38 protein-coding genes and 1 pseudogene are annotated in these 50823 nt (G+C 40.9%); 35 read left to right on the top strand and 4 right to left on the bottom strand.

From position 1 onward, the window contains the following. The first annotated feature begins 585 nt into the window (after window positions 1-585). The 29 genes and pseudogenes from G5B12_RS18530 (at window position 586) to G5B12_RS13170 (ending at window position 44205) form a co-directional block, all read left to right on the top strand. On the top strand, window positions 586-930 hold the full coding sequence (locus G5B12_RS18530) for a TnpV protein (RefSeq protein WP_070102393.1): 345 nt from the start codon (window positions 586-588) through the stop codon (window positions 928-930). Next, window positions 858-1598, top strand: a complete 741-nt coding sequence (locus G5B12_RS18535) for a hypothetical protein (protein WP_420370581.1) — start codon at window positions 858-860, stop codon at window positions 1596-1598. The genes G5B12_RS18530 and G5B12_RS18535 overlap by 73 nt, the downstream gene beginning before the upstream one ends. Before the next feature lie 945 nt (window positions 1599-2543). After that, window positions 2544-7391 (top strand): annotated as a pseudogene (locus G5B12_RS13045) (DEAD/DEAH box helicase family protein); the annotation flags it as partial. 80 nt (window positions 7392-7471) lie between these two features. Continuing rightward, window positions 7472-10231 (top strand): YodL domain-containing protein, encoded by a 2760-nt coding sequence (locus G5B12_RS13050; protein ID WP_119233051.1) that lies wholly within the window; start codon window positions 7472-7474, stop codon window positions 10229-10231. Between the two features lie 27 nt (window positions 10232-10258). Continuing rightward, window positions 10259-10465: a PIN domain-containing protein gene (locus G5B12_RS18540; protein WP_024728263.1), complete on the top strand. Its 207-nt coding sequence runs from the start codon at window positions 10259-10261 to the stop codon at window positions 10463-10465. 284 nt (window positions 10466-10749) lie between these two features. Further along, a complete protein-coding gene (locus tag G5B12_RS13055; protein ID WP_008688092.1) occupies window positions 10750-10989 on the top strand; it encodes a helix-turn-helix domain-containing protein in 240 nt (79 codons plus the stop codon). 88 nt (window positions 10990-11077) lie between these two features. After that, window positions 11078-11815 carry a LytR/AlgR family response regulator transcription factor gene (locus G5B12_RS13060; RefSeq protein WP_008688094.1) on the top strand — a complete coding sequence of 246 codons (738 nt, stop codon included), beginning with the start codon at window positions 11078-11080 and terminating at the stop codon, window positions 11813-11815. A gap of 50 nt (window positions 11816-11865) precedes the next feature. Next, the gene (locus tag G5B12_RS13065; protein WP_243873952.1) at window positions 11866-13107 is read left to right on the top strand and encodes a sensor histidine kinase; all 1242 of its coding nucleotides are present in this window, start codon (window positions 11866-11868) and stop codon (window positions 13105-13107) included. A gap of 101 nt (window positions 13108-13208) precedes the next feature. Continuing rightward, complete coding sequence (locus tag G5B12_RS13070) at window positions 13209-13367, top strand: cyclic lactone autoinducer peptide (protein WP_005344225.1); 159 nt, start codon at window positions 13209-13211, stop codon at window positions 13365-13367. Beyond that, a complete protein-coding gene (locus tag G5B12_RS13075; protein ID WP_138344128.1) occupies window positions 13367-13966 on the top strand; it encodes an accessory gene regulator ArgB-like protein in 600 nt (199 codons plus the stop codon). Before G5B12_RS13070 ends, G5B12_RS13075 begins: the two co-directional genes overlap by 1 nt. An 89-nt stretch (window positions 13967-14055) precedes the next feature. Next, a complete protein-coding gene (locus G5B12_RS13080) occupies window positions 14056-14775 on the top strand; it encodes a thioesterase II family protein (RefSeq protein WP_179961961.1) in 720 nt (239 codons plus the stop codon). 10 nt (window positions 14776-14785) lie between these two features. Further along, complete coding sequence (locus tag G5B12_RS13085) at window positions 14786-15472, top strand: 4'-phosphopantetheinyl transferase family protein (RefSeq protein ID WP_117457266.1); 687 nt, start codon at window positions 14786-14788, stop codon at window positions 15470-15472. A 1-nt stretch (window position 15473) separates the two neighbouring features. After that, complete coding sequence (locus tag G5B12_RS13090; RefSeq protein ID WP_117576640.1) at window positions 15474-17063, top strand: (2,3-dihydroxybenzoyl)adenylate synthase; 1590 nt, start codon at window positions 15474-15476, stop codon at window positions 17061-17063. 14 nt (window positions 17064-17077) lie between these two features. Beyond that, a complete protein-coding gene (locus tag G5B12_RS13095; protein ID WP_138344129.1) occupies window positions 17078-24751 on the top strand; it encodes a non-ribosomal peptide synthetase in 7674 nt (2557 codons plus the stop codon). After that, a complete protein-coding gene (locus G5B12_RS13100) occupies window positions 24751-26184 on the top strand; it encodes a condensation domain-containing protein (protein WP_015528437.1) in 1434 nt (477 codons plus the stop codon). Before G5B12_RS13095 ends, G5B12_RS13100 begins: the two co-directional genes overlap by 1 nt. A gap of 13 nt (window positions 26185-26197) precedes the next feature. Further along, entirely contained in the window at window positions 26198-27190 is a 993-nt protein-coding gene (locus G5B12_RS13105; RefSeq protein WP_138344130.1) for an alpha/beta hydrolase family protein, read from the top strand. 19 nt (window positions 27191-27209) lie between these two features. Next, window positions 27210-28949, top strand: coding sequence for a non-ribosomal peptide synthetase (locus tag G5B12_RS13110; RefSeq protein WP_171030276.1), 1740 nt, complete (start codon window positions 27210-27212; stop codon window positions 28947-28949). A 3-nt stretch (window positions 28950-28952) separates the two neighbouring features. Beyond that, complete coding sequence (locus G5B12_RS13115) at window positions 28953-32759, top strand: amino acid adenylation domain-containing protein (protein ID WP_138344131.1); 3807 nt, start codon at window positions 28953-28955, stop codon at window positions 32757-32759. Further along, window positions 32749-33774, top strand: a complete 1026-nt coding sequence (locus tag G5B12_RS13120; RefSeq protein ID WP_118721479.1) for an NmrA family NAD(P)-binding protein — start codon at window positions 32749-32751, stop codon at window positions 33772-33774. The genes G5B12_RS13115 and G5B12_RS13120 overlap by 11 nt, the downstream gene beginning before the upstream one ends. After that, window positions 33771-34871: a Gfo/Idh/MocA family oxidoreductase gene (locus G5B12_RS13125; protein ID WP_055222066.1), complete on the top strand. Its 1101-nt coding sequence runs from the start codon at window positions 33771-33773 to the stop codon at window positions 34869-34871. The genes G5B12_RS13120 and G5B12_RS13125 overlap by 4 nt, the downstream gene beginning before the upstream one ends. After that, window positions 34864-35598, top strand: coding sequence for a class I SAM-dependent methyltransferase (locus G5B12_RS13130; protein WP_055222064.1), 735 nt, complete (start codon window positions 34864-34866; stop codon window positions 35596-35598). Before G5B12_RS13125 ends, G5B12_RS13130 begins: the two co-directional genes overlap by 8 nt. A 299-nt stretch (window positions 35599-35897) precedes the next feature. After that, window positions 35898-36863, top strand: coding sequence for a helix-turn-helix domain-containing protein (locus G5B12_RS13135; protein WP_015528443.1), 966 nt, complete (start codon window positions 35898-35900; stop codon window positions 36861-36863). A 130-nt stretch (window positions 36864-36993) separates the two neighbouring features. Next, a complete protein-coding gene (locus G5B12_RS13140; protein ID WP_015535748.1) occupies window positions 36994-37590 on the top strand; it encodes an MptD family putative ECF transporter S component in 597 nt (198 codons plus the stop codon). Next, on the top strand, window positions 37590-38342 hold the full coding sequence (locus G5B12_RS13145) for an energy-coupling factor transporter transmembrane component T (RefSeq protein ID WP_055222061.1): 753 nt from the start codon (window positions 37590-37592) through the stop codon (window positions 38340-38342). The genes G5B12_RS13140 and G5B12_RS13145 overlap by 1 nt, the downstream gene beginning before the upstream one ends. Further along, window positions 38339-39805 (top strand): ABC transporter ATP-binding protein, encoded by a 1467-nt coding sequence (locus tag G5B12_RS13150; RefSeq protein ID WP_054335617.1) that lies wholly within the window; start codon window positions 38339-38341, stop codon window positions 39803-39805. The genes G5B12_RS13145 and G5B12_RS13150 overlap by 4 nt, the downstream gene beginning before the upstream one ends. A 126-nt stretch (window positions 39806-39931) precedes the next feature. Next, the gene (locus G5B12_RS13155) at window positions 39932-41716 is read left to right on the top strand and encodes an ABC transporter ATP-binding protein (protein WP_138344132.1); all 1785 of its coding nucleotides are present in this window, start codon (window positions 39932-39934) and stop codon (window positions 41714-41716) included. Next, window positions 41717-43465, top strand: a complete 1749-nt coding sequence (locus tag G5B12_RS13160; protein ID WP_015528447.1) for an ABC transporter ATP-binding protein — start codon at window positions 41717-41719, stop codon at window positions 43463-43465. It abuts the gene before it with no gap. Window positions 43466-43476: 11 nt separating this feature from the next. After that, on the top strand, window positions 43477-43845 hold the full coding sequence (locus tag G5B12_RS13165; RefSeq protein WP_015528448.1) for a metal-dependent transcriptional regulator: 369 nt from the start codon (window positions 43477-43479) through the stop codon (window positions 43843-43845). 123 nt (window positions 43846-43968) lie between these two features. Further along, window positions 43969-44205, top strand: coding sequence for a hypothetical protein (locus G5B12_RS13170; protein ID WP_015528449.1), 237 nt, complete (start codon window positions 43969-43971; stop codon window positions 44203-44205). A gap of 15 nt (window positions 44206-44220) precedes the next feature. Here the strand turns inward: G5B12_RS13170 and G5B12_RS13175 are convergent, their stop codons facing one another. Both G5B12_RS13175 and G5B12_RS13180 read right to left on the bottom strand, forming a co-directional pair. Continuing rightward, window positions 44221-45600: a relaxase/mobilization nuclease domain-containing protein gene (locus G5B12_RS13175; protein WP_138344133.1), complete on the bottom strand. Its 1380-nt coding sequence runs from the start codon at window positions 45598-45600 to the stop codon at window positions 44221-44223. Next, window positions 45567-45890 (bottom strand): MobC family plasmid mobilization relaxosome protein, encoded by a 324-nt coding sequence (locus G5B12_RS13180; RefSeq protein WP_015528451.1) that lies wholly within the window; start codon window positions 45888-45890, stop codon window positions 45567-45569. The genes G5B12_RS13175 and G5B12_RS13180 overlap by 34 nt, the downstream gene beginning before the upstream one ends. Before the next feature lie 249 nt (window positions 45891-46139). Between G5B12_RS13180 and G5B12_RS13185 the strand changes: the two genes are divergently transcribed. Together G5B12_RS13185 and G5B12_RS13190 are read left to right on the top strand one after the other, a co-directional pair. After that, a complete protein-coding gene (locus G5B12_RS13185) occupies window positions 46140-46511 on the top strand; it encodes an MmcQ/YjbR family DNA-binding protein (protein ID WP_054335618.1) in 372 nt (123 codons plus the stop codon). Further along, window positions 46511-46942, top strand: a complete 432-nt coding sequence (locus G5B12_RS13190; RefSeq protein ID WP_054335660.1) for a flavodoxin family protein — start codon at window positions 46511-46513, stop codon at window positions 46940-46942. Before G5B12_RS13185 ends, G5B12_RS13190 begins: the two co-directional genes overlap by 1 nt. A 58-nt stretch (window positions 46943-47000) precedes the next feature. On the opposite strand, the gene G5B12_RS13195 is transcribed toward G5B12_RS13190, so the two are convergent. Both G5B12_RS13195 and G5B12_RS13200 read right to left on the bottom strand, forming a co-directional pair. Then, complete coding sequence (locus G5B12_RS13195) at window positions 47001-47201, bottom strand: helix-turn-helix transcriptional regulator (protein ID WP_054335619.1); 201 nt, start codon at window positions 47199-47201, stop codon at window positions 47001-47003. A 57-nt stretch (window positions 47202-47258) separates the two neighbouring features. Then, a complete protein-coding gene (locus G5B12_RS13200) occupies window positions 47259-47993 on the bottom strand; it encodes an XRE family transcriptional regulator (protein WP_117457278.1) in 735 nt (244 codons plus the stop codon). A 192-nt stretch (window positions 47994-48185) separates the two neighbouring features. Here G5B12_RS13200 and dinB point away from each other — a divergent pair, with 192 nt between their 5' ends. The 4 genes from dinB to G5B12_RS13220 all read left to right on the top strand — a co-directional run bounded on the left by dinB (window position 48186) and on the right by G5B12_RS13220 (window position 50735). Next, entirely contained in the window at window positions 48186-49433 is a 1248-nt protein-coding gene (dinB, locus tag G5B12_RS13205; protein WP_138344134.1) for a DNA polymerase IV, read from the top strand. Between the two features lie 14 nt (window positions 49434-49447). Continuing rightward, a complete protein-coding gene (locus tag G5B12_RS13210; RefSeq protein WP_117457280.1) occupies window positions 49448-49660 on the top strand; it encodes a DNA-binding protein in 213 nt (70 codons plus the stop codon). Window positions 49661-49672: 12 nt separating this feature from the next. Beyond that, a complete protein-coding gene (locus tag G5B12_RS13215; RefSeq protein WP_138344135.1) occupies window positions 49673-49912 on the top strand; it encodes a hypothetical protein in 240 nt (79 codons plus the stop codon). A 250-nt stretch (window positions 49913-50162) separates the two neighbouring features. Further along, entirely contained in the window at window positions 50163-50735 is a 573-nt protein-coding gene (locus G5B12_RS13220; protein WP_054335622.1) for a hypothetical protein, read from the top strand. Window positions 50736-50823 lie beyond the last annotated feature (88 nt).

Consider the following 50823-nt stretch of genomic DNA (forward strand, 5'->3'; position numbering starts at 1 on the left):
AGGACACTTATAAAGTGCGGAATCTTGGAAAGGATCCTCAGTTATGGAATCTTCCAGTAGAAGGAGAACATCTGGTGGCAGATTATCTGCAGGAGCAGTTATCACTGGAAGATACAGAAGGAGGACTTGCTGAAAGTCTGCATCAGGCAGCGAAGGAGAGTATGCAGGAATGGCTTCCAGATGCATTGGAAGAACTGAGACTGGATGTGACAGGGACATTTTTGGAAGAACTGGACGAACAGAATCAGGAAGTAGAATTCCGGGAACTGATGACCAATAGTGTCTGGTATGTATTACTAAACAGGTGTGGACTGGATGTACAGGAATATCTGGATGCAGAGGATTTTCGGCATATTACGGACTTCAATCAGCTGAAAGTATTAGGACATCTGGGAAGTGCAGTCAACGAGATCAGCAGACCAGTTCTGATGCAGATTGGACGATATGTTCTGAATGATCTGGAAAATGACCTGAAAACGGTTGCAAAAGAAAAAGAAGTAGCTTATAATGAATTTAACACGTTAATTCGCGAAAGCAATACAGATAACACAGAAGATAGAGAAGAAAAAAAGGAGGAAACAGACTATGAGAGAGATCAGTTACAGCCAGAACGGAGAGTATCAGATTCCAGATATCAGCCTGGAAGAGACGAGAGGAACCATCGGCAAGTACGGAATGATGCGGAAAGAGTATCTGAGAAATCACAAGGTAGCCAGGTTCAACATTCTGACACTGCAGAACCGTCTGGACAGTCATCTGATGGAGATCGACAGCCAGGCAAGACAGAGAGTAGACGACCTGATGAACGAACTTCTGGAGAAAGATCCGGCACCGGACAAAATGGCAGACGGGATGGCATGGACCAGACACATGAACCAGATCAAGGCACAGGCAGAGGAGCTGGTGATTCAGGAGATTATTTACAGTTAAGTCTGTTCCCAACAGAAGAGGAACAGTTAGGAGAAATAAGGAAAGCGGCAGCTGCATTGGAACAGCCAGCCGCTTTTCTTATTTCCGATGAAGTGGTAAATGATATTCTCCGCACGGGAAGCGGACAGAAAAATACACTGTTTCATATTACAGCAAGACTGATTGAAGGTCTGGATAATGAAGAAATGCGGAGTTTTCTGAAAGATGAATATGGAACTGGTGGCAAAGGATTTACCATAGATGGTCAGAAAATCAGTATCTGGTATGACAATGATGGTATCCGTATCCGGCGAGGGGACTCTGCCAGAAGAAACTTTGACCGCATGGTTACGTGGGAAGAAGCAGCGAACAGAATTCGGGATATGTATGAGGATGGAAATTACGTGGATAATTTGATTTCCAATAATGCCATTGAACAGGAGCAGGAAGAAATGACCAATCTTCTTGCACTTCATTTTCGGGATACTTGCAGAAACTGGGAAAAGAAACAATCATATTCAGACTGGCAGGATGTAGTGAGTGGAGCATGGACAGATCAAGAGGAAGCAGATGCGATTGTCTATCGTTTTGAATGGCTGCAGAAATATATGGATGAGAATCCGGGAGATTATTACCGCTGGGAGATTCAGCATAATCCGGAATATTTCCAACGCTTTCAGGATCTTTAGAGGGAGCGTTCCTGGGTAGACCAGAAATTTACGGTCGAACGTCCGGCACTATCCTTTATCACACAGGATGAAATTGATGCAGTGTTAAGAAGAGGCGGTATTACTGCCGGAGGACGTAACCGAATCTATGAGTATTTCATGGAGCACCATGATATGAAAGATGCAGCTGAGTTCCTGAAAAATGAATATGGAACAGGTGGTTCTTCACCCGGAATACCAGGAGCAGATGCTTCCGACGCATCCCATGATGCAAAAGGATTAAAACTTGCAAAAGGGAAAATTGGCAGTCCAGAGGTAGAAGTTTTATTAAAGTGGAACAAGGTTGCAGAACGTGTTCGCCAGTTAATCCGCACAGATGATTATTTGTCACCGGAAGAAATGGAAAAGTACGAAGAACGACAGGAAGCACAAAGACTGGCAGATTTGGAAGAAGCACAGCAGATGTTAGGAGAACAGCTGGAGCAGGATACTTTGACAGCGGAAGATATAACTGATTTGCGATTAGTTGATTCAGAATATATGTCTGGTACCAGAACAAAAATCCACGATTTTGATTGCAAAGTTAAGGGAGAAGCGAATCGACTTCAATACACATTAGAATATCATGATGATGGAGAAGGTTTCACGATTCATACGGAAAAAGATGATATTTGGAATCGAATGTCAACACAAGAATTGGAACGTCTGGATGTAAAACTCGGACAAGAAGTACTTTATTATCATTATCACAACAAAACTGTAAATGCGGATACTTTAGATGAATTACGGGAAATCAGGGAAGAAATTATGGAGGAAGAGTCCTTGTATTTTACTGCTATTTCTCAACGTGTGTGGACAGATTATGATAAAAAAGAAAAAGAATTATCTGGAGAAGTTGAGGTATCGGAAGAAAAAGAATCTTTGGAAGAGATTAACGGAATATCAGAAACGATTCCAGCAACGAACTTCCGCATCACAGATGATGAGCTTGGACAGGGTACAGCAAAAGAAAAGTTCCGTGCCAATATCATGGCTATCCAGTTGTTAAAGAAATGTGAGGATGAGAATCGCAATGCAACACCGGAAGAACAGGAAATCTTATCCAGGTACGTTGGCTGGGGAGGTCTTGCAGATGCATTTGATGAGACAAAATCTGCATGGGAGACAGAATATCTGGAATTAAAGACCGTCCTTACACCGGAAGAATATGCTGCAGCCAGAGCTTCCACATTAAATGCTCATTATACACAGCCGATTGTGATTGAAAGTATGTATCAGGTGTTGGAGAATCTGGGATTTACAAAGGGAAATATCCTGGAGCCATCTATGGGAGTCGGGAACTTCTTTGGAAAGCTTCCAGAGAATCTAAACCAGTCCAAACTCTATGGAGTGGAACTGGACAGCATCAGTGGCAGAATTGCTAAACTTCTCTATCCAGATGCCAATATCCAGATCAAAGGCTTTGAGAAGACGGATTATCCCAATGATTTCTTTGACGTGGCAATCGGAAATGTGCCATTCGGTGCATATAAGGTCAATGACCGTCAGTATGACCGCTACAATTTTATGATTCATGATTACTTTCTTGCCAAGACTATAGATCAGTTACGTCCAGGTGGTGTAGCTGCGTTGATCACAACAAAGGGAACTATGGACAAGGCATCACCGGAAGTCCGGAAATATTTGGCAGAGCGTGCAGACTTGCTGGGGGCAATCCGACTGCCGAACACAGCTTTTAAGGCAAATGCAGGAACAGAAGTCAGTGCTGATATTTTGTTTTTCCAGAAGCGTGAGAGTTTCACAAAAGAGATGCCAGACTGGGTGAATTTGGAGAGTGATGCAAATGGGATTACCATTAACAAGTATTTTGTTCAGCATCCGGGATTGATTCTTGGTGAGATGAAAGAAGTGTCCGGTCCGTATGGTATGGAAACAACCTGTGCTCCAATGGAAGGAGCTGATCTGGAATTACAGTTACAAGAAGCTGTAAAACACATCAAGGGAAGCATGGTAGCGGCAGTAGATATAGAGGCAGAACTGGATGAGATGCCAGAGAGTATTCCGGCAGATCCGAATGTTCGAAATTACAGCTATACGGTGGTAGATGATCAGGTATATTACCGTGTCAATTCTTTGATGAATCAGGTGAAAATGCCTGCAGCCACTGCAGAACGTGTAAAAGGCATGGTTGCAATCCGTGATACCGTTCGTGAACTGATCGCCATGCAGATGGAAGAATTTGTCACAGACGAAGAAATCCAGAAACAGCAGAAAAAACTGAATCAGGTGTATGATACCTACACAGCAAAGTATGGAGTTATTGGAAGTAATGCTAACAAACGTGCATTTTCTGATGACTCTTCTTATTGTCTGCTGTGTTCCCTGGAAGACTTGAATGAAGATGGAACATTGAAGCGGAAAGCGGACATGTTTACCAAACGAACCATTAAAAAGGCGGTCGCTGTGACAAGTGTGGAGACAGCCACAGAAGCACTTGCTTTGTCCCTAAATGAAAAGGCTAAAGTAGATCTCCCATATATGGCACAGTTGACCGGAAAGACCGAAGAGAAAATCACAGAAGAGCTGGTTGGAGTTATCTTCAAAAATCCACTGACAGACCAGTGGGAAAGTGGAGATGAATATCTGTCCGGAAATGTTAGGGATAAATTAAATACAGCGAGAACTTTTGCAGAGAATCATCCAGAATTCACACCGAATGTCCGTGCATTGGAGGCAGTTCAGCCGAGAGATCTGGAAGCATCGGAGATTGAAGTGCGTATTGGAGCCACCTGGATTGAACCTTCGGATTATCAGGAGTTTATGGTGGAACTGCTTCATACGCCGAGGTATCTTGCGCAGAAGGAAATACAGGTAAAATTCTCTGAGATAAATGGTGAGTGGAGGATTACAGGAAAGAACGCCGACAGTCCAAGAAATGCGTTTGCCTATGCAACGTATGGAACGGAGAGAGCAAATGCCTACCGGATTCTGGAAGATACCTTGAATCTAAAAGATGTTAGAATCTATGATAAAGTCGTAAATGACAATGGGGATGAAGTGCGAGTTTTGAATAAAAAAGAAACTATGTTGGCATCACAAAAGCAGGATGCTTTGAAGGCTGCATTCCAAGATTGGATTTTTAAGGATCAGCAGAGGAGAGAAAGACTGGTAAGCGTGTACAATGAACGTTTTAATAGTATCCGTCCCCGTGAATACGATGGAAGTCATCTGACTTTCCCAGGAATGAATCCGGAAATAGAACTTCGACCGCATCAGAAAAATGCAGTCGCACATCAGCTATACGGTGATAATGTGCTTCTGGCACATGTAGTAGGAGCTGGGAAGACTTACGAAATGGTAGCGGCGGCAATGGAGAGCAAACGTCTGGGATTATCTCAGAAAAACCTCTTTGTAGTTCCAAACCATTTGACGGAGCAGTGGGGAGCAGAATTCCTGCAGTTATATCCAGGGGCGAACATTCTGGTAGCAACGAAAAAGGATTTTGAACCGGCAAATCGAAAGAAGTTCTGTGCCAGAATCGCTATGGGAAATTACGATGCTGTTATTATTGGTCATTCCCAGTTTGAGCGTATTCCAATCTCTGATGAGAAACAGGAAGCCATGCTTCAGAGGCAGATTGATGATCTGGAAATGGCAATCCAGAGTGCAAGGTATGAACAGGATGGTGGACGTTATACCGTCAAACAGATTGAAAAGACAAGAAAAACATTGCAGACAAGGCTGGAGAAACTGAATCAGAAAGAGAAAAAAGATCAGGTAGTTACGTTTGAAGAACTGGGAGTGGATCATTTATATGTAGATGAAGCACACAGTTATAAAAACGCATTTCTTTATACAAAAATGAGAAATGTAGCCGGGATTGCACAGAATGAAGCACAGAAGTCGGCGGATATGTTTAATAAATGTCAGTATCTGGATGAGATTACCGGAGGAAAAGGCATTACCTTTGCTACGGGCACACCGATTAGCAACAGCATGACGGAATTGTATGTTATGCAGAGGTATCTGCAGAACAGCAAATTACAAAATATGGGACTTGGACTGTTTGATTCCTGGGCCTCCACCTTTGGCGAGGTAGTCACGAGCATTGAGCTTGCACCAGAAGGAACAGGCTACCGTGCAAAGTCAAGATTTGCAAGATTTTATAATATTCCGGAACTGATGAATATGTTTAAGGAGATTGCAGATATCAAGACTTCCGATCAGTTAAAGCTTCCTGTGCCAGAGGCGGAATATGAAACAGTGGTGCTGAAACCAACGGAACAGCAGAAAGAAATCGTAGAAAGTCTGGGGGAACGTGCAGAAGTTGTCAGAAACGGAGGGGTAGATGCTTCGGTTGATAATATGCTGAAAATTACCAATGATGGAAGAAAATTGGCATTGGATCAGCGTTTGGTGAACGAATTATTGCCAGATAATCCAGAAAGCAAAATATCAGTCTGTGCAGAGAAAAGTTATGAGATCTGGAAAGACACGGCAGCACAGAAATCTGCACAATTGATTTTCTGTGACTTGAGCACACCGAAAGGTGATGGCAGTTTCAATGTTTATGATGACTTGAAGCAGAAACTGATAGCGAAAGGTGTACCGGAAAAAGAGATTGCTTTTATTCATGATGCAAATACAGAAGCAAAGAAGACGGAGCTGTTTGGAAAAGTGAAATCCGGGCAGGTTCGTTTTTTGATTGGCTCAACAGCAAAGATGGGTGCCGGGACCAACGTGCAGGACCGTCTGATTGCGTTGCACCATCTGGATATTGGCTGGAAACCATCTGATTTGGAACAGAGGGAAGGGCGTATTATCCGTCAGGGAAATCATAATAAAAAGGTTCATATCTTCCGGTATGTAACTGAATCCACATTTGACAGCTACATGTGGCAGTTGATTGAGAACAAGCAGAAATTCATTTCTCAGATTATGACCAGCAAAGCACCTGTGCGAAGCTGTGAGGATGTGGACGAAGCGGCACTTTCCTATGCAGAGGTCAAAGCTCTTGCAACCGGAAATCCAGCAGTAAAAGAGAAGATGGCATTGGATGTTGATGTGGCAAAATTAAAACTTTTAAAAGCCAACCACATGAATAACCAGTACCGCCTGGAAGATGATATTGCAAGGAATTTTCCACAACAGATTGCAAAACTGACAGAAATCATTGACAGCTACAAGGCAGACATCGCTCATTACTCAGAGCATAAAATCACAGATCCAGAGCAGTTTACTATGGAGATTGGCGGCAAAGAGTTCACAGAAAAGAAAGAGGCAGGAGCAGCACTTCTGGCGGTATGTAAAGATATTAAAGCTGTAGATGCTGCGATGGATATCGGAAACTATCAGGGATTCAATATGAGGATTCAGTTTGATGGATGGAGTAAAGAATTTATTCTATCTGTCAAACATGAGGCTGTCTCGAAAGTTCATCTTGGAGCAGATGCACTTGGAAATATTACTCGTATCAACAATCTGTTGGACAGTTATCCAGAGAAGCTTTCAGAAGCACAACAAAGACTGGAAACAGTATATGAACAGCTTGCAAATGCAAAAGAAGAGGTTGGAAAGCCATTTCCAAAAGAAGAGGAGTTGAACCAGAAACTGGAGCGACTGTCAGAATTAAATGCATTGCTCAATATGGATGAACGGGAAGATGCAGAAACAGAGGTGTCTGAATCAGATGAGAAAGAAGAAAGACCGACACGTGGTTCTATCCATGAAAAACTGCAGATTTATAAAGAAAAGAGTCAGCGGGAAAGTGAAACTGGCAAGGAAAACAGAAAACGGGACTTCGGTCTGGAATAAATAAACAGGAAAGATGGCATAATTTGGTAGAAGAAGGTTCTGCCTGTTATGCCATTTTTTAGAACACAGGAGGAATTTGAATGGCGAGAAATATGATAACAGGAAAAGAAACGCAGAAAATGCAGGAATATACGCAGGAACGGATTGCTCAGGCAGAGCGTAGAGATATAGAATTTTCAACAGATGTAAAAGAACAGATTTTTGAATATGCGAATCTGATCGGCGAGGAAGAGAAAGTTAGGAATTTGGTAAGAAATCTGGCAGATGCAGTGAGTCAGGCAGATCAAGAAGGTGTAGAGGATTTGCTGGATGACGCAAGAATGGATATTCAAGAACTGCTGGATCCAACCATAGGTAAGCTGGAATTACGTGACTATGGATATACAGCAGAAGATATGGTGCCACTTAGAAAAGAAGCAGCCTTGGATTATCACAGAATGGGTTCTAAGATTTATTGCCTTGGAAGTGATGGCAGTAAAGGTGAATATGCGAGTAAAGAAATGATACAGGCACACGACGGTTTGTTTGGAATGGAATTGCAGATGTGGGAACGGATAAAGGATAACAACCTAGATTATGCAGAAGAAAATTTAGGAGCATTTCAGGAGCCTATGAGTGTCATTGAGCAGGAAGAAGCACTGAAATTATACGATGCAGGAGCAGATATCTATCTGATCACTAATTTTTCATCACCGATGTATGTCACAGAACGTATGGAAATTGAACGAGGACCAGAGCATTATCAGATGTCTATGACAGAACTGGAGCGTTTCCGTAACCTGGAATGGGAAATGCAGAAATATCCACAGATTCAGTCATTGAAAGAAGCAAACCTGTTGTTAGGAACAAGAAGGGTATTTGGTATTTATCAGATCCGGGATGATTCACCGGGCGAAAACTATGCTTTTATGAATATGAGTTTTATTGAAAGTCATGGTATGAAGATAAAAAAAGAAGATTACAAGCTGGTCTATGTTGGTGAATTATCAGGAAATATGTCACTGGATGATATTTTTGAAAGGTTCAACATTGATAGACCGGAAGATTTCCGTGGGCATTCCCTGTCTGTCAGTGATATCGTAGTTCTGAATGACGGGGAAAAAGTAACTGCTCATTTTGTAGACAGTATCAGTTTTGAACAGCTAGATTCTTTCCTGAATCTGGAAGAACAGGTCCTTAGTGAACTGGCATATGAGGTAGGAGAACGTTACTTTGCTATTCAGAGAACAGAAGAAGGATATGATTATTCCTTTTACGATGAAGATTTCCGCTTGATGGATGGTGGCGTTTATGAGAATGATGAAATTTCTATTGAAGAAGCGGCGGAGGAACTTTTGGAAGACGAAGGCTGGACTGGAGAACGCATCCGTGGAGATTATGATCGGTTGATGGAGAAAGTAGAAGAAATGGATGAAGTTGTAATGGCAGAGATTCAGAAAAGCCAGGGCGAATATAAGCCATTGGCAAAGGTGGAGGAACTGGAAGAGGCCAATTATAACATGATTGATAATGTACTCAATAATATGCCGCCTAAGAAAGAAGCTTATCTGGAATATTATGCTGCAGAATGTGATGAAATTCATGATATGGGAGCTTATGAGAAAAGCACAGATGTGAAAGAAATCGCAGCAATCTATGAGAAGTACAGAGAAGATCCGGAAAACGCTTATAAAGGCAGTGGAATGGGGATTATTTATCGTGATCCGGAGGATAGCTTGTTTGATGAAACAGAACTGTTAATTGTAATGGGAACAACGATACACGGCGACTTCTTGGATAATGTGCGGTTTTTAAAAGATCAGCCGGTGGTGCGTGAAGGTTTGGAGAAGATTCATAAAGCATTGCCTGATTATAAATATATCCCGATTCAGGATGTGCGTGAGGCAATGTATCCGAAAAAAATGACAACAGAAGAACTGGCAGCAGCATTGGATGAGATTGCGGAAGACTTCGATCCGTATGACTATCGGGACCATGTAGAGCCAGGGCAGGATACCATACAGGAAGTCATGCTGGATCTGCAAAGTGGAAATGTTGGTTCTTATATTTCCTTTCTGAAGGATGTGATTGAAGAAGACTGTGAGCAGTCCGTGTGGGCAGGTGTTTTGCTGGAACGGCTGAAATCCTACGAACCAGATATATCCAAAGAAACAGAGCCGATGGTGTATGTGAATTACTGTGAAAAGCGAGAGCTGATGGAACCACGCTGTCAGAAGCTCTCAGATCTGGATTCCCGTACTGCACAGAAGGATAAGGAATGGTACGCAGACCGTAATCCGAGGACGGATGAGCCGATGGTAACAGCCCAGATGTTTTTTACTATATATTATGCGGAAAAAGGCGATAAAATGATGCAACATTTCAAAGGGAAAATAGATATTGGAACAGGAAATGGCGGTATTTTAAGTCAGCTGAAACTCCAAAATGAACTGAAACTTACGGATGAAAGCTGGATTGGTTATCTGAAAAACAAGGGAAATGAAGAGTTTCAGAAGTGTATGGAAGATCTGACCGATATGCAGAACCATGTGCTGCCATATTTGCAGAGCTTTTGCAGTCTGGAAGAAAAAAGTGTGCAGGAAAAGCAGGAACGGCAGGTTGCAGAAAAGCAGGACAGCAGAGTAGAAGCGTCAAGAGCAGCGAATGTGACAAAAGGGGATAATGACAAAGCTGTGAAAAAGGTAGTTTCGAGTATGCAAACAGAAAAGAATAAAGCAACTACGAAGGCAAAGAAGCCATCTATTCATGAACGACTGGAAATCAATAAGAGAAAAATCCAAGAAAAGCAGGGAAAAGATGAGCTGGAGAGAGGAGCTGATCGGGATGTAAGAACGGTATAAATTTATAGAAAGGCACTTGGCTCCGTTTTGGACATAGCAAAAGTGCTGACAGTGACGAACGAAGATGTGCTGCCTGCTTATTTGCAGAGAGTATCTGATTTTGAAGACTGCCTACTTGCAACTTGTACGAAGGAGAATCAGTGTGATGCGATTGTGACAAGGAATAAAAAGGATTTTCTTTCCTTTTGGATTACACTGCTTTCTCCGGAAGAACTGCTGAATATTTATTCGTAAAAATATGTTTTTACAATCGGCAGCAGAAGGAAAGTTGAATGATAACTCCGATCCAGCATACTGCAAAATATAAAAATTTTATAACAAAGTGGAAAACCCTGCGTAGGATCAGAAATGTTCTCACAGGGTTTCATGTATCTAATAAAATATAGAAATTTAGCGGATTTCTGCTAGAATAAGAAAAACTGTTAAAAAAATATCGTGCATAGATCAAAAAGACTATATATGGGCGACCTTTTAAAGCCGATTTATATAAAATAGAAGAAAAAAAGGTGGTCGATACCGTGGATATAAAAACAGCGGTCATATATCGGTTAAACGATCTGATTAAGCAGAAAGATATCACAGTGAATGAAGCGGCGGTGCGCTCAGGCGTCCCGCCTTCAACACTGAAAAATATTTTGTATGGACAAAGCAGGAATGCTGGCGTAGTTACAATTAAAAAGATATGCGATGGATTGGATATTACAATACAGGAATTTTTTGAAGATCCCATCTTTGCAGATTTGGAACCGGAGTTATAGGAACAGGCAAATAATCTTAGGATTCAGATTCTGCAAGATGGTTTTTTTATGGGAAAGGGTTAGAAGAAACTAACACTGGAGGATGAATATGTGTAAAATAGCAATTTGCGACGATGATAAAGAATACAGGGAGAAAATAAAGACGGTCATAGAAACGGAAGGGATTCTGTCTTCGAATGAGATACGGTTTTATGAATATGAATCAGGAAAAGAATTATTGGAAGATGCGGATATTTTGCATGATCTGATTTTTATGGATATGCGTATGCCTGGATTGGATGGAAATAAAACAGTACTGAAGCTGAGGGAATATAATGAAGCAGCGATATTGGTGTTCTGCTCCGGCTGTTTTGAACCGACTCCTGACAGCATTAATGTTGGACAACCGTTCCGGTACATCATGAAGGATCTGCATGACAGAAGTCTGAAAAAGGAAATACCTATGATTTTATTAAAAGTGAAATTGTGCTGTGGAGATTCTTCCGTGACAGTTACATCGGCGGGAAGGATAATGCGCATCCATACGGAAGACATTTTATATATCTGTCTGGCGAAAAGGGGCTGTACGATATACATTGCCAGACAGGGAAAGATAGAAGAGATGCATTGCAAGGAATCTTTAAGTGATCTGTATGAGTGTCTGGCCGGAAGGGGATTTGAGTATGCACACAACAGCTATATTGTGAATTTGGCAAAAGTGGAAGGATTGGAAAAGAACGTTGCGTTGCTGCCGTTTGGAATCCAGTTGAATGTTTCGAGGTCGAGAAAAGGACAGTTTGCCGACGCACTGATAACATTTCTTGGGGAAAGGAACGGCATGGTATGATAATAAGAGATTATTTGATTTGTCTTCTTCAGATGTATCTGTTGGAGGACTTGGAAAAGAACATACTCCCATACAGAAGAGAAAGATTCTGGGAAAAATTTCTCGTATATTGTATCGCAGCACTGGCAATGTTCGGAACCAACCGCCTGGAATCCTCAATACTTAATATGGTAATGATTCCGGTAATCTATATGATTGCGTCTATGGTTGTGTTCCGGGGAAATATATGGAAGAAGCTGGTTACGGTATGCTGCTATTATGTGCTGGCAATTATTCCCGAATTTCTCTTTGCGGCACTTACGAATGCATATGGCGTGACTGGTGCGTCCGAGGGCTTCAGGACTGAAACAGAAAAGACATTAGCACTCCTGCTGATGAGTACCATGACATTTCTGTTTATTAAATGCATTGATCAGGTAACAAGGAAAAGGGATTATCTGACGATTGAAAATAAAACATTTACAGTGCTGCTCATGCTGCCAACCGCAACGATCGTTATGTTAGGATGTATGTTTTATTCGCACACTTCTTTTGAAGGAATGAACAGGGTCATGGTTCCGGTAGGAGCTTCGCTTCTGTTAATGACGAATATCTTCATTTTCACAGTATTTGACAGGTTTGTAGAAAAATCAGAAGAAGTGAAGAAGATGGACCGGCTATACCAGAAAAGCAGGGCGGAGATTGCCAATCTGCAGTATATGAATAAGGTTAATGAGGATAACAGAGCATTCTTACACGATATAAATAAATTTATCTGTACAGTAGCCGGCTTGATAGAAGAAGGAGAGAATCAAGAGGTTAAGGACATCATGGAACATTTAGGCGTCCGGATTCAGAATCTTCAAAAAAGTGTATATTGTGAGCATCCGATCTTGAACAGCATCCTATGTGAAAGAAAATTTCTTGCAGAATCTAAGGATATATCCTATAGGATTACCCTGGGTAATGATCTCAGACTGGATTTTCTGGAAGAGTTGGATTTGATCTCGATCGTAGGGAATCTTTTGGATAACGCACTGGAAGCGGCAGAAAAGACAGAAGATGGCAGATATGTGGAATGCAGGATGTATATGGGAAATGCGGGGCATTTCCTTGTCATGGAATTTTGCAATGGGTATGTCGTCCCTCTGTTAAAGGACAAGGACAGGTACATAAGCACCAAAAGAGACGCGGACAGTCACGGGATCGGACTGCACACGGTTGGAAAACTGGTTAAAAAGTATGCGGGAATTATGCGAGTGGAGGCAGGAGAACGGGAGTTCTCTGTTAAGCTGATCTTTACAATCAAATAAGGACGTGCAAAAATCGCCCAAAAAGTTACCGTTTTTGCCACGGTAATTGAAAAGAGGGCGATTTTTGTGTAAACTTTCGGAAAAAAGGAGGCTTTGTAACTATGAAAAAAATAATCAGAAAAAACCTGGGAATCAAACTGCTTGGAGCTGTAAACTGTCTTGCACTCTGCTTGACGGCGTATACGGCAAATCTGGCGTGCAACTGGCTGTACTATCAGGAAGATGAGCCGGAAGAAGTTAAGAAAATGAGGAAATTCTAGTGTGGAAAAAAATGGCTGGCCGGCTTTTTGAACTACAAAGCAGGAATGGGATTCTTGAAGAGAAAGACCGCAGGCTGTATGAATATGCTTACGGCGTACTGCTGGGCAGGGTGGTAATATACCTTATCATCGTCATACTTGGCATCATAACGGGGAATTGGATGGAGATGATAGTCTTTTTATTGCCCTTTACTGTTTTAAGGCAGTATGCCGGAGGGATTCATTTGGAAAAGGCAGGGGGCTGCATGGCTGTTTCCGGTATCCTTGTCCTTCTATGCAGTCTGTATCTGGCGTCTGCTCCGGCTGTAATATGGCAAATGCGGATCATATGGTTTGTCGCAGTTGGCGTTATATTTATCATGGCGCCGGTAGATGCCAGCAGCAAGAAGTTGGATGCGAAAGAGAAAAAAGTTTATGGGATGCGCGCGAGGGTAATTTTAGTTATTGAATGCGCGATAGCAGGTGTTTTTTCTGTGATTGGATATTCCCTGATCGTAAACGGGATTATGGTAGCGCATATTGTTTTGGCGTCCGGTTTGATATTGGGATGGATCAAAAATTTTTTTGACAAAGAGTTAGATATAACTAATTACAGGTAGAAATAAGAAGTGATTGAGAAAAACATATTACAAAATGATGGTAAACAGAGAGAAAAAGAACATTATGCCAGAGGAATATAAAAGTGAATATGAAATTGATAAAAAATACGGAAAATATTAGTAAAGAGAAAATAACCTTGTTTTGTCTGCCATTTGCGGGAGGCGGTGCTTCTGCTTATAACCAGTGGGCGAAAAAGATGCAGGGGAAAGTAACGGTATGTCCAGTTCAGCTTCCGGGAAGGGAAGAACAGATCATGGAGAAACCGTATATAGATATGTCGGTTATGTTAGATGACCTGGAAGAGGCTGTAAGAAAGGTTGTGTACGGACCGTATGCCTTATGGGGACACAGTATGGGTGGGAAGATCTCTTATGAGCTGGAAAAACGGTTGGAGGCAGCGGGATATACTGCAAAATGTCTGTTTATTTCCGGCAGCCGGGTTCCTAGTATTCCGGAGCCAAATCCAATCTATCATCTTCCGGATGAAGCGTTTAAGAGGGAACTGGGAAGATTTGAAGGGACGCCAAAAGAGATACTAGAGAATCAGGAATTGTTGGATTTCTTTCTGCCTATGCTGCGGGCGGATTTTACCATGGATGAAACGTATTATGATAAAGCGGGAGTAGTGCTGCATACACCTATCTCTGCATTTGGCGGAGAAAAGGACGACGAAGCGGATGAGAGTGCGATCTTGGAATGGGGAAAGTATACGGACAATGATTTTAACTACCGGATATTTCCGGGAGGACATTTTTATCTGAGGGATTGTGAAGACGAAGTAATAAGTGAGGTCATGAGACTGCTTTAGAGAATGAAAAATGGAGATTAAACGATACGGAGAAAAGGAATTTCTGTCAGCAGACAAACTTTATATCCGTGAAAATGAGATACATATATGGTGTATCCGCTGGCCTGAAATGACAGATTTCTGGAAGAACCATGAATATATCCTGAGTGGGCAGGAATTGGAGCAAGCCGGAAGATTCCGTTTTCCTGAAGACAGGATGCGTTATATAGCCGGGAAGGTTGTCGTGCGGATCCTCTTAAAAAGATACTTAGATATGGAAACGATTGATTTTTCTGTCAATGAACTGGGTAAGCCTTATCATAAAAAGATTGCGGGAAAGCGGACAGTGGATTTTAACATTTCGCACTCGGGTGAATTCATACTGGCGGTATTCGCTGTCGGAATGGATATCGGAGTAGATGTGCAGGAGATGGCAGAGTGCCCGGACTATAGGGAGATAGCGGAAAATTTTTATACTGCAGAAGAAGCGGAAGATGTAAAAAATGAAGGACCGGATCTGTTTTTTCAGTACTGGGCGGCGAAAGAGGCATATGTAAAGGCGCTTGGAATTGGATTAGGAAGAGGAATGGATTTCTTCTCTGTCAGAAACGAGAAAATTGCAGAAAAAGATAAGAAAGATCAGGACTGGTTTCTGTATCCGGTCAGGATCAAAGGATATGCTGCGTATGTGGCGGCGCATAAGAAAGGAGACAGATAAAATGGGTTATAAGAAAGATATGAGCAAATATGAGAATCTGGAAGGCTGGGAGAGATGTGGATTTGGAGAACAGCTTGATAGGTGGGCGGAAAAATATGGAGAAAGAATTGCGGTCACGGACAGTGAAGACGAGATCAGTTATATGGAATTAAAGCAAAAAGCAGATTGTCTTGCGGCAGCTTTTCTGCGTAAAGGGATTTTAAAGGGAGACAAAGTGCTTGTGCAGCTTCCGAACAGGATTTCTTTTGTGATCGTGTTTTTTGCGCTTTCCAAGATTGGGGCGGTGCCAATCATGATGCTGCCGGCCCACAGGGAGGCGGAACTGGAAGGAATTATTGAACTGGCAAAGCCGGCCGCTTATATTGTGGTGGAGAAATATCTGGGATTTTCATATGTGCCGATGGCAAATGCGATGAAAGAGAAATATTCATGTATCCGGCATATATTTGTAGATAGCGAATCCGGGGATATCAGTGGAATGATTGCGGAAACGTATGGAGAAAATGGAGCATTTCCGGCTGTGGATGGGTATGAAACGGCGGTGCTTTTGCTGTCCGGCGGGACGACAGGGGTTCCGAAACTGATTCCGCGCACCCATACGGATTATATGTATAATGCCCGCATGTCCGCGAAGAGATGCCGTCTGGATAGCAGTGACGTTTATCTGGCGTCTCTTCCGGTAGCTCATAATTTCCCGTTATGCTGCCCGGGGCTTTTAGGCACGCTGGACGTGGGAGGAAAAGTTGTGCTTGCGTCTGCGACCAGCCCGGATGATATCCTTGACGCAATTACAGAGGAAGGTGTCACGATAACGGCATTGGTTCCTGCTATGGTTACTGTGTGCATGGAAATGCTGGAATGGGATGAAGATTATGATATATCCAGCCTGCGGATTTTGCAGGTGGGCGGCGCAATGCTGGAAGATTCCCTTGCGGATAAGATCATTGAAGAATGGCCGTGTAAACTGATGCAGGTATTTGGTACGGCGGAGGGGCTACTGTCCTTTACTAGCCCGGAGGATGAAGGTTCCCTGATCGCAAGATGCCAGGGAACTCCGGTGTCTCCTGCGGATGAAGTGAAGATTGTGGATGAAGAAGATAAGGCCGTACCGGAAGGAGTTTTTGGGGAATTATTATCCAGAGGCCCGTATACGATTGATGGTTATTATATGGCGGAGGAAGCGAATAAAAAGAGCTTTACGTCGGACGGATTTTACCGGACGGGCGATAAAGCTATGTGGACGAAAGACGGAAGGTTACGTTTGGGCGGGAGGATCAAAGAGCAGATTAACCGCGCCGGAGAAAAGATCATGCCTTCAGAGATTGAAGCTTATCTTTGCAGGCATTCGAAAATCAAAGAGGCAGCCGTTGTCGGCGTTACGGATGAAACCCTTGGAAACCGGATATGTGCATTCCTTGTGACCGATGATGAAGCCGGGATCGATTTGCAGGAAATACACAGGTTCCTGCGGGAAATAGGCGTTGCGGCGTATAAAATGCCGGATCAGATAGAACGGGTAGAGACATGGCCGCTGACCAGCGTAGGAAAAATAGATAAGAAAGCATTAGAACGTATGGCGCAGGAAAAATAGAAGGAGACAGAATCATGGAATATATAGAGATAAAGGAACAGATCAAACAAAAGCTGCCGGTAGCCAGAGATTTGGGGGATTCCGAAAATCTGCTGGAGCTTGGGCTTTCATCCCTGACAATCATGCGTCTGGTAAACCAGTGGAGAAAACAGGGGGTTAAGGTTTCATTCGGTTCATTGATGGAAAATCCTACCCTTGAAGGCTGGTGGGCGCTGATCCAGCGCAGCATGAAGAAAAAAGCGGGCAAAAAACGGGCGCAAGAATCTAAGATAACGCCGGAAAAGGATATGAAACAGCCGTTTCCTTTAACAGACGTACAGTATGCATATTGGGTTGGCAGGGATGAAGAACAGGCTCTTGGAGGAATAGACTGTCATGCGTATTTAGAGTTTGATGGGGGAAATATAGATCCGGAGCGTCTGGAAAAAGCATGGAATGTACTGCAGTATCATCATCCTATGCTGCGCGCCTGCTTTTTGGATGATGGAACACAGAAAATCCTGGATAAGCCGTATTGTGAAAAAATAAAGGTTCATGATTTTTCCCGGATGTCATCTGAGGAAGCAGAGGCAATGGCAGTATCTGTCAGAGAACGTTTATCCCATCGGAAGTTAAAGATTGAGGAAGGCGAAGTAGCAGGAATAGAGCTTACGCTTTTTCCTGAAAATAAGGCACGCCTTCATGTGGACATGGCACTTTTGGTTGCTGATGTACAGAGTCTGCAGATATTATTGAGGGATTTGGCATCTGCTTACCGAGGGGAAAACCTGCCGAAAGAATCAAAAGGGTGGAATTTTGCTTCCTATCTAGAACGGCAGAAACAGGAAGAAGGGGAGGAACGGAAAAACGCAGAAAAATACTGGAAGAATCGTTTAGAGCATTTGCCAAAAGGCCCTGACCTTCCATTGGCAAAACGTCCGCAAGAAGTGGAAAAAACGGTGTTCAACCGCAGGATTGTGAGAATCGAAAAGGAAGAATGGGATCATTTGCAAATGCGGGCAAAAAAATACCAGACAACTCCGGCAATGGTTCTTCTTACTGCATATGCGGTGGTTCTGGAACGATGGAGCAGGAATCATTGTTTCCTTATTAACATTCCGTTTTTTAACCGGAAAACAGAGCAGCAGGGGTTAGAGGAAGTAATAGCAGATTTTACTACTCTGTTATTGCTGGAGATTAACTGCGAAGAAAATCCGACTTTTGCGGAATTGTTGGACAGGATTCAGAAGCAGCTTCATGAGGATATGAAGTATACGGCATATTCCGGCGTGCAAGTACAGAGAGACATTGCGCAGATGTGTGGTGACGCATCGGCAGTGGCGCCGGTTGTTTTTGCCTGCAATCTGGGAACGCCGTTGGTAAATGATACGTTCCGGAATGAACTGGGGCAGTTTTCCTATATGATTTCCCAGACGCCGCAGGTGTGGAATGATTTTCAGAGTTATGAAGATGAAAATGGCGTACAGCTTACATGGGACAGCGTGGATGAGTTATTCCCGGAGAATATGATCCCGGATATGTTGGAGAGTTTTGAGATTCTTCTGCATGAATTGGGAAAGAAGGACTGGAATCAGAGATTTGATGTGCTTCCTGAAAAAAGAAAAAGAGAAATTGAAGATACAGCGCGTACAGGAGTGCCGGAGCGTGTGGAATGCCTGCATTGGGCTGTTATGAACCATGCGGAAGTTTGCCCGGAAGATATTGCGCTTATTGATGCGGGAAGCGGAAGATCGGTATCCTATGGGGAATTAAAAGCACGGGCAACAGCAGTGGCGGCAGGAATTTCAGAAAAGGATATTAAGGGCGTCCCGGTTGCACTTACCCTGCCGCGCGGGATAGAACAGATCGAGTCGGCATTAGGAATTTTGCTTTCCGGAAATTCATACCTTCCGGTCAGCTTAAGCCAGCCTAAAGATCGGAGAGCGTTAATCCATGAGAAGACGGGAGTCCGCTATGTGGTCACGAATCGGGAATTATCCGAAAAACTGGACTGGCCGGAAGGTACGGAAATCCTTGTGATGGAAGGTATGGAAGAGGGACAGGAAAATGTGAGACTGCCAGAGGTGTCGCCGAAGGACAGCGCCTATATCATCATGACGTCAGGCTCTACAGGTGTTCCGAAGGGTGTAGAGATTGCGCATGAAAGCGCATGGAATACGGTTCAGGATATTAATGAAAAGTACCATGTGACAAGTGCAGATCGGGCGCTGGCTGTATCAGCTATGGATTTTGACCTGTCGGTATATGATGTTTTTGGAATTTTAGGCGCAGGAGGAACATTGGTATTGCTTCCAGAGCAGGAGAGAAGGAATGCGGATTACTGGCTGGAACAAGTGTTGAAATATCAGATTACCGTTTGGAATTCAGTGCCGGTGCTTCTGGATATGCTTTTGATACGGGCGGAATCCATGAAACAGAAACTGCCGATCAGGGCGGTTATGCTTTCCGGAGATTGGATTGGGATGGATCTCCCGCAGAGGGTTGCGGCATGGACAGAGGATTGCCAGTTTGTCGCTATGGGAGGAGCTACAGAGGCAAGTATCTGGTCCAATTATCAGAATGTTACCCTGCCGATGCCGAAAAACTGGAAATCTATTCCCTATGGAAAGCCACTCAGATATCAGGCATATCGTGTTGTGGATGAGTATGGAAGGGATTGCCCTTACTGGGCAGAAGGCGAACTCTGGATTGGCGGTTTTGGTGTAGCAAAAGGATATAGGGGAGATTCTGCGCTTACGGGGCAGAAATTTATCACAGATCAGTATGGAAGATGGTATCGGACCGGTGATCTCGGAAGAATCTGGGATGATGAGATAATTGAATTTTTGGGAAGAAAAGATCATCAGGTAAAGATCCGTGGACACAGGATTGAATTGGGAGAAATTGAACATGCGATTCAGGAGTTTCCGGGTGTGGCTCATGCAGTTGTTGATACAGTTAGTGATGGTCATGGCAATAAAACGCTGGCTGCTTATATCGGAGCGCCGATACAGGAAGATTCTAAAGTTACAACGTATTTGTACGGCACAGATATCTTTGGCGGGGGCTGGAAAGAACTGAAGGATGATGTCAGCAATTGGCAGATGCAGCAGGAACGGAAGACAGCATACAAAAATTTCCTTGCCTATGCAGACCAGAGATGTGTACAGCTTATGCTGGAGACACTCATAGAGTTAGGCATTTTTGTATCAGAGAAGGAAGTTCTTTCGCAGAAGGAAATTTTTGAAAAAGGGAGCATTACGGAAACACAGAAGAATACTGTGGCAAGATGGTTGGAAATTTTAAAGAAGGAAGGAATCCTGAGAGAAGAGGACGGCAGACTATCGCGTACCGGGAAGGAAGTGGCTGTACCGGAAAAAGCTGGAGATACGGAAACGTATTTTAATAAACTGAAGCCGTATCTGAAGCATATGGTTACTGGGAATGAAGTTCCGCTGGACGTATTTTACCAGAAAGAGCCGGCTTTGGCTCCGAATATGCTGCTTCGGAGGATTCCGGGCTGCGAGGAAACAGTGGAAAGACTGGTGCAGGGATTAAGGCTTCTGGCAGAAGAACGCAGAAAAGAGCCACTCCAGATTATAGAAATTGGTACAAGGGACACTGCAATTACAAGACAGTTTTTGAATGCACTGGAAGATGTAAGCGTGGCTTATACTTATGCGGATTCTTCAAAATATTTTCTGCAGGAAGCAGAGAAAGAACTTGCGGGATATGAGAGAGTCGAGTTTGAGATGCTGAATCTGGAAGAAGGCATGGATAAGCAGCAGATGTCCTTGCATAGTTATGACATTGTGATATCGGTAAATGCTTTACATAGAAATATTGATGCTGCTGATGCGGTAAAGAAAGTAGCGGAATTACTGAAGCCAAACGGAATATTGCTGATGACTGACCTTGTGGTAAGGACATACCTTCAGGAACTTACAGCGGCTTTTTTGGAAAATGGTTTTGCGGATATTCGGGACAAGAGAAAAGAAGCAGGGCTGGTTACCCCGGATTGCCTGCTGTGGAGAGAATGTTTATCAGAGGCAGGATTGGGCGAAGACTGTGCTGTGACAGAGAGATATGGAAGATGTATATGCTGCAGCAGACAGCAGGCGTCTGTCCTGTCCTATCATAATGGAGCACTAAGGGAATATCTGTCAGAAAAACTGCCGGAGTATATGGTTCCACAGAATTATCATTTCATGGAGCAGCTCCCAACATTGTCCAATGGGAAGATTAACAGGAAGCAATTGCGGGAAGATTTTAAAGAAGAAACTGCGGTTATCCGATTTTCAAAGGCAACGACAGAAACAGAAGAAAAGCTTTTAGATATCTGGAAACAATTATTTGGATATGAAAATATCGGAATTGAAGATAATTATTTTAGCCTTGGGGGAGACTCGCTGATTGCCACAAGGTTGATCTCGGAAGTACAGAAAACCTTCGGCTGCAAAATAACGATCAGCACGATTTTTGAAAATCTGACCGTAAAATCTCTGGCAAAAGCTATTGAACAGTCCGAACAGAAAGAAGAAGATACACTGCAGATCAAACCGAATCTGGAGGAAGCATATCATCCGTTCCCATTAACCGATGTGCAGTATGCTTACTGGCTTGGCAGAAGCGGATTGTATGAATTGGGGAATGTTGCAACGCACTGTTATTTTGAACTGGATGCAGACGGCCTTGATACTGAGTGCGCAGAGACGGCATGGAATCTGTTGATACAGAGGCATGGGATGATGCGTGTTATTATCCAGCCGGATGGTATGCAGCGCATACTGGAGAATACTCCCCAGTATCATATTGACGTGACGGATATCCGACAATTGGAAGTGACAGAAAAAGAAAAGGCATTGGATGAAAAACGGGCAGAGATGTCTCATCAGGTAATTCAGACAGATGAATGGCCTCTGTTTGATGTGCGAATCACTAAAATAGAGGACCAGAAGCATAGAATCCATATCAGTTTTGACAATATTATCTTTGATGGCTGGAGTATGTTCCATCTCTTAAATGAGTGGGCAGAAGTATATCGAAATGGAAAAGCGGAAATGCCGATTACTTTGTCTTTCCGGGATTACGTGCTGGGACTGGAGCAGATAAAGTCTACCTCTGCTTATGAGAAAGATAAAAAATATTGGGAAGACCGGGTGGAGACTTTTGCGGACGCACCGGATCTGCCGCTTGCAAAGAACGAAAGCCAGATTACAGAGCAGCGTTTCTGTCGCCGGAGCGCAAAACTGTCACAGAAAGAATGGCAGTCTGTAAAAGACGCGGCGGGAAGACTGGAGGTAACGCCTTCTGTTCTTTTGATGAGTGCTTATGCGGAGACTCTCCGCTTGTGGAGCAGTAATAAGGATTTTACACTTAATCTGACGCAGTTTGACCGGAAACAATTGCATCCGGAAGTGAACAATCTGGTTGGAGATTTTACAACACTGACATTGCTGGAGATAAAGAATGCAGGGAATAATTTTGCGGAAAGGACAAAGGCAATTCAGAAGCAGCTTACAGAAGATCTGGAGCATACAGCTTATGGCGCGGTTGAACTGGAGCGCGAATTAAAGAAAAAGACTGGAAATATGCGGGGCGCTATTATGCCGGTAGTGTTTACCAGTGGCCTTGGCGTGGAGCAGTGGAATGAAGGAAAGTGGCTTGGAAAACTGAACTATAACATTTCACAGACGCCGCAGGTGTGGCTGGATCATCAGGTGGTTGAAATGGATGGCTGTTTATGCCTGTTTTGGGATTCCGTGGACGAATTATTTTATCCGGGAATGCTGGATGAGATGTTCCGGGCATATACCGGCCTGCTTCATACGCTAGCAGTTCATCCGGAGATCATGCAGGAAAAAACGGCAAGTCTGGTAACAGCGGAAATTTCAGAAAAACGGCGTCAGGCGAATGAAACGGCGGCTGAATTTGAAGAGAAAACGTTGGATGGATTATTCTTGGAGGCGGCAGACAAATTTCCGGATAAGGAGGCGCTGGTAACGTGCAGCAGGCGGATGACTTATCGGGAGATAAAAGAAGAGGCGTTTTACATTTCCGGGCAGTTGAAGAGCATGGGAATAAAAAAAGAAGAGACGGTAGCTGTATTTATGGAAAAAGGGTGGGAGCAGGTAGTTGCTGTTTATGGAATCCTGTTTGCCGGAGCCGCATATCTTCCGATAGATATCCATAATCCGAGAGAACGAGTTGAAAAGATTCTCCGTGACAGTGGAACAAGAATCATTCTTGTGCAGAATCAGGCGTATGATCAGGATACCGAATGGCTGCACGAGTGGGATTGTATTTCTGTGTCTGGATTAAAAACCGATTCTGAATACAAAGCACAGGAGAATAAGGCGGGAGACCTTGCGTATGTAATCTATACGTCGGGAACAACCGGGATGCCGAAAGGAGTAATGATTACTCACCATAATGCAGTGAATACAATACTGGATATCAATGCACGCTATCAGATTACAGAACAGGATACGGCGTTTGGAATCTCCAATCTTCATTTTGACCTGTCTGTTTATGATGTTTTTGGCGTTTTAGGCGCAGGTGGGAAATTGGTTCTTCCGGATCCGGAATATGGAAAAGATCCAGCGCATTGGATTCACTGGTTGAATCATGAGAATATTACCGTATGGAACAGCGTGCCAGCTTTTGTAGAAATGCTGGCAGAATATGAGGAATATCAAAGGCAGGTAACTTCACAATCGTTGCGGTTGGTAATGATGAGTGGCGACTGGGTTCCGGTTTCACTTCCGGGGAGAATCCGTAATCTGTTTCAGAATGTTGAGATTGTTGCACTTGGAGGAGCGACGGAAGGCAGTATTTGGTCCAATCATTTCGAGATCCCAGAGATTGTGCCGGAAGATTGGAAGAGTATTCCGTATGGGAAACCGCTTGCAAACCAGAAGTATTATGTTCTGGATCAGAATATGGAAGATTGCCCTGACTGGGTACCGGGAACACTTTATATTGCCGGAGATGGCGTTGCACAGGGATATTTAAACGATAATGAAAAAACAGAAGAAAAGTTTGTTGTTTTAGATAGAACTGGGGAACGATTGTATTGTACTGGAGATGTGGGACGGTATTGGAATGAAGGTAATATTGAATTTCTTGGAAGATTGGATAATCAGGTAAAAATCAATGGATATCGGGTAGAATTGGGCGAAATTGAAGCTGCATTACGAAGGATTCAAGGTATAACTGAAGCGTTTGTTTTTTTTAAAAGGGATAATGCGATAGAAGACATATGTGCTGTATTAGTAGAGGAAAAAAGGTATCGTGACCGGATAGACAAGTTTTATAAGGAAATGTTAAAAAAAGATCTTCCGATCTATATGATTCCAACAGAATATATTAAAACGAATGCTATTCCGCTTAATTCAAATGGGAAAAAGGATATTCATAAAATTTTGATTGTTGCAGAAAAAAATAGAAAGCCTATTTTTAAAAAGAATAATAATTGTAAACAGCTTACTCAACTTCAGGAGCAATTACTCGCAATTTGGAGAGAAGTTTTAAAAATTGAAAATATTGATATAAATGATAACTTTTTTGAAATAGGTGGAAATTCGATACAGGCAATACAAATTACTAACCAAATGACGGAGAAAATAGGGTGTTTTATGGATATCGGCAAGTTATTTGAGTATCCGACTATCAGCAAAATCGAAAGATATATATTAGAGGAAACGTAATGAGTAAATACATATTTAATAATGATACCGATATTTTGGAGTTTTTGGAGCAACTTAGAGAGAATGGCATTCAAATTTGGGGAGAAGGGGAGAAAATTCGATACAGATCTAAAAACAGACAATTGGCACCGGAAACATTAAGGATTCTTAAAATGGCTAAAGGTCAAATTTTAGATTTCTTTCGAATGATCGAAAAAAATGTGATTCCATTAACATCAATACAAACAGCTTATGTTGTGGGACAAACGGCTGGGTGTGAGTTGGGAAATATAAATGCGCATTATTACATCGAATATACAATAGAATCTTTGGATGTTGAACGACTTGAGCAAATGATAAATCTGGTTATTTCTAAAAATGATGCATTACGGTTGATTGTAACACATGAGGGGAAAGCGAGTTTTTTAGATAATGTGCCATATTATTCTGTGCCAGTTTATTCATTATATGATGGGAATGATAGAGAGCAAAAGCGGCTAGAGAGAAGTCATCATAGGTATAATTATTATAAATGGCCCATGTTCCATTTTTGCGTTGGGAAAACATCAGGAAAGACAAGTGTTTTACATGTAGATTTTGATTGTATTATTTTGGATGCATGGAGTGCAAAATTACTGTTGAACGAGATTTTCAGTTTGTACTATGGAAAAGATGTTAAATTTCCACGAATCTCTTTTATGAATTACATGAGATTAAAAACAGATAAAGGAGATTTGGAAGCTGAAGAATACTGGAAAGAAAAAGTAAAAAATATGCCGAGCTTTCCCAAACTGAATTACCAGAAAAAATTTGCAGAAGTGCAGAATGTAAGATTTGATAGAATTGAATGTGATTTTTCTTTTATAGAAACACAACGATTATATCAGAAAATAAAAAACTATCATTTTACTCCTGCTGCAGTAATTTCTACAATTTTTATGAAAACACTGGCACAATATAGTGAAACTCCAGGACTTTCCATAAATGTAACATTGTTTAATAGACAGTTATTGCATGAAGATGTGAATGGGATACTGGGTGAATTTACTAACAATGCAGTAATATCATACCAAGAAAAAACGGATTCTTTATTGGATGCTATTCGAGCAACTCAAGAACAGATGTGGCGGTTAGTTCAATATAGAAAATTTGAAGGAAGCAATATATTAAAAATGCTTTCTTCAGGTAGAGCAGGAAAAGCGATTATGCCAGTAGTGTTTACTTGTATGCTGGAGGGGAATGTGTCTAAGGTAACAAAAAAAAGATATTCATTCAAAGAAGAATATGCGATAAGCCAAACACCGCAGGTGGTTTTAGATCACCATGTAAGAGATGATTTGGGATATTTGAAGATTTCATGGGATTATATTATTGACATCTTTGATAAACAATATATTACTGATATTTTTGGCGCTTATGTAAATAATATAAAGAAATTTATGGAAAAATATTAGGGAGAATAAAAATATGTTTGTAAAAGAATTGGAAATTACTTTGGAAAATGGAATGAAAATTTCAGGAGAATTAGATTTGCCAGAAAGGCAAGGTCAATGGAAAACGATTATTTTATTTCATGGTTCCGGTCCATCTGATCGGCACGCTACAGTTGAATCCATGGGAGGTATAGTATCCCGTAATTTTGATTTATTGAGCGAAGGGTTTGTGAAAGCTAGATATGCGGTATTTCGTTATGATAAAAGAGAAAATTATGATATAGAAATAATTATTCGGGATGCCAGAGAGGTAACGAGATTTGTTTCTGGCTTGTCTGAAGTGGAAGGAATTCTGTTTTATGGATGGAGTGAAGGAGTACGAGTTTGTACAACTTTAGTTTCAGATTTTCCGAATGCGCAGGCTTTGATTCTTCAGTCGGGTATTGCAGAAGGATGGAGTTCCTATTTCTCTTATATATTGCGCGAACTTACAGTAGAAAAGTTGAAAGAGTTGGATAACAATAATGATAGCATATTAGAAATTTCGGATTTTTTGAATTGCATACCGGACTCCACATCTATCTCTTTCTCTCTGTATTTACTTATTCTTGGTACGGATAAGGAGGGAAATATGAAATTTAATGAAGAACTTGATCCAGAAGGGAAAGGAAGATTCAGCATAATAGATAATTGGATACCATTGGCAGATGAAATAGTTGCAGATCCTACTACTTTAATTCGATTTGCTGAAAATGCTCCTGGAGAAACATGGGCAGGAATATTAGATGACATAAAAAAAATCCAATTACCTATTTTAGTACTTCATGGTTTGAATGACGGATGGATTTCTCCGGTAGAAGCTGTGCAAATAGCAAAGGCAGCAAGGAATAATGCAGATATAATTTTGTTTAAAGGGTTGGGACATTCACTTTCTAAGGTAAGTTCTCCATTAAAGGATGAAGGCGGTACTATAGAAGATGAGGTTATTGTGAGAGTCGTAGAATGGCTTAAAAAGAATGTGGAATAGTTGAGGAAAGGAAATGTATATGATGAACGATCGAGAGTTTTCTAATAGAAAGGAAACATTACATGGAGAATTTTATGAAAATGCATTGAAATATCCAGAGAGAATTGCGCTTATCTATGAAAATGAGAAAGTTTCTTATAAGATGTTGCGTTTATATGCGTTGCGTGCAGCAAACTATATGTGGCAAAGAGGAGTAAGAAGAAATGATAAGATTGTAGTTATATTGCCGAGAGGTATTGGACAAGTAGCTGCATTGTTAGGAATTCTTGCAATAGGTGCAGCGTATGTTCCGATTGCGATGAAGCAGCCGTTAGGACGTCGGAAAAAAATCATAGAAAATGTCAAGCCGGCTCTTGTATTGCAGGATGAAGCCTTTTTAGAAGAGAATCCATGGACTGGGTGTATTGAAAATAATTCAAAAGATACTGCCTATATTATTTATACATCGGGCTCTAGCGGAGAACCTAAAGGAGTAGAAATGAGTCATGTGGCTGCAATGAATACAATAGAAGAAATTTTACATATGTGGAATATTGGTGCGGAAGATTCCGTATTAAATATATCAGCATTTGATTTTGATTTGTCGGTTTTTGACATATTTGGTCTTTTAACTGTTGGAGGGACAATTGTTTTAATTGATGAAGACGACTTTAGAGATCCAGAAGTATGGAAAAATCTGATAGAGATTTATGGAATTACTATTTGGAATAGTGCCCCCGCGTTATTGGACATGTTTTTGATAATGGGGGAAAATAATCATTTTGGTAAATTGCGGTTGGCATTAGTGTCAGGGGACTGGATTCCTTTATATTTACCGGAGAAATGGTATAAAGTAACTTCAGCAAACTCGCAATTTGTAGCGTTGGGCGGAGCGACAGAAGGCGGAATTTGGTCCAACTATTATTGCGTTTCAAAAGTAGATAAATTGTGGAATTCTATTCCTTATGGGCAAGCATTACCAAAACAGAAATATAGGATTACGGATGAAAATTTTGTGGAGTGCGGAGTTGATATTCCTGGTGAATTGCAAATTGGAGGTGGAAGTCTGGCGAAAGGCTATATTAATGATGAAGAGCTAACAATGAAAAAGTTTATTACGGATGTAAAAGGGGAACGTTGGTATAGAACAGGAGATCGGGGAAGGCGATGGGCAGATGGAACGATAGAGTTTTTAGGGCGAATGGATACCCAAGTAAAGATACGTGGACATCGAATTGAGTTGGGAGAAATTGAAAGTGTATTAAAAAGTATTTCAAGAATAAAAGAAGCCGTAGTTGTTGCTCAGGGGGATAAATACCATAAAGAATTAGTTGCATTTTACTTGGGAGAGTACATTGCAGAGAGTGAAATAGAAGATTATCTTAAGATACATCTTCCTGAGTATTCTATACCGAATTCTATAAACAGATTAGAAAATTTTCCTCTTAATGCAAATGGAAAAGTTGATAGAAGAAGATTGGCAGAATATCAGAAAACTGATAGTGTGGAAATAATGTCTGACAAAGTATTAAATATTGTACTGATGATTTGGGAGGAGCTATTGAAAAATAAAGTGGCTGATTTGGATGAGAACCTTTTTAAGATAGGTGCAGACAGCTTGCTTGCGGCTAGATTTGTTGCGGCTATTAATGCTCGTTGCGGAATAGAGGTACGCATGAAAGAGGTCTTTATGAATCCATCAATTAACGCACTAACAAAATTGGTTGATAAGAGAAAAAATACAGATATAGCAGAATTTGTAGAAGAGGGGGAAATTTAAAAAATGCAGGACACGAAAAAAGTAGCAGGAGAATTATTAGTAGAGCTTGAAAAAAAAGGCGTTACTTTTGAAACTGTTGATGGAAAATTAAAATATAAAGATTCCAAAGGGAATTTTACAGAAAATTCTAAAGAGAAAGTTAAAAAATATAAAGAAGAAATAATTGAAATTTTGAAGAAAAAACAAACGATAGACGAGTTTATTACGGATAATGATTATGAAACTAATGTATATCCTTTGACTGATGTGCAAGCAGCCTATTTAGTTGGAAAAACAGAAGCTGTGAAGTGGGGTGGAATTGGATGTAAAGGATATATTGAGGTTGATTTTGGTTCCTACAGTGCAGAAGAACTATCAAGAGCTTGGAAAGTATTGGTAAATAGGCATGAAATGCTAAGAGCGAAAGTAACAGAGGTCGGATTTGAAATTTTAGAGAGAGATGAGATTGATTATGAAATTAAAATAGTAAATCTACAAAAAATGGCAGAGAGGGAAAAAGTAGATACTTTATCTAAGATTAGGGAAGATTTTAGTGAATATGTTTTTCATACGGAGGAACCTCCATTATTTAAAGTGCTAATAACGAAGCGTATAGAAGGAAATTTTTTCCATCTACTTGTTGATTTAATTGTTTCAGATTTTGCAAGTGTGCAACTTCTGATTTCTGAAATGGGAGAACTTTTGAAAGGAGCTTCATTAGAAAAAATAAGGTATAAGTTTTCAGATTATGCAATGTTCAATCAACAACGTAAAGGAAGTTTAAAATGGCATCAGGATAGAATGTATTGGTTAGAAAGACTGAAAAAATTACCGGAGGCTCCAATTCTTCCACAAGATGGACGAGCCGCAGATAAGTGTGAAAATACATATGAATTTTATCGATTTCAGAAACATATTAATCAGTCTGACTGGAAACGTATAAAGGAAATTGCAGGAGAATACGGAGTAACAGTTTCATCGGTGCTTATTGGTATATACGCAGAAGTTATTTCAAGGTGGAGTTCGAATAAACATTTTACACTCAATTTACCAATTCAAAATAGACCAACTATCGGAAATAATACTAATTCCATAGTAGGAGACTTTACAGCAGTGAACTTGCTAGAAGTAAATGTAACTCAAAATATGAGTTTTATAGAAAGAGTCAAAGAAATTACAAAAAGATTGATGGAGGATTTAGAGCATAATTCTTTTTCTGGTGTCGAAGTGCTAAGAGAACTGAGTAAAGTGTCTGAAGAAAAGGAATTATTAATGCCGATCGTATTTACAGGGGTTTTGAAGACTGATGGCACTGTAGGCACTATTGAATATGGGTTTAGTCATACCCCTCAAGTATGGATTGATTGTCAGATAGTCGATGAGATAGATTCAGAAGATCAAGAAAAAGGCCTGATGATAAGCTGGGATACAAGAAAAGGTGCGATAAAAGAATCTATTGTAACGGAGATGTTTGAGTCTTTTACTGAAACAATAAGAATACTTGGAATAAAACATTCGGAAGAATGGAAGAATCCATTGGAAATTATAGTGCCAAGTGCGAGTAAGAAAAAAGTAATTTGCGAACGAAATAAAGGTATTACGAATCAATCTCGTATTCAACAGAGATTTGTTAAGTATGCGAAAAAGAATTCTAATAAAACTGCCGTAATAGATGCTGTTGAAACAGTGACATATGGAGAATTGTTGGAAAGAGCAGAATATATAGCAGGTTATTTAAGAAAAGAATTTGTGGAAAATAGAACTGGACTGGTTGCGATAAGAATGAAAAAATCTGTAAATCAAATTGCAGCAGTAATGGGTGTTTTGATTGCTGGATTTTCTTATTTACCTATTGATATAAAACAGCCATTGGCACGACAAGAAAAAATTTTATCAAAAGCAAATGTTATTGTGGAATTGGATGAGAAAAAAGTAAATATGATACTTCAGAATTTGGAATACCGATTAGAAAAGCATCCAGAATTCCAAAATCCTATTGCATATGTAATATTTACTTCTGGCTCTACAGGAGAGCCTAAAGGTGTAGTAATGTCACATACTGCGGCACAAAATACTCTTATATCTATTGAAAATATGTATAATATCTCGGAAGAGGATACAATCCTTGGTATTGCGGAACTGTCATTTGATCTTTCTGTATTTGATATATTTAGTGTATTGGGAGTTGGTGGAACATTAGTATTACCGAATCCAGAAAAAGGACCAGATGCATCCCATTGGGGCAGATTACTTAATGAATACAAAGTGACCTTGTGGAATAGTGTTCCAGCACAGGCGGAAATGTTAGATGCTTTTGCGTCTAAATCGGAGAGTTATCCGACAGTTAGATTAGTACTGTTATCCGGAGATTGGATAAATACTAGTCTGCCAGGAAGACTAAGAAAGATTATGACCAACGCTCAAATGATTAGTTTGGGAGGCGCTACGGAAGGTGGGATTTGGTCTATATATCATGAAATTGATGAAATAGAAGAAAGGCCTACTATATTATATGGAAAAGCTTTGCTTGGACAGTGGATGGGAGTTGTAGACGAGGAATTGAGAATTTGTCCGGAATATGTTTCGGGGCAAATTGCCATAGGAGGATATTCTTTGGCAGAAGGCTATTTAGGAGATACAATATTAACAAAAGAAAAATTTGTTTATCTGGAAGAAGAAAAGAACAGGATTTATCTCACTGGAGATAATGGAAGATATGTAGAGAATGGCGACATTGAATTTTTAGGCAGATTAGATAATCAGGTAAAAATCAATGGGCATAGAATAGAAATTGCGGAAATAGAAAATGCAATACGTGGAATGCAAAATATTGAAGATTGTTGCGTGGTTTATAATCAAAGTATAGGGAAGGGTGTGCTGATAGCTTTTATAAAAAATAAAATATCGAGCATTTCCTATACGAAAGAAGAATACAGAAAGCAGTTAGCCTTTTTTTTGCCACCAGCAATGATTCCTTCAGAGTTTGTAAATGTAGAGAGTTTTCCACTTTCTACTAATGGCAAAATAGACAGAAAAGGACTGGCAGAGAGTATACAAAAGAACATCAAGGTAAAGCATAATGCAAAAGCAACTTTAATTTCGCAAAAGAAGGAATATGTAGAACTTGCTAAAAGTATCAAAAAAATCGTATGCTCTATTTCTGGAAATGATTATATTGATTATGAAGATAATTTATTAGAAAATGGACTTGATTCTTTGTTATTATCTCAGATTTCTGGGCGCATAGTTAGTGACATACAAGAAGCACAAGGCATGAGATTTGATGAAATATTACGGGCATCGTTGACGATGCCAACAATTATGGGGATTGCTCAGTATATATCGGATTGTAAAAATCCTTCAAAAAATCAAATGCATAGTAATGCAGGAAATCAAACAAGAAATTCATATACTGTTGTATATATATTTGGGGATAACGAAAATGAAATAAGAGATGTTCTTATAGAAAAGTTGAGCGCTTCAAACATAAGTTGTAAGAGAGTGGGAGGGCAAGAAATAATTGAAAGATGTCATGAAGACATAAATGTTAAAAAGAAATATATTATTGCCTTTTCCGAAATGGCTTCTTTATGCATAACTAAGGCAAGTGAACTATTGGGGGAAAACATTATTATTAACCGCATTTTTTTAATAAATCCATCTAAAGCAAAAGAAAGTGATTTATATTTAGGAGATATAAGCATAATTGACGGAAATTCAGTTGCTATTAAATCTTGGGAAAAGGCTGTTTTAGGTAACGTTAGAGAATTTGAATCTAATAGTAATGACATTTTTGATATTATTATGAGGGAACTAGAAAATGATAAATAATCGCAGAACAATCTGTATTCTTGGCGGAACAGGTACTGTTGGTGTGACAGCGTGTAAGGTTTTAAGTAAGTTAGGCTATTCATTAAGAGTCAGTGTACGGAATATAGAAACAATAAAAGATACAGGAATGTATATGGCTCCCAACATCCAATTATTTGAACTTGATATTGATAAGGAAAGTAATATTGGAAAATTCTTTAAAGGAAGTGATTTGGTAATAGGAGCAATCGGACCTTCCGCAGACTATAGTGAAAAAATGTTACTTGGAGCAATGGCAGAGAATATTCCGTATGTTGACCCAGGAGGAATTCATTTAATTAGAAAAATGAGGAATTCTAGCATGAAAGGTACCGCTATAGTTGGTTCGGGAATATTTCCGGGGTTATCAGGATGGATGTTGTCTTCTGTGCTTAAAGAAGCTTTCAATGATGACTTAATAGAGATGATTATTGGAGGTGTCTATAATTTTTCAAAAGCTGCCGCAATCGATTATGTGGAAGAAATAAAAAGTTATAAAGCTGGAATTCCTATGGCATGTGTGCGAAATGGAAAAATTTTACCTGCTCAGAAAAGAAGTCCGCTGAATCTTCCAACAAGAATTTCGAAATTATCTATATTGCCATATGTTACAGAAGAAATTCAAGAAATTATACAAGGGAAATATATGCTTAATATTGATTCATATACGGCGGCACCTGTAAGTTTATTTTCAATAGTAAATAAGGCGCATTGTCAAAAAAAAGATTTAGTAAATGCATTAATGGGACAGAAAAATAGCAACCAAAAAGCTTTTATATGGGTAAGACAAAATAAAGGAAATGATAGTAGATGCATTTATTTTGAAGGAAAAAATCCGAGTGTTTTAACTGGCGAAATATTAGCGATTACTGCCAATGCAATATTTGAAATGCCTAGGAAGGATGGAATTTATACAATGGCAAGTTATCTTGAAAAATATCAAGTGTTAGATGAACTTAAAAAAATAGATAAGTTCAAATCAGAGGGAAAGATATGAAGAAAAAACAGATTTTAGTATGTGGAACAGGATTTGGGAAAATTTATTTGAAAGCTATTGCAGAAAGTAAAGAATATGAGCTTATGGGTATATTGGGAAAAGGAAGCGATAGATCCAGACTTCTTTCAAAGAATCTAAATGTGCCAATGTATACGGATATTAAAGAAATAAATCAAAATGTTGATGCAGCATGTGTAGTTGTACCTAATGCGGCTGGAGGTGGAAACGGTGCCAATATAGCTAAAAGTATACTTGCAAAAGGGATACCAACATTATTAGAACATCCTGCTCATGAGGTAGAAATTGTTAATTGTATAAGAGAATCCGGAAGTGCCGCTTTTATGTTGAATCCATTTTATCGGTATATCAAGCCAATTCGAGATTTTTTAGAGGCGGCACAAATAATAAGTAAACATGCTCATCTTATAAATGCATCCTTGGAATGCGCTATACATGTATTATATGATGGAATAGATATATTGGGGTGTGCGTTGGGAGGCTTATCAACATGGAAATTGGGAAATGTAGCAGAATCTTATACAACTTCTATGGCAGGAGGGGGTAACAGAGTTATTAGTGGTATAATTGGAATGGTTCCGGTAACATTTATAGTGAATACCAATGTGGATCGTAACGATATAGACCATCCATTACATTTATATCATAGAATAGAATTGACATTTTCCACAGGGCGGCTCTGTCTGGTCAATACCCATGGTCCGGTAATATGGCTTCCTTTCTTGCATATGCCAAGAGATGAATATGGAACACTAAGTATTAATGTAGAAGAGGAAGTAAATATACCCTCTGGTGTTACTATAGGAAATGTAATGTTACCATCAGTAAAAGAAACGTTTGAACAAATATGGCCGGATGCAGTAAAGAAAGCTTTAGAGATTTTATTTAAGCAAAATAGAACAGAAAAAATGTCCATGGCGCAATATCAAATATATGTATCAAAATTATGGTCTGAAATATGTCAGAAAGTGGGCTATATGAATATCGTTGATTATGACAATTTTGGTGACATAAAAAATATATTTTATGATTTGGAAAAAAGACATTTAATAAAAAAGGAGAATGACGGGATTGAATGAAATTGAGAATGTATACGGAGAGACAGTAGAATTTTATGATTTATCAGCTCTTTCACAGATAGGGAACAAAAAAATTGTTTTAAACAAATTTGCTGATATGGTTAAGGATTTAGATGGAATCATTTTGGATATAGGTGCAGGAACTGGAAAAACAACAATAGAGATGGCTAATATGATATGTGATAAAGAAATAATTGCTTTAGAACCATCGGCTTATATGAGAACAGCGTTTATGGCAAGATTAATGGAGCATAATGAAGTTAAAGAGAGAATTTCTCTATTGCCGATAGATGTAGGTAAATATTCATTTCGAGATAAAATAAGTGGTGTAATGTGCATGGGAGTACTTGGTCATTTAAAAAGGGATGAACAAGAAAAATTATTGTATAAATTAGATAAAAATTTGAATATAAATGTCCCAATCCTGATAGAACTTTTAGAACCGAAATTTCTTGTTGCGCCAGTAGGAAGCAGAATATCGGTGGCTACTCAAGGAAGATTGCGCTATGAGACGTATATTACCGATATAAAGCAAGTGGGGATGGATCAATGGACATGGAGATTGACCTATAAAGTTTTTTGTGGTAAAAACATAGTTAGTACTGTAGATAGCCTAATGTCGTGGAATTATCAGAGTGTGGAAAAAATTTTAAACCAATTGACAAAAATGCACTTTAGAACAGCTAAATTATCAGAAACATTATTACTTGCAATAAAAGCACGATAAATATGAACTTCAGATAAAATTAACTCTCGAACTGTCAGGTGTTCCTAAAATGCCATATTTATAAGATAATTTAGCGATGTGCAGGGAGAATAATGAGAATTAATATTAAATTGTCAGTACAATGGGTTTTAAAAGTGACTTTATCGTCTTGTGAGATGCAGAAAGAAATGGAAGTAAGTGAAGTTTGTAATTTACATTAAGTAGTGTCTGCTTTTTACATGATTACAAAATTTGACTTTTTACTTTGGAAGTTGTAAAATTTAATTAGTCTTATCTAACTTCGGGAGGAATGCTTGTACATGACAAACCAATACATGAATAATCTTTATCGTGATCTGCTCTCTAATTCACCGCAGACAATAACCATAGATATTCCAGCAGACATGGGGACAGGGCAGATTTTACAGGTGGTCACGAAACAGGGAGCAGTTGTTTCGGACTGGAAAATGAATTATTTTTCAGATATGAACGTGCAGGGAGTGAGTAGCGAAGAATACATTCAAATGTTGTTCTGCTTCAATGATGGTGTTTCCTGGAATATTGCAGATAGCCGACAAAGTATCAGCATACAAAAAGGTGAGTCCTGTATTTATCGTGGACACGGGAAAATGGAATATCTGTGCTATTCCAAACAAAACGATTTCCTTTTCAAAAATGTAAAAGTACCACTGTCGTATTTCCGTAAAATTATGAATGACTATTTTGATGTTGGTGAGATTGAGGTTTATCAGAAAAAACTATTGGAAGGTATATCAAAAGTAGGTATTACTCCCTATATGGAGCACATTTTTGCGGAACTGAAAGACTTCACGCAATATCGCGGCGGATTGGGATACCTGTTTTTGGAAAGCAAAGTTTTTGAGTTGTTATCTGTATATTTGAGTGAGATTTTGGAACTGAGTATTCTTGCGTCAACTTATATAGCAATTTCCAGAAGTGACCGAGAATCCATCATAGAAGCGAAGAGAATCATTGACAGTCAGCTTGCTTTGGCACCAAGTTGTGAGGAATTGGCGCGAAAAGTCAATATTAGTACTTCAAAATTGTCAAAGGGTTTTTCCTCGCTGTTTGGAACATCGGTTCATGCGTATATTATAGATCAGCGATTGGAAAAGGCGGCAAGTCTACTATTAGAAAGTAATTTGAACGTAAGTCAGGTGGCAGCATTTGTAGGCTATTCAAAACCGAGTAACTTTGCTGCGGCATTCAAAAAGAAGTATGGGGTAATTCCTAAAAACTATAAAACGGAAAATACGATTGGTTAAAATTAAAAAATACCGATTTTGGGTAGAATAAAACCGTTTTTGGGTTGGAAATGTAGGCGTAAATTGTTATTATATGTGGTGTAGTTAGAAAATGCTAACTACACCATTTTTTAGATAGGAGGATACTGGTATGAGTTCCCAGAAAAAAAGTTCCCGGCTTGAGGGAAAAGATTTAATTACTATCGGCATCTACACCGTCATCTATGTCGTCATTGTTATGCTGGTGGCGATGCTTGGCTTCATCCCCATTTTTATTCCGCTGATGGCGGTGCTGTGTCCTTTGATTGGCGGCATCCCCTATATGCTGTATGTTACAAAGGCTAAAAAATTCGGGATGACTGCAATCATGGGTTTCCTGATTGGCCTAATCATGGTGTTCTTCGGCAACGGCTATCTTACTATGGTAACTGGTCTTGTTGGCGGCCTGTTGGCTGACGTGATCCTGAAAAAGGCAGACTACAAAAGTGCAAAGAGTACAGTTCTTTCCTGCGGTGTGTTCAGCATCTGGGTGTTTGGCAACTTTGCTCCCATTTTCCTGAACCGTGAAAGCTATATGGTAATGCTGACTGAAGGATACGGCGCTGAATATGCAGCTACCCTTAATACATATATGCCTATGTGGATTGCGCCTATTTTGCTGGTTGCCTGCTTTGTGTTTGGCCTTGTCGGAGGTATGATTGGGAAAGCCATTTGCAAAAAGCACTTCCAGCGTGCCGGTATTGCATAATGGCGCGGGAAATTCTGCTCAGCAAAAAAACAGAACAAGGGTTGCGGCTCGATCCGCGTACAAAACTGTTGCTCATCTTCATCATAAGCATTTTTGTCATGGGTGGAACAGGCGGAGAAGCTATGGGACTGATCCGCCTTGTTCTTTGTGTGGTTCCGGCTATATTGCTGCTTACCTCGAAACAATGTGCAAAAGCTGTGGGCTATATTGCTGTGTTTTCTGTTTTTTATGCTGTCCAAATTTATGTTTTGCCGCACCTTACGGGGATATTGAATTTCCTTGTTCTGTTTACAATAGGATTCTTCTGCCGAATCCTTCCCAGTGTTGCGATTGCTGCCTATGCAGTGAAAACAACAACGGTCAGTGAATTGATTTCCGGCATGGAAAGAATCCATATGCCTAAAGAAGTGACGATCCCCTTAACGGTCATGTTCCGCTTCTTTCCAACTGTCTTTCAGGAGTCAGAAGCAATCAGTGACGCTATGAAAATGCGTGGGATTAAACTTGGAGGGAAAAAATCTTCAAAAATATTGGAGTATAAGCTGATCCCGATGATTACCTGCTCCGTGAAAATCGGTGAGGAACTTTCCGCTGCGGCAATTACCCGTGGCCTCGGCGCTCCTGTCAAACGCACAAACATTTGCCAGCTTAAATTCAATTTTGCCGATGTGGTGCTGATCTTGTTTTGTTGCTTTGTAGTGTTTTGGGCGATTGCTTCCCCGATAATTTCCGCAGGAGGGATTTTGCCATGATAGATTTTCAAAATGTTTCTTTTTCTTATGGTGAAGAATCCAGCGGCGGAGGGATTAGAAATGTCAATCTCACCATAAACACAGGGGAATTTGTTTTACTCACGGGAGAATCCGGCTGTGGGAAAACAACGATTACCCGTTTGGTAAACGGGCTGGTGCCTCATTATTACGAGGGCAAATTAGAGGGCGATGTCCTTCTGGACGGAAAAAGCGTATCAGATACGCCGCTTTATGACTTGGCTGCTATGGTGGGATCTGTATTCCAGAATCCCAAAAGTCAGTTTTTCAACGTGGATACGGATAGTGAATTAGCCTTTGCCTGTGAAAATTTAGGCTATCCTCAGGAGGATATCCTGAAAAGGATTGACCGGACAGTTTCCGATTATCATATTGAAGATTTGATGGGGCGAAGCGTGTTTGCTCTGTCCGGAGGCGAAAAGCAAAAAATAGCCTGTGCTTCATCAAGTGTATTGCTGCCGGGAATTATGGTCCTGGACGAACCATCTTCTAATTTGGATATGGCTGCTATTGATGACCTGCGGCAGGTCCTAAGCCTCTGGAAAAAGCAGGGCAAAACAATTCTGATCGCAGAACACCGCCTTTACTACCTTCACGATCTTGCAGATCGTGTGCTGTATGTAAAAGATGGGGAGATTGAACGGGAATACACGCCTGCTGAATTTGACAGCTTATCGGATGGCACTCGAAAAGAAATAGGGCTGCGGCCGTTTTCTCTCTCGAAGTTGAAGCCTGCGAATCAGTATCAGGCGCATACAGCTAAACAGATGGAATTTCAAAATTTCTGCTTTGCGTATAAAAAGCGGGAACCGGAAAGCCTCCATATTCCGAGTGCAGAACTGCCTGTTGGAGAAACGATTGCCATTATCGGTCTGAATGGCGCTGGAAAATCTACTCTGGCCCGCTGTATTTGCGGACTGGAAAAGAAGTGTGGCTTTTTGCAGGTTGAGGGGAAAACCCTTGATTGGAAAGCCCGGCTCAAACATTGCTACATGGTAATGCAGGATACCAGCCATCAGCTATTTACCGAAAGCGTGGCGGATGAAGTGCTTCTGAGCATGGACAACAAGGATGAAACTGTTGTGGATAAAATCCTTAAACAGTTTGATCTGCTGGAATATAAAGACAGGCACCCGCTTTCTCTTTCCGGCGGGCAAAAACAGCGGGTAGCGATCGCGTCTGCCATTGTGAGTAACCGGGAGATCATTGTGTTTGACGAACCAACAAGCGGGCTTGATCTCAAACATATGAGGGAAGTTGCGCGGAGTTTGAAGTCACTCGCGGATCAGGGCAAAACGCTTCTTGTTATTACGCATGATCCGGAGTTGGTGATGGCGGGATGTTCGTATGTAGTCCATATGGAAAAAGGGCAAGTAAAAGAAAGCTATCCATTGGACGAATCCGGCAGTAAAAAGGTTTTGGATTTTTTCCGAATCCGCCAGTGAATTTTAGAAATTATGAATGTCAGGGCCGCCTTGACTGGACAGAAAGATAATGATAAGAGGCCACTTTACTTTGGCGGCCTCTTGTTTTTGAAGCACAGACAGTACGGCTCAATATAAGGAGGGCTTATGTTCAAAAAAATCTTTGAGTACGCAGGGCCATATAAGAAAAATATGTATGTGGCCACGGTTGTCGTACTGGTCAGCGTTCTTACGGGTATCCTGCCTTTTGTGCTGGCCTATCAGGTCATTTCGCCATTGGTTATGGGCGATTCTGTTGAAACAGAATTTGTTTTATTGCGTGTTATAGGGGTTTTGATCTGTCTTGTTTTGCAGGCGTTTTTTTATGGATGGGGATTATCAATTTCTCATAAAGCAGCATATAACACATTGTTGCGGCTGCGGGTATCTCTGCAAAAGAAGTTTGAGAAACTTCCCCTTGGCATTGTGGAGGAAAAAGGGACAGGGACAATCAAAAAGCTGTTTGTCGATGATGTGGACAGCTTGGAATTGCTCCTTGCTCATTCAGTCCCAGAGGGTATCGCAAATTTACTGATCCCGCTGGTGATTTATGTTGCTATGTTTTGTGCGGACTGGAAACTGGCTCTTATGTCTTTGGCCTCTATCCCGATCAGCCTGCTCTCCATGGTCATTATGTACTCTGTTGGAATGAAGCGCATGGGTCCCTACTATCAGTCTGCACAGAAAATGAACAACACGATCATTGAGTACATCAATGGTATGGAGGTTGTCAAGGTTTTCAACCGGGAGAGCGAATCTTACGAGAACTTCCGCAAGGATGTAACGGACTATCGGGATTATACCTTGGCATGGTATAAGGCCGCCTGGCCCTGGATGGCGATATACGGAAGTCTACTGCCCTGCACTGTTATTCTGACTTTGCCTCTTGGGGCATGGTTTGTTCTCTGTGGCATAAGCACTTTACCTGATTTGATTTTAGTCCTCTGCCTTTCCCTCAGCATTGGGATTCCTCTCCTGAAAGCACTGGGCTTTATGGAGACGATTCCGAATCTGAATTATAAGATCACGGCACTTGAACAGATGTTAAATACGGCACCGCTGCAAGCTGCTGAGGATGATTTCCACGGACAGGATTTTAACATTTCTTACGATCATGTTTCCTTTGCGTATCAGACGACACAGCCTGGCCCAGATGGGAAACCGATAATAGCGGAAAACGAAGTCCTCCACGATATTACCTTTGTGGCACAAGCAGGACAAAAAACTGCCCTAGTTGGTGAATCCGGTTCTGGCAAGAGCACCCTTGCAAAACTGTTGATCCACTACTATGACCCGCAGAAAGGGAGCATTTCCATTGGCGGGCATAAACTTTGTGATATGAGCCTGGAGGCATTGAACAGCCGCATTTCCTATGTGGCTCAGGATCAGTACCTGTTTAACACCTCCCTGCTGGAAAATATCCGTCTTGGACGTTTGGATGCTACCGATGAGGAAGTAATGCAGGCGGCGAAGAAAGCCCGGTGTATGGAGTTTCTGGAAAAGCTGCCGCAAGGTATTCACTCCATGGCGGGCGATGCGGGGAAAATGCTTTCCGGGGGGCAGCGCCAGCGAATTTCCCTGGCGCGGGCAATATTGAAGGATGCCCCGATTGTAGTGCTTGACGAGGCTACGGCCTATGCTGATCCAGAAAATGAGGAAAAAATGGAGGCTGCTATTGCGGAGCTGGTGGAGGGAAAAACCTTGGTAGTTATCGCTCACAAACTTCCCGCTATAATGAACGCAGATCAAATATGCGTTATGGATCACGGAAAGATGGTGGCAACCGGAAAACATCAGGAGCTGATTCAAGCTTGCCCAGAATACCAAAAGTTGTGGAAAGCGGCTCAGGACAGCGCCGAGTGGAAAGTATCTACTGCAAAGGAGGGAAGATAAATGTTTGCATTGATTTCAAGAATCCTGAACCTCTCCGGGAGGTATAAAAGCCGTATTCAGGCTGCATTTCTATGTGCATTTGTCGAGTCCATTCTCTCCAAAATGCCGATCTTCATGGCGTTTATTGTCTTGGCCGGGTTTGCTGATAATACGCTGACTGGAAAGACCTGTCTGTTTGTCGGACTTGGATTATTAGCTGTTGTAGTGGTTCAGACAGTGGTTCACTATTTGAGCGACCGTCTGCAAAGTGCCGCTGGATTTATGATCTTTGCTGATAAACGGATGGAGTTGGGAAATCATTTAAGAAAAATGCCGATGGGTTACTTTACATCGGGGAATATTGGAAAAATCAGCTCTGTTCTCAGTACGGATATGGTATTCATTGAGGAAGTTTCTATGAGTACCATTGGCAACATGATGAGCTATATGCTGTCTACTTTGGTTTTAGCTGTTTTTATGTTCGTACTGGATTGGAGACTTGGGCTGATTGCGGTAATCATTACCTTGCTGGCATCACTGGTTGCAAAATATATGAATAAGGTTTCCTTCAAGGAGGCTGTCGGGCGTCAAAACCAAAGCGAGAATTTGACGGATGCGGTCTTGTCTTTTGCTGAAGGAATTGGGGTTATCAAAAGTTACAATCTGCTCGGAGAAAAATCTGACGAATTAACGGAAAACTTCAAAAAATCAAGGGATGTCAATACGAAGTTTGAGCAGAAAATGACACCGTGGACCACTGGCTTAAACATTCTCTATGGCGTGGGTATTGCCGCTATCTTCGGTTTATCCGTTTTTTTACATCAGGAAGGCGTACTCTCCCTGGCTTATCTTTTGGGCGTGCTGCTGTTTGTCTTTGATCTCTTTGGACCTCTGAAAGCTCTTTATGGAGAAGCAACCCGACTGACCGTGATGAATGCCGCATTAGACCGCATTGAAGCTGTTTTGGACGAGCCCGAACTTCCCGATAACGGAAATCAACATATTCTGTCACAGGCACAGCCGGATCAGCCAGAAGTACAATTTAGCGATGTGGGCTTCGCCTATCAGGACAAGGAAGTCCTGCACAACATCAGCTTCTCTATGCAGAAGAATACCATGACCGCACTTGTGGGACCGTCTGGCGGTGGCAAATCCACGATTGCGAACCTTCTGGCGCGGCTGTGGGATGTGAAATCCGGCAAAGTGACAATCCGTGGTACAGATATTCGGGATGTACCTCTCGCCGAACTGATGGAACAGATCAGCATGGTTTTCCAGAGGGTGTACTTGTTCCAGGATACCATTTACAACAATATCAGCATGGGTAAACCGGACGCTACCGAGGAAGAAGTCTATGAGGCTGCAAAAAAAGCCCGCTGCTATGATTTTATCATGGCGCTGCCAGATGGATTCCAGACAGTCATCGGTGAAGGCGGCGCTACTCTGTCCGGCGGCGAAAAGCAAAGAATCTCTATCGCCCGATGCATTTTGAAGGACGCACCGATTGTCATTCTGGATGAAGCGACTGCAAGTGTTGATACCGATAATGAAAGCTATATCCAGGAGGCAATCAATGAGCTGGTAAAGGGTAAAACATTACTTGTGATTGCACATCGCCTGAATACCATCCGTCAGGCAGATCAGATTTTGGTGATCTCTGATGGACGGATCAGCGAACAGGGAACCCATGACGAGCTTATGGCAAAAGCCGGGATTTATCAGGATTTTGTAAATATCCGTAAAAAGGCTTCCGGCTGGAGCCTTGCATAAAGGAGGAACCGATGAAGATTCATGCGTCCGGGGAGGATTATCTGGAGGCTGTGCTGATTCTTCAAAAGAAGCAGGGTATGGTCCGATCCATTGATCTTGCCCGGCACATGGGATTCAGTAAACCGAGCATCAGCCATGCAGTAGGTGTGTTAAAGAATGGCGGTTTCCTGACTGTCGATGAAGATGGATACCTCAATCTGACTAATGCCGGGCGGGAGGTTGCCGAGAAAATTTATGAACGCCATCAGTTCTTTACGGAGCAGCTTGTAGCTGTCGGGGTTGATCGGGAAACTGCAGAAAGAGATGCCTGTCGGATAGAACATGTAATCAGTGAAGAAGCTTTTGAAAAATTGAAAACTTCGGTTGAAAAAAAGTATTAGTACAATGTTGATTCACCGAATCTTTTATGTTCATCATACTATAGAATTGTTGAGAAACGTGAAACAGGGTATGAAACTCGTATACTAAAAGACATTCAGAGTGGAATTACACTAGAAACACTTATGGCAAAAGGACATAGGAAAACGCCGGAAGAAAAAGCAGCTGTTGCGAAACAAAAGAGGAAACAGAGGCGAGCAAAACGGAAAAAAGAAGCAAGAGATAATCTGACCAAAGAAGAGATCTTGCAAGATGACCGATTTTTCTGTATTGCTGGTTATACCTCCGGAGGTGCACCGTATGGTGTCACCTGGGAGGAAAAGGATTTGAAACCTTGGGAAGATTTGGAAGAAAATGAGTGAGTTGCCAGTGCAATCTTATTTTTCTCTTGTGACAGAAACAGGTTCCTTTTTTGCCGGAAGTAAGTCTGAACTGATCTCTGGAGCATCGAGCAGTACAGTGAAATTTTGCTGAATGATCTCTAGGGTTTTCTGCTTTTTCTGCAATTCCTGTTTTTCCCGGACAGTAGCATCCTGTTCAGATTCAAGATTTTCAATCCGCTTCTGGATTTTATTAGAGCTTGGGATTTTGGTGATACCGAGATCCTGAAGCTCTTTTTTTAGTGAATCGTGGAGCTGGTATTCTGCCTGATGTTTGGTGCGGTATGCTTTTGGATTTTTAGCAGATTTACAATCTTCAATTACTTTACGACAAAGCCGGTAAGAATTGCAGTGTTTCTGAATGACTTTCTGCGTGCTCAGCTCACTGTTGATTTGTGCTATTCTTTGGTCGGCAACTTTCACAGAAGCTTCAATGTCAGATACATGCTGCCTGAAATCGTCATAATTCAGCAAGTTATTTTCGGAAAGATAGTTGAAGGTGCGGGCTGCCTCTTTTAGATTATTGAGCTTTGCCCATCGTTCAAATCCCTCTCGATTTCCAGTTGTGACATAAGTGGAGATATTGATATACAAGCGAGCTTCTCTGGACAGATGTCTTGGAGTTTTTACTTTGCTACGATTTTTAGCCAGACGGATGCGAACATTTTCTTCGGAATAATAGCTTCCGAGAGATTTCATATAAGTGAAGTTCTTCTGCTCCGGTGCACGGAAGGACAGGTGCTTTCCCTGCCGGACTTCATATCCGGCTAACTGCATCTTTTGCAGAAATTCCTCATAGTTGATGGAAGTCCAGATTGATTTATCAACTGCGACACGTAGCTTGGCTTTCCAACTGGTGCCACGATGATATTCCATGTTCTCTTTATAGCTTGTACCTTTTTCTCCGGTTGGCATGCTGGTGGCAAGTCCATTTTCATGGCAGATACGATTACTGATTCTGCAGAGTTTATGGTAGCTCCGCTTATTGGAAACATACTTGTGATGATCAACAAAGCTTGCAGCGTTGAAGATGATATGATTGTGAATATGATTTTTGTCAACGTGTGTGCTGATCACGTACTCATATTTTCCTTTCAGCACTTCGTCAGCAAATTGTTGACCTAAGCGATGGGCATTTTCGGCATCAACTTCTCCAGGTTTAAATGATTGGATCAGATGAAATGCCAGGTTATCGCCTTTATCCATTCCATTCTTTTTTGCCATTTCTCTTGTCATAGAAAATTCAAGATCTGCAGTTTCCGGGGAACAGCCAAAACTGGAAACTAACAGTTTTTCATCTGTCTTATCTGGATTTGTAATATAGTCCAGAGCTTTCTTGTCAGTTACCTTAATGGGGAAGATTTTAAGATACGCCATAATTCTTTCACCATCTCTTTCAATTCTTGCATTTCTTCTGGATATAGATCTCCGGTGGTATTTACCTTTTTTGCAATCTGGTTGATATTTACACCAATCTTGTGCATTTCCTCATACTGTTTCTTCAGTGGGGTGGTATCGGTGTTGACGATGTAACCGTCGATTGCCATCTTACGCAGATAAGCTCCCATGTTTTTGGTTTTTGATTCTATCATCTTCCTGCGTATAAGCTTCCTTTCTTCTTCGGTGACATAAAAATGGATTTCTTTGTTTCTCTTTCTTTCAGCCATTGGTGGGTTCTCCTTTCTGAGAGGACAGTAGTATCGTTGCTTTCAACGTTTTTCAATTTAGGGCAGGGTACCCTAAATTGGGATTTCCCGGAAGTGTATCCTCACTTCCTGTCCTTGCTGTTTTACCCCTCTATTAGTTAAAGTCAGGAGAACCGGGAAAATGCAAAAGAATTTGGCAGGTAGCACGGGAAGTGAAAATATGGTATGATTATGGGCAGGATATCAGGAGAATCAGGAGTTGAATAGATTGTGAAGAAAGAAGAAATTTTTGAATATGTGAAGAAACAGTATGGTACGATGCCGGAGTATTTATGGGCACAATCACCAGATAATGCTGTGTTGCGACATAAGAATGGAAAATGGTATGCTGTGGTCATGAGCGTTGAAAAATGCAAACTAGGATTAGAAGGAAATGAATTTGTCGATATTATGGATGTAAAATGTGATCCGGAAATGACAAGTATGATTATTCAGACCTTTGGATTTTTGCCAGGATACCATATGAACAAACAGCACTGGATCACAATTTTACTGGATGGTTCAGTAAGTGAAGCAAAGACATTAGATTTTTTGGATATGAGCTATGATATGATTGATGGGAATAGAGGAAAGGAAGAATGATGAGAAAGGTAATCGTATATTCATCTGTGCATCATGGAAACACAGAGAAATTAGTAAAGAGCATTGCAGAAGAGTGTCAGGTTGATTTGATTGATGCTGTAAAACAGCCAGATGCAGATCTGAGCAGTTATGATACGATTGGGTTTGCATCAGGAATCTATTTTTCAAAATTTCATCAGTCGATATTGGGATTTGCAGAGAAGAATCTACCGGACGACAAAGGGGTATTTCTGATCTGTACTTATGGTGGAAGTGCGAATTATAAATCCATAGAGCAGATTTTGGGCAAGAAGCATTCTACAGCAATCGGAAAATTCGGATGCAAGGGCTATGACACATTTGGCCCATTTAAACTGGTGGGTGGTATAGCAAAAGGACATCCAGATGGAAAAGATATAAAAAATGCAGTTGAGTTTGTAAAAGGACTCTAAATAGTTTAGCGAAAAAGAAAAACCGGGGAACAGTCCTCGGTTTTCTGATATTTGCGGTTCAGTCTTCAATTTGAAAAATCTCTTCTACTGGCATTTTCAGATAATGTGCCAGACGGATTGCAATTTCGAGAGAGGCATTTCGCTCACCACGCTCAATGCGTCCGATGGTATCACTGCAAGAACCGACAGCTTTTGCAAGATCTGCCTGAACGAGATTTCGTTCTTCACGGATATCTTTAAGTGTGTTGTTAATTGCCATTTTATCACTTCCTTTATTATTTTCAGCAAGAGCAGGCTAGAAGTCTGCAGTTGATCTTTAATGAAAACCAGGGATTTCTGCTCCTTTGCATTTTCCGATTACTTTCCCAAAGATTTTAAAAGAATCAGATTCATAAATCTGGATTGGATGATACTTTTCATTCAATGAAACCAGATAAACTCCATCCGGACCGTCATGTAGCTCTTTGATATAGGTATTGCCATTGAGATAGAAGATACCGATTTCACCGTTGGAGATACTGTCTTGTTTATGAACCCATGCAACATCTCCGGTATGATACATTGGTTCCATACTGTCACCAGATATACGGATTCCAAAATCCGTCTTTTCAGGTGCGAGATGACCGACATTGTAACTTTCTTTTACACTGTCTTCAATATAATTTCCAGTACCGGCAGAAGCTGGCTCTACTGCAATCGGCTGATAATTTTCAAATGGAATGATATCGGCTCTATGCGGAAGATACTTTCTGGACGCCCGCAGAAGATTGGCAAATTCAATAATCTTAGCTTTGCCGTCTTCATTCAAATTTTCCATGACATGATCAAATGGATTTTCACCTAAAAATTCTTCGTATATATCTTCAATATCTAAAATCTGACAAACTGTCAGGATTGTGTGTAAGGAGGGTTCTCTTGTTAGATTCTCCCATTTGGAGACTGCTTTCGTAGTAACTTCAATTCCTTCCTGAGCAAGTAAGTCCACCAGATCCGCCTGGGAGTAGCCTTTCCTTTTTCTGTTTTCTACTAATACTTCTCCGAAAGCACGCATATGTTCGCCTCATTTCTTTTTGATTTTTCTATATGCATTATAACCCGAATAAAATCAAAAATCAAGAAAAATCTCCGAAAAGGAGATAATACGACCAAGATGTCGCTTGACTATCTCCAATACGGAGATATATACTAAGCATACAGAAATTGATAAGACAATAAACCAAACAGAGAGAAGGTGGTGGAGTTAATGGGAGACAGGACAATTCTTCATAGCGACATGAATTCATTTTATGCAAGTGTGGAAATGCTGCATCACCCGGAATTTGCCGGAATGCCTCTTGCAGTTGGCGGTGATCCGGAAGCCAGACATGGAATTGTGCTGACAGCAAATTATATTGCAAAGCGAAAAGGTGTAAAGACCGGAATGGCATTATGGCAGGCAAAACAGATTTGTCCGGAAATCATTTTTGTGCCACCACGGATGGACTTGTATTTGAGATTTTCACAGATGGCAAGAGAAATCTATTCGGAGTATACGGACAAGATCGAGCCATATGGGATTGATGAAGCCTGGCTGGATGTATCAGCCAGTAGAAATCTGAAAGGAAGCGGAATAACGATTGCAAGAGAAATCAGCCATCGGATTAAATACGAACTGGGTGTAACGGTAAGTATTGGAATTTCCTGGAATAAGATTTATGCGAAACTTGGTTCAGATTACAAAAAGCCAGATGCGATTACAGAGTTTAACCGGGAGAATTATAAAAGTATGATTTGGCAGCTTCCTGCATCGGATCTGCTTTATGTTGGAAGACAGACTCGGAAGAAACTTCAGAAGCTGGGGATTCGAACCATTGGGGAACTTGCAGAAAGTGATGAAGCAATGTTAGAAAGCCATTTTGGAAAGATGGGAATTGTGTTATGGTCATTTGCAAATGGCTGGGACGATGATCCAGTTTGCAAAGATGGGTATACAGCTCCGGTGAAGTCAATTGGTAATAGTACCACAACTCCAAGAGATTTAGAAGATGATCTGGATGTCTGGATCATTCAGATGGCACTGGCAGAAAGCGTTGCAGCAAGATTAAGAAAACATGGTTTTAAATGCAAAACGATAGAAATTACGGTCCGAGACAATGGCTTGTTTCGTTTTTCGAGGCAGAAACAATTACATCATCCAACAAATATAACAGATGAGATTGTTACAGCAGCATTTCAATTGTTTAAGGATTATTATAAATGGGAGCATCCAATCAGAAGCCTTGGTATTCGAGCAGTAGATCTTGTGTTGGATGATATTCCCGTCCAGTTGGAACTTTTTGGTAATCAAGAGAAACAGGAAAAATTGGAAAAGATGGATCGCACTGTAGATGAGATCAGACGACGGTTTGGTTATTTCAGTATACAGAGAGCAGTTATGTATCAGGATAAAGTCTTATCCCACTTGGACGCTGGTACACATACAGTTCATCCACACAGTTATTTTCATGGATAATGGGAGGGATAGATTTGAAACAGACATTAACCAGAAAACAGGAAGAAAGCTATCAGTGCATTTTGAATTATACGAAGGAGCATGGATATCCGCCGACAGTTCGGGAATTTGGAAAACTGATCGGAGTAAGATCAACGTCATCTGCTTTTTCCAGAATTAAGCAGTTGGAACAAAACGGATATATCCGAAGGATTCCGGCATCGCCAAGAGCAATAGAGATCTTATAGTGAGGTGTCGGTATGAATAAAGTGTATGTAGATGTAGTGGCAGAGTTTCGGAAAGACGGAAAACTGGTTCCTATATTTTTCACCTGGGAAGATGGAAAAAAATATAACATTGACAGAATTTTGAAAATTGAGCGATGTGCCAGCAGAAAGGCAGGCGGTGTAGGAATGATGTATACCTGTATGATACAGGGACAGGAAAGCCATTTGTTTTATGAAGTGGATAAATGGTTTATGGAGAGAAAAACAGCATAAGGAGAGATTGGTATAGACGATATTATTTGGATTATTAACCGGCAGGGATAGTCACTTTCCCTTTATATTCCTGTAGGTTTTACATAAGAAGATGGATTCCGGTCAGCAAAGGCAGCTCCCACAATGCCTTTTGGATATCCGCTTCTGCAAGTTGTAGTAAGTAATTGCTTCCCATCAAAATCATGGGGAAAGCGAACTGGTCTGAAAGACCGCCAGTTAGTGTGATGATGATAAGGAGATTTTGAAACTGATGACAGACAGAGATTATGCAATTAAATCAATGAAAGAGATTACCTTCCAGATGGCAAGCCATGCACAGGATTATCTGGAAGTAACGATGGAGAGACATTATACAGATATCAAGGAACTGATGACAAGCTATCAGAAATTGATTTTGGAAAATCAGATTGTGTTAGAAGAATTGGATATGGAGTGCCAGGAGAAAATCAATGAAGATATGGCATATGCGTTGAGTTATCTGAGCATTTATAACAATCAGCTGAATGTGCCAAAGATGCACCGGGAAATGAATAACCTGATGATTATTTACGGCTTGTCAGATATGATCTATCGTGGAATGACACTGGTAAAGTTCTATGCACCGAATGGTGTGATGCTCAGTGAGATTCTTCATTCCTGCTTTTGCAGTCATTATAATAAGACAGATGTGGAAGTACAGCAGGAGTTAGGCGTAGGCAGGACTTCTTTTTATAAAATGAAGAAGCAGGCACTTGGATATTTAGGATTTTATTTTTATGAGATAGTGGTACCGCAGGCAAAAGATAAAAGATTTAAACCATCACTGGGCGTTGAGGAAGAGTAGGTGAATAATATGAGATACGAAGATTCGATGAAGGGTGTAGCTGATCAGATAATCAAAGAACAGCAGCGAGCCAGTAAAATTAAAAACA

It is taken from the genome of Blautia sp. MSK.20.85 (genome assembly GCF_013317245.1).
Lineage (GTDB): Bacteria > Bacillota > Clostridia > Lachnospirales > Lachnospiraceae > Blautia_A.

What these genes read in the sequence shown, in the direction of transcription:
- G5B12_RS18530 (WP_070102393.1), top strand. Translation starts at nt 586, where the DNA reads ATGAGAGAGATCAGTTACAGCCAGAACGGAGAGTATCAGATTCCAGAT.
- G5B12_RS18535 (WP_420370581.1), top strand. Translation starts at nt 858, where the DNA reads ATGGACCAGACACATGAACCAGATCAAGGCACAGGCAGAGGAGCTGGT.
- G5B12_RS13050 (WP_119233051.1), top strand. Translation starts at nt 7,472, where the DNA reads ATGGCGAGAAATATGATAACAGGAAAAGAAACGCAGAAAATGCAGGAA.
- G5B12_RS13060 (WP_008688094.1), top strand. Translation starts at nt 11,078, where the DNA reads ATGTGTAAAATAGCAATTTGCGACGATGATAAAGAATACAGGGAGAAA.
- G5B12_RS13070 (WP_005344225.1), top strand. Translation starts at nt 13,209, where the DNA reads ATGAAAAAAATAATCAGAAAAAACCTGGGAATCAAACTGCTTGGAGCT.
- G5B12_RS13080 (WP_179961961.1), top strand. Translation starts at nt 14,056, where the DNA reads ATGAAATTGATAAAAAATACGGAAAATATTAGTAAAGAGAAAATAACC.
- G5B12_RS13085 (WP_117457266.1), top strand. Translation starts at nt 14,786, where the DNA reads ATGGAGATTAAACGATACGGAGAAAAGGAATTTCTGTCAGCAGACAAA.
- G5B12_RS13090 (WP_117576640.1), top strand. Translation starts at nt 15,474, where the DNA reads ATGGGTTATAAGAAAGATATGAGCAAATATGAGAATCTGGAAGGCTGG.
- G5B12_RS13095 (WP_138344129.1), top strand. Translation starts at nt 17,078, where the DNA reads ATGGAATATATAGAGATAAAGGAACAGATCAAACAAAAGCTGCCGGTA.
- G5B12_RS13100 (WP_015528437.1), top strand. Translation starts at nt 24,751, where the DNA reads ATGAGTAAATACATATTTAATAATGATACCGATATTTTGGAGTTTTTG.
- G5B12_RS13105 (WP_138344130.1), top strand. Translation starts at nt 26,198, where the DNA reads ATGTTTGTAAAAGAATTGGAAATTACTTTGGAAAATGGAATGAAAATT.
- G5B12_RS13110 (WP_171030276.1), top strand. Translation starts at nt 27,210, where the DNA reads ATGATGAACGATCGAGAGTTTTCTAATAGAAAGGAAACATTACATGGA.
- G5B12_RS13115 (WP_138344131.1), top strand. Translation starts at nt 28,953, where the DNA reads ATGCAGGACACGAAAAAAGTAGCAGGAGAATTATTAGTAGAGCTTGAA.
- G5B12_RS13120 (WP_118721479.1), top strand. Translation starts at nt 32,749, where the DNA reads ATGATAAATAATCGCAGAACAATCTGTATTCTTGGCGGAACAGGTACT.
- G5B12_RS13125 (WP_055222066.1), top strand. Translation starts at nt 33,771, where the DNA reads ATGAAGAAAAAACAGATTTTAGTATGTGGAACAGGATTTGGGAAAATT.
- G5B12_RS13135 (WP_015528443.1), top strand. Translation starts at nt 35,898, where the DNA reads ATGACAAACCAATACATGAATAATCTTTATCGTGATCTGCTCTCTAAT.
- G5B12_RS13140 (WP_015535748.1), top strand. Translation starts at nt 36,994, where the DNA reads ATGAGTTCCCAGAAAAAAAGTTCCCGGCTTGAGGGAAAAGATTTAATT.
- G5B12_RS13145 (WP_055222061.1), top strand. Translation starts at nt 37,590, where the DNA reads ATGGCGCGGGAAATTCTGCTCAGCAAAAAAACAGAACAAGGGTTGCGG.
- G5B12_RS13150 (WP_054335617.1), top strand. Translation starts at nt 38,339, where the DNA reads ATGATAGATTTTCAAAATGTTTCTTTTTCTTATGGTGAAGAATCCAGC.
- G5B12_RS13155 (WP_138344132.1), top strand. Translation starts at nt 39,932, where the DNA reads ATGTTCAAAAAAATCTTTGAGTACGCAGGGCCATATAAGAAAAATATG.
- G5B12_RS13160 (WP_015528447.1), top strand. Translation starts at nt 41,717, where the DNA reads ATGTTTGCATTGATTTCAAGAATCCTGAACCTCTCCGGGAGGTATAAA.
- G5B12_RS13165 (WP_015528448.1), top strand. Translation starts at nt 43,477, where the DNA reads ATGAAGATTCATGCGTCCGGGGAGGATTATCTGGAGGCTGTGCTGATT.
- G5B12_RS13170 (WP_015528449.1), top strand. Translation starts at nt 43,969, where the DNA reads ATGGCAAAAGGACATAGGAAAACGCCGGAAGAAAAAGCAGCTGTTGCG.
- G5B12_RS13175 (WP_138344133.1), bottom strand. Translation starts at nt 45,600, where the DNA reads ATGGCGTATCTTAAAATCTTCCCCATTAAGGTAACTGACAAGAAAGCT.
- G5B12_RS13180 (WP_015528451.1), bottom strand. Translation starts at nt 45,890, where the DNA reads ATGGCTGAAAGAAAGAGAAACAAAGAAATCCATTTTTATGTCACCGAA.
- G5B12_RS13190 (WP_054335660.1), top strand. Translation starts at nt 46,511, where the DNA reads ATGAGAAAGGTAATCGTATATTCATCTGTGCATCATGGAAACACAGAG.
- G5B12_RS13195 (WP_054335619.1), bottom strand. Translation starts at nt 47,201, where the DNA reads ATGGCAATTAACAACACACTTAAAGATATCCGTGAAGAACGAAATCTC.
- G5B12_RS13200 (WP_117457278.1), bottom strand. Translation starts at nt 47,993, where the DNA reads ATGCGTGCTTTCGGAGAAGTATTAGTAGAAAACAGAAAAAGGAAAGGC.
- dinB (WP_138344134.1), top strand. Translation starts at nt 48,186, where the DNA reads ATGGGAGACAGGACAATTCTTCATAGCGACATGAATTCATTTTATGCA.
- G5B12_RS13215 (WP_138344135.1), top strand. Translation starts at nt 49,673, where the DNA reads ATGAATAAAGTGTATGTAGATGTAGTGGCAGAGTTTCGGAAAGACGGA.
- G5B12_RS13220 (WP_054335622.1), top strand. Translation starts at nt 50,163, where the DNA reads ATGACAGACAGAGATTATGCAATTAAATCAATGAAAGAGATTACCTTC.